60 protein-coding genes, 1 tRNA gene and 1 riboswitch (1 of these 62 running past the window's edge) are annotated in these 54965 nt (G+C 59.0%); of the genes, 32 read left to right on the top strand and 29 right to left on the bottom strand.

The window, feature by feature from the left end; genetic code table 11:
- The 4 genes from AC2FNN_RS01770 to AC2FNN_RS01755 all read right to left on the bottom strand — a co-directional run.
- Nucleotides 1-1195, bottom strand: partial view of a putative PEP-binding protein gene (locus tag AC2FNN_RS01770; RefSeq protein WP_496756182.1) — the start only. 1346 nt of this gene lie to the left of the window's left edge; the window shows 1195 of its 2541 coding nt (coding positions 1-1195); the start codon lies at nt 1193-1195; its stop codon lies beyond the left edge, outside the window.
- Nucleotides 1196-1284: 89 nt separating this feature from the next.
- Entirely contained in the window at nt 1285-3504 is a 2220-nt protein-coding gene (gene glyS / locus AC2FNN_RS01765; RefSeq protein ID WP_496756181.1) for a glycine--tRNA ligase subunit beta, read from the bottom strand.
- Nucleotides 3505-3513: 9 nt separating this feature from the next.
- Entirely contained in the window at nt 3514-4722 is a 1209-nt protein-coding gene (gene gltS, locus AC2FNN_RS01760; protein WP_496756180.1) for a sodium/glutamate symporter, read from the bottom strand.
- A gap of 8 nt (nt 4723-4730) precedes the next feature.
- Complete coding sequence (locus tag AC2FNN_RS01755) at nt 4731-5252, bottom strand: DUF6446 family protein (protein WP_496756179.1); 522 nt, start codon at nt 5250-5252, stop codon at nt 4731-4733.
- 78 nt (nt 5253-5330) lie between these two features.
- Between AC2FNN_RS01755 and AC2FNN_RS01750 the strand changes: the two genes are divergently transcribed.
- Nucleotides 5331-5963 (top strand): MarC family protein, encoded by a 633-nt coding sequence (locus AC2FNN_RS01750; protein ID WP_496756177.1) that lies wholly within the window; start codon nt 5331-5333, stop codon nt 5961-5963.
- 8 nt (nt 5964-5971) lie between these two features.
- Here AC2FNN_RS01750 and AC2FNN_RS01745 read toward each other — a convergent pair whose 3' ends face one another.
- A complete protein-coding gene (locus tag AC2FNN_RS01745) occupies nt 5972-6901 on the bottom strand; it encodes a glycine--tRNA ligase subunit alpha (RefSeq protein ID WP_496756176.1) in 930 nt (309 codons plus the stop codon).
- Between the two features lie 206 nt (nt 6902-7107).
- On the opposite strand from AC2FNN_RS01745, the gene AC2FNN_RS01740 reads away from it, so the two are divergent.
- Nucleotides 7108-8847 carry a serine protease gene (locus AC2FNN_RS01740; protein WP_496756174.1) on the top strand — a complete coding sequence of 580 codons (1740 nt, stop codon included), beginning with the start codon at nt 7108-7110 and terminating at the stop codon, nt 8845-8847.
- A 52-nt stretch (nt 8848-8899) separates the two neighbouring features.
- On the opposite strand, the gene AC2FNN_RS01735 is transcribed toward AC2FNN_RS01740, so the two are convergent.
- The 5 genes from AC2FNN_RS01735 to metZ all read right to left on the bottom strand — a co-directional run bounded on the left by AC2FNN_RS01735 (nt 8900) and on the right by metZ (nt 15447).
- Nucleotides 8900-10474 (bottom strand): 5-guanidino-2-oxopentanoate decarboxylase, encoded by a 1575-nt coding sequence (locus AC2FNN_RS01735; RefSeq protein WP_496756173.1) that lies wholly within the window; start codon nt 10472-10474, stop codon nt 8900-8902.
- Complete coding sequence (locus tag AC2FNN_RS01730) at nt 10474-11922, bottom strand: TrkH family potassium uptake protein (RefSeq protein ID WP_496756172.1); 1449 nt, start codon at nt 11920-11922, stop codon at nt 10474-10476. The genes AC2FNN_RS01735 and AC2FNN_RS01730 overlap by 1 nt, the downstream gene beginning before the upstream one ends.
- A 59-nt stretch (nt 11923-11981) precedes the next feature.
- Nucleotides 11982-12620 carry a hypothetical protein gene (locus tag AC2FNN_RS01725; RefSeq protein WP_480919426.1) on the bottom strand — a complete coding sequence of 213 codons (639 nt, stop codon included), beginning with the start codon at nt 12618-12620 and terminating at the stop codon, nt 11982-11984.
- 283 nt (nt 12621-12903) lie between these two features.
- Nucleotides 12904-14007, bottom strand: a complete 1104-nt coding sequence (folE2, locus tag AC2FNN_RS01720) for a GTP cyclohydrolase FolE2 (protein WP_496756171.1) — start codon at nt 14005-14007, stop codon at nt 12904-12906.
- A 234-nt stretch (nt 14008-14241) separates the two neighbouring features.
- A complete protein-coding gene (gene metZ, locus AC2FNN_RS01715) occupies nt 14242-15447 on the bottom strand; it encodes an O-succinylhomoserine sulfhydrylase (protein WP_496756169.1) in 1206 nt (401 codons plus the stop codon).
- A 62-nt stretch (nt 15448-15509) separates the two neighbouring features.
- Nucleotides 15510-15587: riboswitch (SAM riboswitch) on the bottom strand.
- Between the two features lie 122 nt (nt 15588-15709).
- Between metZ and AC2FNN_RS01710 the strand changes: the two genes are divergently transcribed.
- The gene (locus AC2FNN_RS01710) at nt 15710-16408 is read left to right on the top strand and encodes a glutathione S-transferase N-terminal domain-containing protein (protein ID WP_496756168.1); all 699 of its coding nucleotides are present in this window, start codon (nt 15710-15712) and stop codon (nt 16406-16408) included.
- Between the two features lie 69 nt (nt 16409-16477).
- Here the strand turns inward: AC2FNN_RS01710 and AC2FNN_RS01705 are convergent, their stop codons facing one another.
- Both AC2FNN_RS01705 and AC2FNN_RS01700 read right to left on the bottom strand, forming a co-directional pair.
- Entirely contained in the window at nt 16478-16933 is a 456-nt protein-coding gene (locus tag AC2FNN_RS01705) for a hypothetical protein (protein WP_496756166.1), read from the bottom strand.
- 156 nt (nt 16934-17089) lie between these two features.
- Nucleotides 17090-17482 (bottom strand): OB-fold nucleic acid binding domain-containing protein, encoded by a 393-nt coding sequence (locus AC2FNN_RS01700; RefSeq protein WP_496756164.1) that lies wholly within the window; start codon nt 17480-17482, stop codon nt 17090-17092.
- A gap of 127 nt (nt 17483-17609) precedes the next feature.
- Between AC2FNN_RS01700 and AC2FNN_RS01695 the strand changes: the two genes are divergently transcribed.
- Together AC2FNN_RS01695 and AC2FNN_RS01690 are read left to right on the top strand one after the other, a co-directional pair.
- Nucleotides 17610-17933, top strand: a complete 324-nt coding sequence (locus AC2FNN_RS01695; RefSeq protein ID WP_170748523.1) for a 2Fe-2S iron-sulfur cluster-binding protein — start codon at nt 17610-17612, stop codon at nt 17931-17933.
- On the top strand, nt 17933-18676 hold the full coding sequence (locus AC2FNN_RS01690) for an FG-GAP repeat domain-containing protein (RefSeq protein ID WP_496756162.1): 744 nt from the start codon (nt 17933-17935) through the stop codon (nt 18674-18676). The genes AC2FNN_RS01695 and AC2FNN_RS01690 overlap by 1 nt, the downstream gene beginning before the upstream one ends.
- 138 nt (nt 18677-18814) lie before the next feature.
- On the opposite strand, the gene purD is transcribed toward AC2FNN_RS01690, so the two are convergent.
- Nucleotides 18815-20083: a phosphoribosylamine--glycine ligase gene (gene purD, locus AC2FNN_RS01685; protein WP_496756160.1), complete on the bottom strand. Its 1269-nt coding sequence runs from the start codon at nt 20081-20083 to the stop codon at nt 18815-18817.
- 76 nt (nt 20084-20159) lie between these two features.
- Between purD and xseA the strand changes: the two genes are divergently transcribed.
- A complete protein-coding gene (xseA, locus tag AC2FNN_RS01680; RefSeq protein WP_496756159.1) occupies nt 20160-21644 on the top strand; it encodes an exodeoxyribonuclease VII large subunit in 1485 nt (494 codons plus the stop codon).
- Nucleotides 21645-21647: 3 nt separating this feature from the next.
- Nucleotides 21648-22289, top strand: coding sequence for a glutathione S-transferase family protein (locus tag AC2FNN_RS01675; protein WP_496756157.1), 642 nt, complete (start codon nt 21648-21650; stop codon nt 22287-22289).
- On the opposite strand, the gene AC2FNN_RS01670 is transcribed toward AC2FNN_RS01675, so the two are convergent.
- Complete coding sequence (locus tag AC2FNN_RS01670; protein WP_496756156.1) at nt 22290-22670, bottom strand: hypothetical protein; 381 nt, start codon at nt 22668-22670, stop codon at nt 22290-22292. It lies immediately after the preceding gene.
- 155 nt (nt 22671-22825) lie between these two features.
- Here AC2FNN_RS01670 and AC2FNN_RS01665 point away from each other — a divergent pair, with 155 nt between their 5' ends.
- From AC2FNN_RS01665 to AC2FNN_RS01645, 5 genes are all read left to right on the top strand, one after another.
- Nucleotides 22826-23464 carry a lysoplasmalogenase gene (locus tag AC2FNN_RS01665; protein WP_496756154.1) on the top strand — a complete coding sequence of 213 codons (639 nt, stop codon included), beginning with the start codon at nt 22826-22828 and terminating at the stop codon, nt 23462-23464.
- Nucleotides 23465-23522: 58 nt separating this feature from the next.
- Nucleotides 23523-24662 (top strand): signal recognition particle-docking protein FtsY, encoded by a 1140-nt coding sequence (ftsY, locus tag AC2FNN_RS01660; RefSeq protein WP_171206878.1) that lies wholly within the window; start codon nt 23523-23525, stop codon nt 24660-24662.
- A 90-nt stretch (nt 24663-24752) separates the two neighbouring features.
- Complete coding sequence (locus AC2FNN_RS01655; RefSeq protein ID WP_496756152.1) at nt 24753-25655, top strand: EamA family transporter; 903 nt, start codon at nt 24753-24755, stop codon at nt 25653-25655.
- A 16-nt stretch (nt 25656-25671) separates the two neighbouring features.
- Nucleotides 25672-26277, top strand: a complete 606-nt coding sequence (locus AC2FNN_RS01650; protein ID WP_496756150.1) for an inner membrane-spanning protein YciB — start codon at nt 25672-25674, stop codon at nt 26275-26277.
- A 115-nt stretch (nt 26278-26392) separates the two neighbouring features.
- A complete protein-coding gene (locus AC2FNN_RS01645) occupies nt 26393-27061 on the top strand; it encodes a Crp/Fnr family transcriptional regulator (RefSeq protein ID WP_496756148.1) in 669 nt (222 codons plus the stop codon).
- Nucleotides 27062-27285: 224 nt separating this feature from the next.
- On the opposite strand, the gene AC2FNN_RS01640 is transcribed toward AC2FNN_RS01645, so the two are convergent.
- The 6 genes from AC2FNN_RS01640 to rpiA all read right to left on the bottom strand — a co-directional run bounded on the left by AC2FNN_RS01640 (nt 27286) and on the right by rpiA (nt 33471).
- Nucleotides 27286-28800 carry a Do family serine endopeptidase gene (locus AC2FNN_RS01640; protein ID WP_496756146.1) on the bottom strand — a complete coding sequence of 505 codons (1515 nt, stop codon included), beginning with the start codon at nt 28798-28800 and terminating at the stop codon, nt 27286-27288.
- A 110-nt stretch (nt 28801-28910) separates the two neighbouring features.
- Nucleotides 28911-29105 (bottom strand): DUF2065 domain-containing protein, encoded by a 195-nt coding sequence (locus tag AC2FNN_RS01635; protein WP_496756144.1) that lies wholly within the window; start codon nt 29103-29105, stop codon nt 28911-28913.
- Nucleotides 29105-29983, bottom strand: coding sequence for a protease modulator HflC (gene hflC / locus AC2FNN_RS01630; RefSeq protein ID WP_496756142.1), 879 nt, complete (start codon nt 29981-29983; stop codon nt 29105-29107). The genes AC2FNN_RS01635 and hflC overlap by 1 nt, the downstream gene beginning before the upstream one ends.
- A complete protein-coding gene (gene hflK, locus AC2FNN_RS01625) occupies nt 29983-31125 on the bottom strand; it encodes an FtsH protease activity modulator HflK (RefSeq protein WP_171723501.1) in 1143 nt (380 codons plus the stop codon). The genes hflC and hflK overlap by 1 nt, the downstream gene beginning before the upstream one ends.
- 72 nt (nt 31126-31197) lie before the next feature.
- Nucleotides 31198-32556, bottom strand: coding sequence for a glutathione-disulfide reductase (gene gor / locus AC2FNN_RS01620; protein ID WP_496756140.1), 1359 nt, complete (start codon nt 32554-32556; stop codon nt 31198-31200).
- A gap of 126 nt (nt 32557-32682) precedes the next feature.
- The gene (rpiA, locus tag AC2FNN_RS01615; protein ID WP_496756138.1) at nt 32683-33471 is read right to left on the bottom strand and encodes a ribose-5-phosphate isomerase RpiA; all 789 of its coding nucleotides are present in this window, start codon (nt 33469-33471) and stop codon (nt 32683-32685) included.
- 167 nt (nt 33472-33638) lie between these two features.
- Between rpiA and AC2FNN_RS01610 the strand changes: the two genes are divergently transcribed.
- Genes AC2FNN_RS01610 through AC2FNN_RS01595 form a run of 4 tightly spaced genes read left to right on the top strand, consistent with a single transcriptional unit; the run spans nt 33639 to nt 37115 of the window.
- Complete coding sequence (locus AC2FNN_RS01610; protein WP_496756137.1) at nt 33639-34340, top strand: glutathione S-transferase family protein; 702 nt, start codon at nt 33639-33641, stop codon at nt 34338-34340.
- A 1-nt stretch (nt 34341) separates the two neighbouring features.
- Entirely contained in the window at nt 34342-35715 is a 1374-nt protein-coding gene (locus AC2FNN_RS01605) for an L-serine ammonia-lyase (protein WP_496756135.1), read from the top strand.
- Between the two features lie 23 nt (nt 35716-35738).
- A complete protein-coding gene (locus AC2FNN_RS01600; protein ID WP_496756133.1) occupies nt 35739-36155 on the top strand; it encodes a GFA family protein in 417 nt (138 codons plus the stop codon).
- Between the two features lie 45 nt (nt 36156-36200).
- Nucleotides 36201-37115 carry a DMT family transporter gene (locus AC2FNN_RS01595; protein ID WP_496756132.1) on the top strand — a complete coding sequence of 305 codons (915 nt, stop codon included), beginning with the start codon at nt 36201-36203 and terminating at the stop codon, nt 37113-37115.
- Here AC2FNN_RS01595 and AC2FNN_RS01590 read toward each other — a convergent pair.
- Entirely contained in the window at nt 37060-37671 is a 612-nt protein-coding gene (locus AC2FNN_RS01590) for a thiamine diphosphokinase (RefSeq protein ID WP_496756130.1), read from the bottom strand. The genes AC2FNN_RS01595 and AC2FNN_RS01590 overlap by 56 nt on opposite strands.
- A gap of 219 nt (nt 37672-37890) precedes the next feature.
- On the opposite strand from AC2FNN_RS01590, the gene AC2FNN_RS01585 reads away from it, so the two are divergent.
- Nucleotides 37891-39594 carry a hypothetical protein gene (locus AC2FNN_RS01585; protein WP_496756128.1) on the top strand — a complete coding sequence of 568 codons (1704 nt, stop codon included), beginning with the start codon at nt 37891-37893 and terminating at the stop codon, nt 39592-39594.
- A gap of 245 nt (nt 39595-39839) precedes the next feature.
- Here AC2FNN_RS01585 and AC2FNN_RS01580 read toward each other — a convergent pair whose 3' ends face one another.
- The 5 genes from AC2FNN_RS01580 to nthA form a co-directional block, all read right to left on the bottom strand.
- The gene (locus AC2FNN_RS01580; RefSeq protein ID WP_171228487.1) at nt 39840-40076 is read right to left on the bottom strand and encodes a DUF2842 domain-containing protein; all 237 of its coding nucleotides are present in this window, start codon (nt 40074-40076) and stop codon (nt 39840-39842) included.
- A complete protein-coding gene (locus AC2FNN_RS01575) occupies nt 40076-41371 on the bottom strand; it encodes an adenylosuccinate synthase (protein ID WP_496756125.1) in 1296 nt (431 codons plus the stop codon). The genes AC2FNN_RS01580 and AC2FNN_RS01575 overlap by 1 nt, the downstream gene beginning before the upstream one ends.
- A gap of 224 nt (nt 41372-41595) precedes the next feature.
- Complete coding sequence (locus tag AC2FNN_RS01570; protein ID WP_496756124.1) at nt 41596-41925, bottom strand: nitrile hydratase accessory protein; 330 nt, start codon at nt 41923-41925, stop codon at nt 41596-41598.
- Nucleotides 41922-42599: a nitrile hydratase subunit beta gene (nthB, locus tag AC2FNN_RS01565; protein ID WP_496756122.1), complete on the bottom strand. Its 678-nt coding sequence runs from the start codon at nt 42597-42599 to the stop codon at nt 41922-41924. The genes AC2FNN_RS01570 and nthB overlap by 4 nt, the downstream gene beginning before the upstream one ends.
- Nucleotides 42596-43210, bottom strand: coding sequence for a nitrile hydratase subunit alpha (gene nthA, locus AC2FNN_RS01560; RefSeq protein WP_496756120.1), 615 nt, complete (start codon nt 43208-43210; stop codon nt 42596-42598). The genes nthB and nthA overlap by 4 nt, the downstream gene beginning before the upstream one ends.
- Before the next feature lie 151 nt (nt 43211-43361).
- Between nthA and secG the strand changes: the two genes are divergently transcribed.
- The 12 genes from secG (at nt 43362) to AC2FNN_RS01500 (ending at nt 52602) form a co-directional block, all read left to right on the top strand.
- Nucleotides 43362-43724, top strand: coding sequence for a preprotein translocase subunit SecG (secG, locus tag AC2FNN_RS01555; RefSeq protein ID WP_170346559.1), 363 nt, complete (start codon nt 43362-43364; stop codon nt 43722-43724).
- Between the two features lie 160 nt (nt 43725-43884).
- Entirely contained in the window at nt 43885-45528 is a 1644-nt protein-coding gene (gene pyrG / locus AC2FNN_RS01550; RefSeq protein WP_496756118.1) for a CTP synthase, read from the top strand.
- 122 nt (nt 45529-45650) lie between these two features.
- Nucleotides 45651-46133 carry a bacterioferritin gene (locus AC2FNN_RS01545; RefSeq protein WP_496756116.1) on the top strand — a complete coding sequence of 161 codons (483 nt, stop codon included), beginning with the start codon at nt 45651-45653 and terminating at the stop codon, nt 46131-46133.
- Between the two features lie 167 nt (nt 46134-46300).
- Nucleotides 46301-47077, top strand: coding sequence for an isocitrate lyase/PEP mutase family protein (locus tag AC2FNN_RS01540; RefSeq protein ID WP_496756114.1), 777 nt, complete (start codon nt 46301-46303; stop codon nt 47075-47077).
- A 75-nt stretch (nt 47078-47152) separates the two neighbouring features.
- A complete protein-coding gene (locus tag AC2FNN_RS01535) occupies nt 47153-47446 on the top strand; it encodes a DUF1330 domain-containing protein (protein ID WP_152457571.1) in 294 nt (97 codons plus the stop codon).
- 42 nt (nt 47447-47488) lie between these two features.
- Nucleotides 47489-47938: a tellurite resistance TerB family protein gene (locus AC2FNN_RS01530; protein WP_496756112.1), complete on the top strand. Its 450-nt coding sequence runs from the start codon at nt 47489-47491 to the stop codon at nt 47936-47938.
- Nucleotides 47939-47958: 20 nt separating this feature from the next.
- Nucleotides 47959-48396: a tellurite resistance TerB family protein gene (locus AC2FNN_RS01525; RefSeq protein ID WP_171119546.1), complete on the top strand. Its 438-nt coding sequence runs from the start codon at nt 47959-47961 to the stop codon at nt 48394-48396.
- Nucleotides 48397-48401: 5 nt separating this feature from the next.
- Nucleotides 48402-49160 carry a phosphate/phosphite/phosphonate ABC transporter substrate-binding protein gene (locus tag AC2FNN_RS01520; protein WP_496756247.1) on the top strand — a complete coding sequence of 253 codons (759 nt, stop codon included), beginning with the start codon at nt 48402-48404 and terminating at the stop codon, nt 49158-49160.
- 109 nt (nt 49161-49269) lie between these two features.
- Nucleotides 49270-50046, top strand: coding sequence for an ABC transporter ATP-binding protein (locus tag AC2FNN_RS01515; RefSeq protein ID WP_496756111.1), 777 nt, complete (start codon nt 49270-49272; stop codon nt 50044-50046).
- 33 nt (nt 50047-50079) lie between these two features.
- Complete coding sequence (locus AC2FNN_RS01510; protein ID WP_152457566.1) at nt 50080-50829, top strand: transporter substrate-binding domain-containing protein; 750 nt, start codon at nt 50080-50082, stop codon at nt 50827-50829.
- Nucleotides 50830-50911: 82 nt separating this feature from the next.
- The gene (locus tag AC2FNN_RS01505; protein ID WP_496756246.1) at nt 50912-51799 is read left to right on the top strand and encodes an ABC transporter permease; all 888 of its coding nucleotides are present in this window, start codon (nt 50912-50914) and stop codon (nt 51797-51799) included.
- Nucleotides 51796-52602 (top strand): ABC transporter permease, encoded by an 807-nt coding sequence (locus AC2FNN_RS01500; RefSeq protein WP_152457564.1) that lies wholly within the window; start codon nt 51796-51798, stop codon nt 52600-52602. Before AC2FNN_RS01505 ends, AC2FNN_RS01500 begins: the two co-directional genes overlap by 4 nt.
- 93 nt (nt 52603-52695) lie before the next feature.
- Here AC2FNN_RS01500 and AC2FNN_RS01495 read toward each other — a convergent pair.
- Nucleotides 52696-52772: transfer RNA gene (locus AC2FNN_RS01495), tRNA-His, on the bottom strand.
- A 47-nt stretch (nt 52773-52819) separates the two neighbouring features.
- On the bottom strand, nt 52820-53302 hold the full coding sequence (locus tag AC2FNN_RS01490) for a GNAT family N-acetyltransferase (RefSeq protein ID WP_496756109.1): 483 nt from the start codon (nt 53300-53302) through the stop codon (nt 52820-52822).
- A 77-nt stretch (nt 53303-53379) separates the two neighbouring features.
- Between AC2FNN_RS01490 and AC2FNN_RS01485 the strand changes: the two genes are divergently transcribed.
- Entirely contained in the window at nt 53380-53568 is a 189-nt protein-coding gene (locus AC2FNN_RS01485) for a DUF6324 family protein (RefSeq protein ID WP_152457562.1), read from the top strand.
- A 2-nt stretch (nt 53569-53570) separates the two neighbouring features.
- Here AC2FNN_RS01485 and AC2FNN_RS01480 read toward each other — a convergent pair whose 3' ends face one another.
- The gene (locus AC2FNN_RS01480; RefSeq protein ID WP_496756108.1) at nt 53571-54002 is read right to left on the bottom strand and encodes an MmcB family DNA repair protein; all 432 of its coding nucleotides are present in this window, start codon (nt 54000-54002) and stop codon (nt 53571-53573) included.
- A gap of 114 nt (nt 54003-54116) precedes the next feature.
- Between AC2FNN_RS01480 and AC2FNN_RS01475 the strand changes: the two genes are divergently transcribed.
- Both AC2FNN_RS01475 and AC2FNN_RS01470 read left to right on the top strand, forming a co-directional pair.
- The gene (locus tag AC2FNN_RS01475) at nt 54117-54440 is read left to right on the top strand and encodes an ArsR/SmtB family transcription factor (protein ID WP_496756106.1); all 324 of its coding nucleotides are present in this window, start codon (nt 54117-54119) and stop codon (nt 54438-54440) included.
- Nucleotides 54433-54858 carry an SRPBCC family protein gene (locus AC2FNN_RS01470; RefSeq protein WP_496756105.1) on the top strand — a complete coding sequence of 142 codons (426 nt, stop codon included), beginning with the start codon at nt 54433-54435 and terminating at the stop codon, nt 54856-54858. Before AC2FNN_RS01475 ends, AC2FNN_RS01470 begins: the two co-directional genes overlap by 8 nt.
- Nucleotides 54859-54965 lie beyond the last annotated feature (107 nt).

Below are 54965 nucleotides of genomic sequence, written 5' to 3'. Positions count from 1 at the left end.
CCCGGCGCACCAGAACACATGCCTCGCCACGAGCGGCACTGGCCTGTGCTTCAGCCGAGGTGAACACGATCTTGCCGGTCGAGGCACCGGGGCTGGCACCAATGGCCGTGGTCAGCACATCGCGGCGTGCATCAGGGTGGACCTGACGGTGTAAAAGTTCGTTCAGCGCGTGCGGGTCGACACGCATCACCGCCTCTTGCGGCGGTATGATACCGTCTTCGGCAAGACGTACGGCAACGCGCATGGCCGCGCGGGCCGATCGCTGCACCCGGACGCCATCCAGAATATGCACGTTGCCGTTTTGAATGACGAATTCGACCTGCATCTCTTCGCGCAGTTTCTCGCGCATCAGGGCGGCATGCGTTTTGACATCGGCAAAAGCTTTGGGTGCGACCTCTTCCAGCGAGGGGCCGCGTGGGTCTTTTTCCAGAAACAGGGCCGCCACATCTTTGCCCAGCGCATCGCGCCCCTGGCTCTGGCTTAGGTAGCGACCGGTGATCTGTGGCATTCCGGTGGTCGAGTTGACCAGTTGAAGCACGCCTGATCCGCATTCACCCTGCCCGACCCCCGGGATCATCTCTTGAATGACAAGCCCAAGACCCGCATCTGCCGGGGCACCCTTGGCCTGCCGCAGCAAGCGCGCGGACGTCCCATCCCATGCACGTGCCATCGAGCGCAGAACGCCGATCAGCTGTTCGCCCCTGTCCTGCGGAAAGACCTCGTCGGTTTCATCCTCGTAGGCGCGCAGCGAATGGCGCAGCCCTTCGCGGCCATCAGCGTCGATGTCATCGAACACATCCGCATCCAGCCGCGCCACGTGGATCGCATAGCTTTGAACGAACCTCAGATACAGGGCTGCGGCGGCCTCGGCCCCCATGGTGTCGGACAGGTCGACATAGCGCGCGTCGTTCATTCCGATATTGAGAACCGCGCCGGGACCGCCCCAATCGGGGTCTTCCGAACTGGGCCGGACGCATAGCAACGAGGTCGGATCGAACTGTTCGAGGATCGCCGCAATATCCAGGGTTGTCCCTTCCGCGATCTGGTGAACGGCATCAAATGACAACGCAACGGTCCGGGGCACCGGCAGGTCCAGCCGGACCAGCCGTTGCAGACATTTGGCCCGCCCGCCATGTGTATGGGCGGTGACAGGCGCGTCGGATGTGATGAGCGTCGTATTCGGATTATTCTGCACTGCAGCACCTTTTGGTTTGCGTGCAGCATAAGCGCTTGCGCCCTTCACGCAAGTGCGTTGTGGGCGCGCCTGCCAGCGCGCCCGGTCGTTTACCCTTCGATCCGGGTCAGATCGGCCACGCTGGAACAAACCTGCCGGATCTGGCTGAGCAAGTTCAGCCGGTTGCGGCGGATCACGTCATTGTCGGTGTTGACCTGTACGTCCTCAAAGAACGCATCCACCGGGCCGCGCAGCCCCGCCATGGCGGCCATGGCCGTGGGGAAATCTTCGGATTTCAGCGCGGGTTCGATTTGCGCCTGTGCTGCATCCAAGGCCGCAAACAATGCCTTTTCGCTGTCGGTTTCAGCGAATTTCACATCCGCACCGTAGGAATATTCCACCCCATCCTTTTCCTCGGCCTGGGTCAGGATGTTGTTGGCGCGCTTGAAACCCTGCACAAGGTTCTCGCCATCCTCGGTCGCGATCACCGCGTTCAGCGCGCGGGCGCGTTTGACCAGCAGATTGAGGTCGTCATTGCCGTCCATCGCGATACAGGCATCGATGACGTCATGGCGGATGCCCTCGTCACGCAGAAAGACTTTGAGGCGGTCGTGGAAGAAGGAGAGGAGGTCGTCGGACGTATCGGGAACCTTTTTTTCCAATCTTAGGAAATCGCCGTTCGGCATCTCAGCCAGCTTTTCCTTGACCGTCTGGAACGCCGCGCCAAAGACGCCATGGTCTGCGATTTCAGCCAACAACGCATTGATATCACCAGACATCAGCGCATCATTCGCAGCACTTTCTGCGCGCACCAGCTGGCTGTCAAAATACCGATCCAGCGTCAGACGCAGGTTGTTATTCAACACCAGGCGAATGACCCCCAAGGCCGCACGACGCAGCGCGAACGGGTCCTTCGACCCGGTGGGCTTTTCGTCGATCGCCCAGAACCCTGCCAGAGTATCAAGTTTGTCCGCAAGCGCCACGGCGACCGACAGGGATGCCGCAGGTACATCATCCGACGGCCCCAGCGGCGAATAATGCTCTTGCGCAACAGCAGCCACAGCAGCGTCTTCGCCAGCGGCTTCGATGTAATACCGACCCATAAGTCCCTGAAGTTCAGGGAATTCATAGACCATTTCCGAGCTGAGGTCGGCCTTGGCCAGGCGCGCGGCTTTTTCTGCCTGATCGGCATCGGCTCCGGTCACTGGCGCCAGTTCGCGGGCCAGCGCGGCGATGCGCCCAATCCGGTCGGCTTGCGTTCCCAGTTTGTTGTGGAAGGTGACGTTTTCCAGCGCACGGGTCCATTGTGCAATGTCTGATTTCGCGATGCGCAGGTCATTTTCCCAAAAGAACTTGGCATCGGCCAGACGGGCCGACAGCACTTTCTGATTGCCCGCCAGAATAGTCGCGCCATTGTCAGCGGTTTCGCGGTTCGCAACAGTGACGAACCGTTCAATCCGGCCCGTTTTGGGATTGCGGACCGAGAAGAACTTTTGGTGTTCTTTCATCGAGGTTTGCAGCACCTCGGGCGGCAGGTCGAGGAATTCGTCGTCGATCCGCCCCATCAGGACAACCGGCCATTCGACCAGACCGGCGACCTCGGCCAGCAGGCCCTTGTCTTCGACCAGTTCAAGACCAGCGGCAAAAGCCATGTTCTGCGCATCATTCCAGATGTGCTGGGCGCGTTCCTCGGGGGAAAGAACCACGAAAGCCCGCTTTAGCTTGGCCGCGTAATCGTCGAAAGACGTGACCGAAAAGCGGTTGGGCGCCATGAAGCGGTGACCTGCTGTGGTGTCGCCGGACGAAATGCCGTCGACATCCATTGGCACGACCTGCGCCCCGGCCTCATCCGTCAGAATGCACAGGATCGAATGCAGCGGACGCACCCAGCGCAAGCTGCCACTGCCCCAGCGCATGGATTTTGGCCAAGGGAAATTGCGGATGGTGGTTTCGAGCACTTCGGCAATGATCTCGGCGGCCGGACGGCCCGGTTTTTCGATGGTGGCGAAGTAAACGGCGCCCTTGGGTGTCTCACGCTCTTCCAGTTGGTCGCGGGTCAGGCCCGCGCCGCGCAGGAAACCTTCGATTGCCTTGTCGGGCGCGCCGACCTTTGGACCCTTGCGTTCTTCCCGGAATGTCGGGCTTTGCGCCAGCAGCCCTTCGACCGCCAGCGTCAGGCGGCGGGGCGTGGTCAGGGCGGCTGCGTTTGCATAGGTCAGACCGGCCTCGACCAGGCCATCGGTAATCCGCTTTTTCAGATCCTCACCGGCACGGGTTTGCATCCGCGCAGGAATTTCTTCGGAAAACAGTTCGATCAGCAGGTCGGGCATAGTCGGTCCTTAGAAGTTCACAATCGTCTGAATGACGATGGCATTGGCGATATCCACAAAGAAGGCGGATACAAGGGGCAGCACGATAAAGGCAATAGGAGACGGCCCATATCGCTTGGTTACAGCCGTCATATTTGCAATCGCCGTGGGTGTGGCGCCCAGGGCAAAGCCTCCGAAGCCGGCTGCCAGCACCGCTCCGCGATAATTCGAGCCCATCAGGGGAAACAGCACCCAAATCACGAAGACGACCGTAAACACCGTTTGCGCCGTCATGATCACGGCAATTGCCACACCCAGTTCCGCGATGGTCCACAACTGCAAGCTCATCAGTGACATTGCCAGAAAGGCACCAAGCGCAAATTCAGACAGCAATGCCAACGACGGTGTACGTGCAACCGGCGGCGCGGACGGAGCGACGGCCGCTCGGACATTCGAGATCACGATGCCCATGATCAGACAGGGCACAAACAGCGGCAGTTTCAGCCCCGCTGCCGAAATCGCCTCGCCCAGCGCATAACCCAGAATAATCGCAAGGTTCAGATGCAGCAGCACGCGCATGATTGTCACATGGTCAATTTCGGTGGCTGCGGTCGTTTCTTCCGGCAGTCCGACCGTATGTTCTTCGTCAGGTCGGTCCGGCGACAGGCCTTGTGTTTCCACCAGAAGGCGGGCGATGGGGCCACCCACCAGCGCTGCAAGTACCAGTCCGAGCGTCGCGACAGCAACGCCAAGTTCAGTTGCACCGTCCAGACCCGTTGCGCTGGCAACTTCGGGTGCCCATGCGATTGCGGTTCCGTGTCCACCAATCAACGCGGCCGAACCGAACAGAACGCCAGCTTGCACCGGATAGCCAAACAAGGCAGCCCCTGCCGCGCCGATAACGTTCTGCGCTACAATCGTAACAAGCGTCAAAATCAGCAGAATCAACAAAGGCTTACCACCGGCAATCAAGTCTGAAAGCCGCGCGTTCAGTCCGATCCCGGCAAAGAACAGAACCAGCAGAGCGTCCCGGGTCTGCAACTCGAATGACAGCTCTACATTGGCACCAAGATACAGAAGCAGGACCACGAGCGAGGCCAAAAGGCCGCCCGTGACCGGTTCAGGAATATTGAACTGTCTCAGAACTGCGACTTTGCTGTTGATCCGGGCACCCAACAAATACACCGCAAACCCCAGAGTTGCAGTAATGAAGTCCGGGATCAAAACGGCATCAGCCATGGTTTTCCTCAGTTTTCAGGGCGTTTCGGGCACTCCTCACCCACCACCGTACCGTCATAGGCTTTTTCACCGCAATTGTTCAACGCGTGCCAGACATATCCCTTGCCATCCCTGGTAATCGCCACGATCCGGTCGACGCCGAAATGGATGTTCTTCTCACTCAAAAACGCCTGCGCCTGACCTGATTTCAACGCGTCGCCCAGCGACACGGCGTCGTAACAGTCAAACCATCCCGGCGCGGTCAAGGGTTCGGGGTTTTCGACAGGAATAAATCCGGCCATCTGATCCGGCTTCAGATCCGTTTCAAAACAGCCGCGGTAGCGGATCGGAGAACTGTCTGCATCGATCGCCTGAAAGTCTGAATAGGCGATCGGGACAGGCGCATCGCTTTGGTCCGTCATAAGGACCACGTCCTGGCCGGGCTGCGGTTCGACCTCGTAGTAGAAACCGTAAATCTGCAAATAGTACATTCCGGCCCCGGCCACCAAGGCCGACAACAACAGAACAATTGCCAGCAGTTTTCCCGTCATGTTTCAGGCTGCCTCTTTCAAGTTCTTGTAAAATAGGACAGGTTTCGTCCGGGTACAGGCATCAATGAGGTCAACACCATGGAATCCACCTTTGCCGTCGGATTTTTCGGCGCATTGTTTGCGATCATGAACCCGGTCACCAACCTGCCGGTGTTTCTGAGCGTCACTCAGGACCTGCCTGCCGCCGACCAGCGCAAGATTGCGGTGAAGACGGTGATCTATTGCCTGATCCTTGGCGGTGCCTTTGCGTTGGTCGGAAGTCAGGCGCTTGGCCTTTTTGGCATCAGCGTCAATCACCTGCGCGTCGCCGGTGGCCTGGTCGTCATGATGATCGGCCTCAACATGCTGAACGGAAACGAAAGCACCTCTCATCACGGAACAAAGGGAGAGAAGGAAGCTTACCCCGAAACCGATACGGTGGCCTTTTACCCGCTGGCCTTTCCCATTCTGGTGGGCCCCGGCACGATAACCACCCTGATCCTGTACGCACATCAGGTTAAAACTGCGGTAGAGGCCTTTGTTTTTGCAGGAGTGTTTCTTGTCGTGGTTGGCCTGCTTCTGATCACGTTCTGGAACGCCGCCTGGCTGGCTGAACGCCTGTCCAGCAACGCGCGCGTGATCATGAGCCGCTTCATGGGGATGATCCTTGCCGCCATTGCCGTCAGCATGATCGCAGACGGGCTCAAAGCGCTTTTGCCCGGGCTGGCCTGATTGCCTCATCAGGCCTGAAACCCGGCGGCCTCGGTCTGCACGAACGCATCCGCACATTGTTTGGCCAACGCCCGGACGCGCCCGATATAGGCCTGCCGTTCCGTCACCGAGATCACGCCCCGCGCGTCCAGCAGGTTGAAGATGTGACTGGCCTTGATGCATTGATCATAGGCCGGGTGCGCCATGATGATGCGTTTGCCCGTTTTCGGGTCCACATGCTCCTGGTTCAGGATCGCGGCGCACTCGGCTTCGGCCTCTTCGAAGTGGCGCAGCAGAACCTCGGTGTCGGCCACGTCAAAGTTCCAGCGGGCGTATTCCTCTTCGGTCTGTTTGAAGATGTCGCCATAGGTCAAAGGACCGGGGGATTGCGGATCGTTGAACGGCATGTCCATCACATGATCGATACCCAGCACATACATGGCCAGTCGCTCGAGCCCATAGGTCAGCTCGCCCGAGACAGGCGCGCAGTCATGGCCTCCGACCTGCTGGAAATAGGTGAACTGGCTGACTTCCATTCCGTCACACCAAACCTCCCAGCCAAGCCCCCACGCGCCGAGTGTCGGGCTTTCCCAGTCGTCTTCGACAAAGCGGATATCATGCAGATCCATGTCGATGCCGATGGCCTGAAGACTGCCCAGATACAGCTCCTGCAAATCCGGCGGGCTGGGTTTGATCAGCACCTGATACTGGTAGTAATGCTGAAGCCGGTTGGGGTTTTCGCCATAACGCCCGTCCGTGGGGCGGCGCGACGGCTGAACATAGGCTGCGGCCCATGCCTTGGACCCCAGCGCCCGCAAAGTGGTTGCGGGATGGAACGTCCCCGCCCCGACCTCCATGTCATAGGGTTGCAGAATCGCACAGCCTTTCGAGGCCCAGTAGGACTGAAGCCTGAGGATGATTTCCTGAAATGAACGCGGTGCGCTGGTCGGTTCGGTCATGACATTCCCTCTGGGCGCCTCTGCGCCCGGTTCCGGTCGGTTTTGCCCTTCCTATGCAAGGGGCAAAGGGGCGTCAACGGGGCTTGGGGCCAAGCCTGTATCTGCGGTGCCACACCACAAATTCCCCGCATTCGCGGCATGGCGTTTCGCAAATGAATTCGCGTATTCTGCGTCAAAGCATGAACACTGCATAAGACGGGCAGACTATGACACGCGTATTTTCAGCAATCCTATTGTTTCTTCTGGTCGGCCTGCGCGCCGCAACCGCACAACAAGATCCCGGCGTCTGGGTCCAGGTCGAGGCCCAGCCCTCGCTGCGCGAAGCGCAGGAACGGGCACAGGCCTATGCCGGTGCTTTGCCGGACGTGAACGGGTTTCGCCTGAACAGCGGCTGGTACGCGATCGTGATCGGCCCCTATGCGCGGACCGACGCCGAACAGGTGCTGCGCGTCTATCGCGCCGAAGGCCAGATCCCGCGCGACAGTTACATCGCGTTTTCCAGCGCGATGGGGCAACAATTCTGGCCCATCGGGGCAAACGTTCTGAACCGTGGCACCGTCGCGGCACCAATTGAACAGGCGGCACAACCGGAAGAGGCTCCGGCGGTCGCCACACCACAGGATTCGGATGAAACCCGTGCGCAGGCACTTCAGTCCGAACGTCTGTTGACCGCGCGGGAACGCAAGGATCTGCAAACGGCTCTGCGCGCGGCGGGGTTTTACAACTCGACCATCGATGGTGCGTTCGGGCAAGGTACCCGCCGTTCGATGAGCGATTGGCAGCGCTATAACGGGTTTGACGCCACGGGCGTTCTGACGACGTTGCAGCGCAAGGCCCTGATGGATGACTACAACGCGCCGCTGATCTCTGTCGGAATGGATCGGTATTCCGACGACAAGACCGGGATCGTGCTCGACATGCCTCTGGGCGCTGTCAGCCTTGATCGCTATGAGGCCCCCTTCGCACATTTCAAAAGCAACTCTGACCTGAACGCCAAGGCGCTTCTGATCAGCCAGGAGGGGGACAAGAACACGCTCCGCGCGCTGTACGAGGTGATGCAATCGCTTGAGATCGTTCCGCTGAATGGCCCTCGTGAACTGGGCCGCGACCGGTTTACCCTTGAAGGGCGCGGCAACGGCATGGTGTCTTTTACGCAAGCGCAACTGGCGGATGGAAAAATCAAGGGCTTCACCCTTGTCTGGCCCGAAGGGGACGAGGCACGTCGCCTGCGAGTTCTGTCAGCGATGACATCCAGCTTCAGCACGACGGATGCGGTTCTGGGTGCCGCCGCCGGTGCATCCGCAGAACAGCGCATCGATCTGGTGTCGGGCCTTCAGGTCCGCAAACCCCGACTGACGCGCTCTGGCTTTTTCGCGGATCAGAACGGGACAGTACTGACGGTTTCCGAGGCCGCAGACAGCTGCACGCGGATCACGCTGGATGGCGATCACGAGGTTCAACTGGCCCTGACAGACCCTGAACTTGGCGTGGCGGTCCTGCGCCCTGCAAAAACGCTCGCCCCCATGAGCGTAGCCGCGTTCAGTGCGGCCAAGCCGCGGATCAAGTCAGAGGTGGCCGTGTCCGGCTTTTCCTATCAGGGCGCGTTGGGTGGCCCCACCCTGACCTACGGGCAGGTCGCGGACATTCGTGGGCTGAACGGTGAGACCGGCGTCAAACGTCTGGCGCTGAACGCTCAACCCGGCGATGCAGGCGGCCCCGTCTTCAACGACAGCGGCAACGTCGTCGGAATGTTGTTGCCGACACCTTCCGAAGGGCGCACCCTGCCCGCTTCGGTCAGCCTTGCGGCTACCGTTGATCGGTTGACCGAAATTCTTGCAGAGGCCGGAGTGTCCGGTCAGTCGAGCGAAGAAACCATACAGATATCACCCAATGAGCTGAACCGGCGCGCAACCGGCATGACGGTTCTGGTTCACTGCTGGGATTGATCCGACAGCACCACAACAAAAAAGCGCCGCATGAAAGTGCGGCGCTTTTTCGTTACAGAATGTCAGGTGTCACGTGGATCAAGGTAGGCACAGGCGCATCGAATGCGGCCCTTACTGCACTTTGCATCTCTGCCATATTCGAAGGCGCTGAAGAGCGCGCACCGAAGGCTTGGGCAAGTTTGCAGAAATCGGGATTGTGCGCCATGACCGCGTTGGGCGCGATCTGACTGCGCACCATACTGTCCTCGATTTCCTTCAGTTTTCCATTGTCCCATAGAATGATCGGAAGCGACAAGCCCAACTCAACCGCCACGCCCAGTTCCTGCATTGTGTAATGGAACCCGTAATCCCCGGCGATAACCGCCGTGGGTTTGCCGCGCCGGGCAACCGCCCCGCCAATACCGGCGGGCAACCCATAGCCAAGGGTGCCAAACCCCGTCGGATGATGCCAGTGATGAGGATAGGCCATGTCCCATACCTCTTTGGCGACATAAGCAAACTGCGTCATGTCCGAATAGATCATGGTGTCGGCCGGCATGACCGCGCGCAAAGCCTCCGCGATCGGCACGATTCCCGGCCGCTCTGCATCCACCTCGGCACGCCAGCGAGCGCGCATCTCGGCGACTTCCTCAGGTGACCAGCCTGTTGCCGGTTTCATGTCCTGGGTTGCGTGCCACAAGGCGCGGGCAAAGCTCTGGCTGTCGACTTGCAGCTTGATGGCGGCGCGGTGGCGATCCGACAGAACCTCGGGGTCGAGGTCGACGCGTATCAGGGGCGCCTTGTGCCCCAAATCCTGCCGCCACAAATCGACCTCGCCCAGCTCGGCCCCGACCGCTATGACCAAATCCGCCGACGCGATTACCTCAGCGCTGCCGGGACGTGGCAACATGGACCCGAAATCAAGCGGATAGTTTGCGCTCGGCAGACCGCGCCCGGCATAGGTGGTAAAGCAGGCCGCCCCCAGCTGTGTTAAAATCTGCCGCCAATCATTCGACCTGCATCCGCCACCCAGGATGAACAGCGGCCTGCGGGCCAGGTTCAACATGGACACGACCGATGACACGTCAGGCGGCAAGGCTTTGGTGCGCAAAGCGGGCTGGTTGGGGAACGGCGCCGGGTCGACCTCGGCCTGCAACTGCGCGATGGGCACCTGAATGTGCTTGGGTCGCGGGCGCGAAAGTTCGAATTCTTCGAACGCCCGTTCTATCAGCCCATAGGCAGCTTCGGCGGAGTTGGCCTGTACAGACCAATCCGCAACCGTACCGGCGGCGGCACGTTGATCTTTCATCTGGTGCAACTGGCCGCGCAGGGCCTGTGTTTCATCAAGGCAGGACGACACCACCAGCATCGGCACCGAGTCGCTGAAGGCCTGCCCGATTGGCGTCATGATGTTGCACAGGCCGGGTCCGGTGATCACAAAAGCGACCCCCGGCTTGCCGGTTGCGCGGGCATACCCATCGGCCATGAACCCCGCCCCCTGTTCGTGCCGGGCCAGAACATGTTGGATGCCAGCCTCTTCGATACCGCGGTACATTTCCTGATTATGGACACCGGGAATGCCGAATATCACATCCACGCCACGATCCTTGAGCATATGCGAGATTTGCGCGCCAAGGGGTCTTTTCATCAGCCTCTCCAGAATTGAACGGTGAAGATCGCATATACGGCCAAAAGCTCGAGCCGCCCGGCCAGCATCCCAAAGGTCAGCAGCCACTTGGCCGTATCGTTGAGACCTGCGAAATTGCCCGCCGGTCCGATCTGATCGCCGAGACCCGGTCCGACGTTGGCCAGCGCCGTCGCGGCCCCGGATACGGATGTGACGAAATCCAGACCTGTCAGCGCCAACGCCCAGGACAACACCCCCATCGACAAAACGAAGAACATGAAAAAGCTCATCACCGATGTCAGAACGTCCCGCCCGACCGGCCTTCCATCATAGAGCGGCATGAACACGCCATGCGGGGACCGGATCCGTTTGATCTGGCTTTTGATCGAGGCGAACAGCAACTGATAGCGGAAAATCTTGATCGAACATGCGGTCGATCCTGCGCAGCCGCCAATCAGGCCGATCAGGAAGAACATCATGATCGGAAAGCTGCCCCAGCCCATGTAATCGACACTGGCATAGCCGGTACCCGAGATGATCGAGGTGATGTTGAACAATGACTCGCGGAACGCCTGTTCCCAGTGATGCGGAAAGACCGAGGTCAGAAAGACTGACATGATGACAACCAGAACCAGAATGGTCGCCAGAAATGCCCGGATTTGACTGTCATTCCAAAAGGACGCCGTATGACCATTGGCCAATTGGACATAGCGCACAAAGGGCAGAGCCGCCAGAATCATGAAGACGGATGCAGCATATTCGGCCGGGCCTGAAAATGTTCCAAACGAGGCATCATAGTTCGAGAAACCACCCGTGGACACCGTCGTGAAAGCATGCACCAACGCGTCAAAAAAACTCATCCCCAATGCGGCATAGACCAGCACGCATACGAGTGTCAGGAAGACGTAGATCAGGGAAATCTGCCCCGCAATCTCCTGTGCGCGAGGCAGGATTTTCCCCATGGTCTCAAACCCTTCCGAACGGAAGATTTGCATGCCACCAACCCGCAATTCCGGTAGGAACACCATCGCAACAACGATAATGCCGATGCCCCCCAGCCATTGCAGGATACCGCGCCATAACAAAAGCCCCTGCGGTAGCGTGTCCAACCCTGATATCACGGTCGAACCGGTCGTCGTAAGGCCTGACATCGCCTCGAAATAGGCATCGACAAAGCGCAGTTCGGTTTCACCGAACAGAAACGGAATTGCCCCGAAGACGGGCAGCGCAACCCAGACCCCCGCCGTCAACAAAAAGGTCTGCCGGATGGTCAGACCCTCGCCCACGCCGTTGGAGCAGCTCATCGCAAGAACGGATCCGGTCAGCATCGTGATTATCGCGCTTTCCAGAAACACATTCCATTCGCCGCGACCTTCGATAATGTCCGCGAGCATAGGCAGCAGCATGGTCGCCCCAAGAATGGCGACCAGCAAGCCAATCACATATCCGACCGGGCGAAGATCCATCATGACGCGCAGGGTTGGCGTGCCAACCCGACCGTGTCAAGCAGATGATCCCGGTTTACCTGTCAGTTTTTGACATCTGTTCCGGGCATCACAGGCGGTTTGGACGGGGCGCGTGATTTTCGCGCCTGCGGTTTGCGCAGTTCCGTCGCCGGGGCTGGTTTCGCCTGCACCTTGGCCGGGGCAGGATCGGCCTGTGTCGGCCTGACCTGCGCTGCCTGAACAGGCGCCGGTGTCGCAGGGGCGGGCTTGGGCGTTACGGGCGACACGCTTTCGGTCGCAGGTGTCGCCGCGGATTCAACAGGTTTTACTGCTTTTTCATCACTAACCGCTGGTGTCGGTTTGGCTGCCGCCGGGGGTGCCGCCTTGGGCCGCGGGCTGGCTGAAAACTCGACCGGTTTGGCCGCCGGCTTGGCCGGTGCAGGTTTGCGGGCCAGCTTTTTCTTGGGCGTTGATGATTTCACCGGTACGCGTTTCGTGCGCGCCACGGCAGGTTTGGGTTTGGCCGCCGGTTTTTCCGCCGGAGCTTCCACCACTGGACCCGGTGCTGATGCTGCCAGATGCAGGGCGTGGACCGGCACCATCGGCAGTTCAAGCGCCGAACGGGTCATGATCTGTGCAATCTTGATCTGGTTGACGATCGCATAGCCAGCCATGCGTATAGCCGCGGCCTGAAGCTCCAGCGGTTGGGTAATCGGATTCATTCCATAGATCTCCTGTAAAAACGATGCAGCCAGAAGAGTGAGGGTAAAGCGCCCTGCCCGCTCGGGTGGTCCGGGCGGAGGTTGGGGTCTTGCAGTCCAAGGCGTCTCACGTCTCGGCTTCCTTTCGGGTGACACACCATTGAGCGCGCCGGTGTGCCGAAGCTGCATTCCCCGTCAGGATACAGGAGTTTTTCGCGCAATTGCAGCATTTTTGCTGCGCTGCGGCGAATGAGCGCCGATCAGGTAAATCTCTGATTAAATTCTAGCCACTTACCCGAGACGTTCAGCCAACGTGAAACAGGGTCGTGAACAGTTTCGGGTCAAGGCTGGACGCGGCGAAGGTTGGGCCTTCGGTTAGAATCGACACGGCGTCATGGCTGTGCAGGCTTTCCTGATGGCTTGCGACAACGCGAAAATCGCCGACGTGATGATCTGCCAGCAACTCGGCACAAAACAGGCGCGCGGCATCTTCGACGAAGATCGGATTGGCTGCGTTCAATTCGGCGAAAGCCTGTTCATCTTCGCGTTTCACCATGACCTGCGTTTCCGTCGGAACCGCACGGCGGCACAGCGCAATCAGGTCTTCAAACCACAGGCAATCTGCATCGCAATCCACCACCACGGAAATCCGCGCGACGGAACGTTGCGAATGCGGTGTGGCCAATTGTCCCCGCATGGCACGGGCATGTTCGCTCAGCTCCAAAGAGCACGGACAGGTCGAGGAATAGACATAGTCCAGGTGCATGATCTTCTGGCGCACACCGCCGGATTCCACCAGTTCCAGAGCGATGTCGTAATACTGATATCCTTCCAGACCTGATCTCAGGCTCTTGATCTTGTCGGGGTAGGAAAACCGCATCTGGATGCGCGCGTCGAAGCTGTCCAGATCGGTCATATAGTCGTCAAGCGCCGCCTGCATGACTTCAAAGCTGAAAGTACGCTCGGCATGTTTATAAAATGACCGCATGATCCGGGACATGTTGATGCCCTTTTTCTCGGCCTCAAGGCTGACGGTGCCCGTAATGGACGTCTCGAGCGTCAGGTCTTCCCCATCTTTCCGGTGGAAACGGATCGGCAGGCGAAAGTTCGAAATGCCAACATGCTGAATCTGCTGTTTGGCACCACGTATCAAGCTGGACGGGCCGTTTTGCAAGTCGGGCAATGACGCGCGGTAATCCGCGTCAACCGAGAAACCCTCCGGATACGCGCGCGACAGCGAAGGATAGTTCACCTGCGTCAGGCCGGGCACCAGCCGCGCAATAGCCGGATCCAGCTGGCTGATCTCGGATGCCGTCGCAGATTCCGCCCATTGCCGCAGAACCTTCAGGGCCTCGGCGGCTTGTTCCTGATCCGGGGTCTCATCAATGTCGCGCGGGTGAATGTTCATCGGCTGCGGTTCCTCGATTGGTCGTAGGAATATATACGACTACAGGTGATTTACCAGTTTAACCCAATACGCAGGCAATAGCAGTCCGGATTGAAAAAACCGGCGCAAAACCGTCATTCTGCAACGAAATACGCCTTTCGCAGACACTAAGGCCGGGCTACAACCGCGAATACCACCCGAAAAGACGCCACGTTCACAGACAACGCGACGCCCCCCCGAACGGCAAGAGGCTTTTCACCGTGCTGCTGTTTGCTTCTGCGAAGCCTCCAATGCCTGCTGGATGTCAGCCAGCAGGTCTCCGGCGTCTTCCAGGCCGACGGAAAAACGGATCAGGCCCGGCGTAATGCCCAGCTCGTCCTTCTGCGCATCGCTCAGACGCTGGTGCGTTGTGGTCGCCGGGTGCGTCGCGATCGACTTGGCATCGCCCAGATTGTTCGAGATCACAGGAATGGTCAGCGCATTCAGGAAAGCAAAAGCCGCGTCCTTGCCGCCCTTGATATCCAGGGACAACACGGTTCCACCCTTTCCACCAAGTTGCGATTGAACCAGAGCATTTTGCGCGTGGGTCTTCAAACCCGGGTAAAGGGTGCGCACCAGCGCGGGATGCCCTTCCAGCACCTCGGCGATCCTTTGTGCGCTGTCGGCCTGCGCATTGACGCGCAGCGCCATGGTTTCCAGACCTTTGAGCATGACCCAAGCATTGAACGGGCTGAGCGCACCGCCGGTATGCTTCAGAAACGGCTCAACGGTTCCACGGATGAACTCCCTGGTGCCGATGATGACACCGCCCAGCGCACGGCCCTGTCCATCAATGTGCTTGGTCGCCGAATAAACGACCACATCCGCGCCCTGTTCTATCGCGCGCGAAAAGACGGGTGTCGAAAACACGTTGTCCACCACCACAATCGCCCCGACGGCATGGGCCAACTTGGACACGGATGCGATGTCGATCACTTCAAGAGTCGGGTTCGACATCGATTCGAAGAAGACCGCCTTGGTGTCCGGGCGGATCGCTGCCTGCCATTGCTCCAGATCGGTGCCGTCCACAAAGGTCACCTCGACGCCAAAACGGGTCAGGATGTTCTCGAGAATGTACAGGCAGGACCCGAACAGTGCCTTTGCTGAAACAACATGGTCCCCGGCCTTCAGCATCGAGGTCAGCGCACCGTTCACCGCTGCCATGCCCGAAGCCGTCGCAAACGCATCCTCGCCACCTTCAAGGGCCGCGATGCGCTGTTCGAACATCGAGACCGTCGGATTGCCATAACGGGCATAGATGAACTCATCAGGGCCGCATTCCAGAAACCGGGCTTCGGCCTGTTCGGCAGTTTCGTACACAAAGCCCTGCGTCAGGAAAATCGCCTCGCTCACCTCGTTGTACTGACTGCGGCGGACACCGCCATGGATGGCTTGGGTGCGTTTGTTCCAGTTCTCGCTCATCTCATTCCCTTTCAGCCTCTGGCGGAGGCAAACAAAAAACCCCAGACGCGGCCAAGCGAAAGGGGTCTTTCATCCTGACCTTTTAGCGGTGTTGTTTAGCGTGGCCCGCAATCCGGTAACAAATCGCCACGAAGCTCTGGGATGGCAATACGCCTCGGGCGGTTCGCGGTCAAGCCCGGCCTGCGCGTCGGTCACGCTTTCGTAAGCGGTACTTGCCGAACCGGCAGAAACCCGCATGATCCCTTCAACATCAGGAGAACACATGGCTGACCCGATTGATCTGTATTTCTGGCCGACACCGAATGGCTGGAAAATATCCATCGCCCTGGAAGAGGTGGGGCTGCCCTACACCACGCATCTGGTCAATATCGGAAAGGGTGATCAGTTCGACCCGCAGTTCCTGAAGATCGCCCCGAACAACCGGATGCCCGCGATCGTGGACCCTGACGGACCGGATGGTGCCCCGATCTCGGTTTTTGAAAGCGGCGCAATTCTGATGTATCTGGCCCGCAAGACCGGGCAGTTCTATGGTAAGACCGAGCGTGATCGTATCGCCGTCGAAGAATGGCTGATGTGGCAGATGGGCGGCGTTGGCCCGATGGCCGGTCAGGCGCACCACTTTCTGAAATACGCCCCGCAACTGAACCCGCCACAGGACCTGCCTTATGCCAAAGATCGTTACCGGGCCGAGGTCGGTCGTTTGTACGGGGTTCTCGACAGACGGCTGGCCGAAAACGAATACGTTGCCGGAGATTTCTATTCGATTGCGGACATGTCGATCTGGGGTTGGGCCAGCCTGTGGGAAGGGCAGCAGCAAGTGCTGGAGGACAAACCCCACTTTGCGCGCTGGCTGAAAACCGTCGGCGCCCGCCCCAGTGTTCAGGCCGGGCGCGCTCTGCACGCAGAGCTACGAGGAGACAATCGCGACAAGCAGGCGCAGGAGGTCTTGTTCAAACGATGACTGCGTTGAAATCCCGTTTGGATTGACGCGGATCATCAGCCCCGGCTGCCTTGGCCACGGCAGGTTCGGTTAGCAAAACTTGAATTCGGGTTCCGCCTGGAAAGGCATCGGGGTGTTCCTCCAAGCTCCACTGCGCAGCGCGGCAGGATTTCTGTGGTCGACGCGCATCCGGGGTGTCAGGACAAAAGCCGCTTGCTTCTTCACATCTGCTTCCTGCACCAAGCGCGTCAACTCTTTGCGCTTTAGATGCTGCAATTCCGAGAGATATTTTTGGGTATTCCCAAGGTGTCTGCGCTCGAAAGAGTGGGCACTCAATGCCTCCTCGATCATTCTGGCGGTATGCACGTATCCTTTTGAACGCGTATGCTCCAACAGCTCGCCAAGGCGACCGGCAATCTGGCTTTCATCCAGCTGGACGGTTTTTTCGAACGATCCATTTCGTGTTACTTCGGGCATCTGAACTGACTCTGAGAAGATGTTGAGTAGCGTGCCGTCGCGCCTGCGTTCAGACACAGGCCGACGCATAGAGATGCCCGCACTACTAACACTGCATCAAAGAGTCGACCGGCCAATGCCGAATTGGCGGAAATGTGCCTTTGACCCAGCGTGATATGCGGAAACTTACCGACATTCATCGGCGCACAGGTCTTGCTGGGCGCAAGGCGGCAATGCAGCCGCTCGCTATTGTCCGTCACGGCAGGCCGCACCTGCGCCCTGCACCAGCACGTCCAGCATCCCCGAAATATCTTCGATTTCTTCCGCAATCACATGGGTCACTGAATGCGCCCGCTGCATCCGGCCCGTCACCTTCAGCAACCGCCCCGCTATCACCGCACGGCGGAACCGTTCGTAGATTTTGCGCCAGACCACCACATTCACGATCCCGGTCTCATCTTCAAGCGTCAGAAAGATCACGCCCTTGGCCGTCCCCGGCCTCTGCCGCAGGATCACAAGCCCGGCCACAGCCACGCGCGCGCCCTCGGGCGGGGAATCCAGTTGGTCGGAAGGCAGACAGGACGGCGGGCGCGGCCAATCCCGGTTTGAAACCACAGGGCGAATGGGTGTAACAAGCATAAGAACAAAAATAGAACAAACGCCAAGAAAGTCCAGACACGGCGCGCTGAGTCGCAAATGAGGCTGGAAAGACCTAAATGCCTTCACTAAGGAAGAAATCGAACATCGCAAAAGGAAGACGCACGCAATGGCAAAGATCACCTATGTCGAGCATGGCGGTACCGAGCACACTGTCGAGGTCGCCAACGGACTGACCGTCATGGAAGGGGCCCGTGACAACAATATTCCCGGCATCGAGGCCGATTGCGGCGGTGCCTGCGCCTGCTCGACCTGCCATGTTTACGTCCACCCCGACTGGGTCGAGAAAATCCCGACCAAGGATGATATGGAAGAGGACATGCTGGATTTCGCCTATGAGCCCGACCCGGCCCGCTCGCGCCTGACCTGCCAGATCAAGGTCACCGATGCGCTGGACGGTCTGGTCGTACAGATGCCTGAAAAGCAGATCTGATGCACAACAATGCGCCGCGCCTGCCCTGCCGTTTTTGGCAACCTCGGGCACGCGGCGCTTTGCTATCTTTCGGACTTTGGCTCACGCTGCAACCGGCTGATGCGGCGGAAACCATCAAAGACGCCCGCTTCACAGAACCAACCACCCGTTACGCCCATGGCGTCTTAGGTGACACGATCGAATATGGCGCGCTGGAATTCACGACCGACACTACGGTCGTAACTGTTCGACTGCCGCAGGATCGCGTGTTCGAAGACATCGCTCCGCGTTTGGCAGACGTCAACTTGGACGGCGCACGCGAAGCAATTGTCGTTGAAACGCAGGACACAACAGGCGCTCAGCTTGCGATCTACAACGCCGCTGGCGAAAAAATCGCGGCCACGCCTCATATCGGTACCCGCTTTCGCTGGCTCGCCCCAATCGGAGCCGCCGACTTGGACGGCGACGGACATGTTGAAGTCGCCTATATCGATCGTCCGCACCTTGCCAAAACACTGCGCATCTGGCGCTTCAAAGATGGCGCCCTGACCGAAACCGCGGCTCTGCCCGGATTGACCAACCACAGAATCGGTGAAGATTTCATTTCCGGCGGCCTGCGCACCTGCGGCGACCGCCCGGAACTGATCGTGGCCAGCGCCGACTGGACGCGGATCGTCAGCGTCTCCTACGACAACGGCTGGATCACATCCGACCGGGGCCCATTCAACGGCCGCAAAAGCCTTGCCCAAGCCCTGAATTGCTGATCCGCCTCTTCATCTGGCCAAAAAATACCCTGAGGGGGGGGAGCGGTTGAAAGGAAATCGTCCTGTGGAAGATTTCGACCGCGAACGCGCACAGCGCCGGGAGGTCGCAAGGCCGAGGGGACAAATCCCCCTGCCCGATCACCCCTCCAAAGCGCGCCAGCCGATATCGCTGCGATAGAACCCTTCGGGCCAATCCACGGCATCAACCATTTCATATGCCCGGTCGCGCGCCTCTTGCAGCGTGTTCCCACGGGCCGTCACGTTCAGCACGCGCCCGCCCGATGCAACCACCTGCCCATCGACACTCTTTGTACCAGCGTGGAACACCATGTTCCGGCTGTCTTCCGGCAGGCCTTCAAGCCCTTTGATCGCAGTGCCTTTCTTGTAAGCACCCGGATAGCCATTGGCCGCCATTACAACCGTGATTGCATGGTCATCCGCCCAATTCACCCGCATCTTAGCCAACCTGCCTTCGGCAGCGGCGTGCATCAGGTCCATCGCCTGCGCGCCCAACCGCATCATCAACACCTGACATTCCGGGTCCCCAAAACGGACGTTATATTCCACAAGGCGTGGCTGGCCGTCCTTGATCATCAGCCCTGCATAGAGAATTCCCTGAAACGGTGTACCCCGGCGCTTCATTTCGGCGATTGTGGGGCGCACGATCTCTTCCATCGCGCGCGCCTCCACCTCTTCGCTCAACACCGGCGCCGGAGAATAGGCACCCATCCCGCCCGTGTTCAGCCCGGTATCGCCCTCGCCAACCCGTTTGTGATCCTGGGCCGTCCCGACTGAGAGAATGTCCTCTCCATCACACAGAACAAACAAAGACGCTTCTTCGCCGTCCATAAACTCTTCGATCACGACCTCGGCCCCCGCGCCACCAAAGGCACCGCCGAACATGTCGTCAATGGCGTCAAGCGCCGTGTCTTCGTCCATGGCCACGATCACGCCCTTGCCGGCGGCCAGACCATCGGCCTTGACCACGATGGGCGCGCCCTGTTCGCGGATATAGGCCTTGGCGGGCTCGGGCGCGGTGAACCGCGCATAAGCGGCGGTGGGCGCATGTGCCGCGTCGCAGATTTCCTTGGTAAAGCTTTTCGAGGCCTCCAGCCGGGCCGCTTCGGCAGACGGTCCGAAAACCAGCACCCCGGCTTCGCGCAGGCGATCCGCCACTCCGGCGGCCAAGGGGGCCTCGGGACCGACAATCACGAAATCAATCGCGTTTTCCTCGGCAAAGCTGACGACGGCCCCGCCGTTTTCGATATCCAGTGCGGCACAATCCGCGATCTGAGCGATCCCGGCATTGCCCGGCGCCACGATCAGACGGTCGCATTTGGGGTTTTGCATCACCGCCCAGGCCAGGCTGTGTTCGCGCCCGCCGCTGCCGAGAATAAGGATGTTCATGGGGTCGTCTCCGATCTGCTTGGCCTCGCCTGCGCGGCGTTCTAAGCTGGGTGAGCAATTGAAACAAGGCGCTGAAATGTCCGACCTGCTTGATGACCCGATTCCGGGCCAAAACACCCCTGAATACACGGTTTCCGAGGTATCGGGCGAGGTGAAGCGCACGCTGGAAGGCGCGTTCGGGCGAATCCGCGTGCGCGGCGAAGTCGGGCGCGTGTTCAAGGCCCGGTCCGGGCACCTGTACTACGACATCAAGGACGACCGTAACGTTTTGGCCTGCACGACATGGAAAGGTCAGGTTTCCAGCCTCTCGGTCGTGCCAGAGGAAGGGCTGGAGGTAGTCGTCACCGGTCGCCTGACCGCTTTTGGCGCACAGTCCAAATACAACCTGAATGTCGATGAAGTTGCCGTTGCCGGTCAGGGCGCACTTATGGCCTTGCTGGAAAAGCGCAAGAAACAGCTTGAGGCCGAAGGTCTGTTTGCGCCCGAGCGCAAGAAGCCCCTGCCGTATCTGCCGCAGATCATCGGCGTCGTGACATCGCCTTCGGGCGCGGTGATCCGTGACATTCTGCACCGGCTTCGGGACAGGTTCCCGCGAAAGGTGCTGATCTGGCCCGTGGCCGTGCAGGGCGCAAACTGCGCCCCCGAGGTTTCCCGCGCCATCGAAGGGTTCAACCAGTTGACACCCGGCGGCGCACTGCCCCGTCCTGACCTGATCATCGTGGCCCGTGGCGGTGGGTCGATCGAAGATCTTTGGGGCTTCAACGAAGAGAGTGTCGCGCGCGCCGCCGCCGCATCGGACATACCGCTGATTTCGGCCGTCGGGCATGAAACCGACACGACCCTGATCGATTTCGTTTCGGACCGCCGCGCGCCTACACCCACAGCTGCGGCAGAGCTGGCCGTGCCGGTCCGCATCGAACTGCTCGCCTGGACCGGCGAGCAAGGCGCCCGCCTGTCGCGCGCGGCAACGGATGCGGTGCAGCGCCGTTCGCAAAGGCTGCGCGATTTGTCCCGCGCCCTACCGCGCCCGGACAGCCTGTTGAACTCCCCCCGGCAACGCCTTGATTTAATTGCAGATCGCCTCACGCCCGCCTTGATACGCGGGGTTCAGACCCGTCGCCTGCAAGTGGTGGAATTGTCTGCTCATCTGCGCCCCTCGACCCTGCGAAGCTTGATATCGACGCGACAGGAGTCGCTGCGCAATCTGTCATCGCGCCTGTCCTTGCGCCCAATCCAAAGGGAAATCGATCAACAACGGCAAAACCTCAATCGTTTGGGCGATCGAATGCACACGGCCCAAACCACGCGACTGGAGCGCCTCAAACAGCAACTCGAAGCGACGGATCGCCTGCGCGAGACCCTGAGCTACAAAGCCACTTTGGACCGCGGATACGCGGTCGTCCGGGCCGAAGGCAATGTGATCACCACCAAGGCTCAGGCCGCAAAACAAACGGCGCTCGAGATCGAATTCGCCGATGGTGTTCTCAGCTCCGGCCCGGCTGCGAAGTCACCTTCAAAGAAACCCAGGCCGGACACCCCGGATCAGGGATCACTGTTCTAAGCCATGCTGACCATCTGGGGCCGAAGAACATCATCCAATGTACAGGCCCTGATGTGGTGTGTCGGTGAGCTGGCGCTGGAGTTTCAGCGCCACGATGCCGGGCACAGGTTCGGCTTGCTGGACACCGATGAGTTTCGCAAGCTGAACCCAAACGGCACAATCCCCGTGATACAGGACGGCCCAAATCCTCCGCTGTGGGAGACGGGGCCGATCCTGCGCTACCTGGCCTCCATGTATGGAGCAGATGATTTCTGGCCACGCGATCCGACCCGGCAAGCCGAAGTGGACAAATGGGCGGAATGGTCCAAGATCAACGTCGCGATGGCCTTCACGGTACCTGTGTTCTGGCGGGTCGTGCGGACCCCGGAGGCAGAGCGCGATCACCAAGCGATCGAAACGGCCGTCACAGCACTCGAGAACACGCTGGCAATCGCCGATGCGCAACTTTCTGAAAACGCTTTCCTATGCGGTTCCTGCCTGACTTTGGCCGATATTCAGTTGGGGCACATACTCTATCGCTACTATGACATCGATATTTCGCGCGCATCACTGCCCAATTTGCGCCGCTATTACGAAGGTTTGACGGACAGGACAGCTTACCAAACCCATGTCATGATCAATTATGATGAGCTGCGCACCAGCTGATCAAACGCCAACGTCCGGCCCGTAACAAACCATTTCTTCCCCAAGATCCTCGGCCTCATACAATTCGGTCGCTTGCGGATTACCTTCGAACTGCGCAATCAAACCGCCACCGGATTGAGTGAAAACCCAACATTGCGGATCCAGCCTGTCTTCGTAGACAAAGCAAATCTGCTCACCCCGCTGATACCATAAACCTTCCTTGCAATTCCCGTCGAGAAAAGACCAGATCACACGACGGTTCGGAAGATACCGCTCCACCCCGTAAACCTGACCCTCGAACCCGTAAAACAGAGTTTTACCCTGCGTATACTTGTCGAACTCCGAGCCAGACAAAGGCGTTTGTGCCGCCACGGAATGTGCGGCAATAGTCGCGAGAATCATCAGGAACCTGAACATGTTTTCATTTTGTCAGAAGCGCTTCGGTCATGCCATTCGCCTGTTGAACCGATGTCATCACATAGCACTTAACTCAACGTAAGCGGTTGATTTCACGCCACGTCCCAGATCAGATTATTCAGAACTGGCGAGGAGATGACATGACAAACCTACTGTTCTGGATCGCCCTTGGCTGTGCCCTTGGTTACCTGCCACTGACCTCTCGGCCCGCCGGATCATTGCGCACTGTGCTGAAAACCGCATCGGTCGCCATATTGGCGGTCATGGCCATCATGGACGGTGGGCCTTGGCTGCTGGTTCTTGCGCTCGCTCTTTGTGCGACAGGCGACGCGCTGCTGTCGCGCGAAACAGATGCCACTTTCATGGCGGGCATCGCCGCTTTTGCCGCCGGGCATCTGGCCTATATCGCTCTGTTCCTGACACTACCGATAAGCTCTGCCGGGCTGATCCTCAGCGCGCCTGCGATTGTATGGTCCTTGATCATTCTGGGCATCATCATGGCCACATTGCTAGCGCCCCGCGCCGGAGACCTGAAGGGGCCCGTTCTGGCCTATATCCCCATCATTCTTGGCATGGGGGTCACGGTGCTGGCACTGCCGGATGCCGGTCCCCTTCGGTGGGCCTTTCCCGCCGCCATGGCGTTCATCGCGTCAGATCTGATCCTCGCAACCGAGAAATTCCTGCTGCCGCCACACCATCCGGCCCTCAAGGTGACGCCCTATCTGGTATGGCCCCTCTACTGGGGTGCTCAGCTTGGCTTTGTCCTTGCGTTTGCGTGACCCTTTGCAACTGCCGCAAATCCGCATTAGGTGAAGGGAACACCTGTGGAGACCAAGTATGGCGTTTTTCTCAAAGCTAAAGGACAAGCTGTTCAAATCTTCATCTCGTCTTGAAGAAGGGCTGGAAGCCATCGTCGAAGATGGTGGCGAGGAAACGGCGGCTCCGGACCCGGTGATCCCCCAGCCGCAGCCCGATCCGCAACCCGTTCCAGAAGTGCCAGAGCCTGCCCCGGCCCCGCAACCGGCTGAACCGCCGGCACCGATCCCGGCTGACCCCACGCCGGTCGCTCCACCGCCGGAAATACCGGAATCCAAAGGAATCCTGAACCGCCTGTTCAATCGAGGCGCCGTCACGGAAATGCGCCGCACCTTGGACGATGACATGCTGGAGCAGCTCGAAGAACTGCTGATCGCCTCGGACATGGGCGTCGACACGGCCTTGCGTGTCACGTCGAACATGGCTGAGGGCCGCTTTGGCCGCAAACTGTCGACCACAGAGATCAAGCAACTTCTGGCACAAGAAATCGCCCGCGTGATGGAGCCTGTGGCCAAACCTCTGCCGATCTACCCGAAACGGCCACAAGTGGTGCTGGTCGTCGGCGTCAACGGCTCGGGCAAGACCACGACAATTGGAAAACTGGCCAGCCAGTTCAAAGAGGCCGGCAAGAAGGTCGTCATCGCCGCCGGCGATACCTTCCGCGCAGCGGCCGTGGAACAGTTGCAGGTCTGGGGTGATCGCGCCGGAGTTCCGGTTCTGACCGCCCCCGAAGGCTCGGACCCTGCCAGCCTCGCCTTTGACGCGCTGACCCGTGCACAGGCAGAGGGCGCTGATCTGCTGATGATAGATACGGCGGGCCGCCTGCAAAACCGCACCGACCTGATGGAGGAACTGGCCAAAATCGTCCGCGTCATCCGCAAGGTTGATGACACTGCTCCGCACAACACCTTGCTCGTACTCGACGCCACCACCGGTCAGAACGCGCTGAGCCAGGTGGAAACGTTCCGCAAACTGGCGGACGTTTCCGGTCTGGTCATGACCAAGCTGGACGGCACGGCCAAGGGCGGTGTTCTTGTTGCCCTGGCGGACAAATTCGGCTTGCCCATCCACGCGATCGGCGTCGGTGAACAGATCGACGACCTTGCCCCTTTCGACCCCGAAGAATTCGCCGCCGCCCTCACCGGTCTCGACAAAGGCTGATCCCAGGCTTCATCTGGCCCCAAATATCCTCGGGGGGTGTGGGGGGCAGACAGCCCCCCACCCTCTCCGCTCCGCAAAAGGTCCGCGTATTTGAGCGACTGGCTGATCTCTCTCGAAGGCACCGAAGCCGGACACCAGTTGGCATTGACGCTGGCTCTGATGGCGGCGTTCCTGCACGCGGTCTTCGGTGCATTGCAAAAAGGCAGGCACGACCCGTGGCTGTCCCGCGGTGCGATCGACGCCTGCTATTGCCTCATGGCCGCCCCCTTCGCCTTTTTCGTGGTGCCCTGGCCCGAACCTCATATGTGGCCGATCTTCGCGCTCGTCTGGCTGATCCACATCGCCTACAAGACCCTGCAAGCCATGGCATATACCAAAGGCTCTTACACCGTCGTCTATCCGGTGGTGCGCGGTACCGGTCCGCTGTTCACCGTCATCGGTGCCTATCTTCTGTTCAGCGAAACATTCTCGGCCGTTCAATGGCTGGGCGTGGCCACCTTGCTGGCCGGGATATTTGGGTTGGCTGCCTACAACTTCAGGTTCCTGGAAACCAACAGGGATACGCTGGGCATCGCGCTGACACTGGCGATCATCACTGGCCTGTTTGTGGCCCTGTACACCACCTATGACGCCTATGGCATTCGCGCCACCGCCGATCCGTTCACCTTTCTGGCCTGGTTCTTCATGATCGACGGCGCGGCCATGCCAATCTACGCATTTCTCAGATGGCGCGCGATGGCACACAGACCTGCGCCTGGCCCGCTGATGTTGCGCGGCCTCGCTGGCGGTATCATCGCCCCTTTGTCCTTCGGGGCGATCATGCTGGCCACACGGCTGGACAAGGTCGGTGAAGCAGCCGTTCTGCGCGAAACCTCAACGGTTTTTGCCGCGCTGATCGGCTGGCTTGTGCTAAAGGAAACCGTTGGCCCAAGACGCATTGCTTTGATGGCATTGATTGCACTTGGCGCCGTAATAGTTGAAATGGGCGGGTAAGCAGCAGGACATACAGATGACAGGCAAAAAAGACATCAACCCGTTTCTGAAACAGTTTCTGGAACTTGGCCCCCCGCTGGCCTTCTTCTTCATCTACCTGCGCCTGCGCGACGACAGTTTTCTGATCGGCAGTATCGAGTATTCCGGCTTCATTGTCGCCACGATTATCTTCGTCCCCCTGATGCTGGGGGCAATGGGTATCCTGTGGTATCTGACCGGCAAACTCAGCCGGATGCAGATCTTCACGGCCTTCATGGTGATTTTCTTCGGCGGCCTCACGGCCTGGTTCAATGACGAGCGGTTTTTCAAGATGAAAACCACACTCGTGTACGGGCTGTTCGCCTTGATCCTCGGCATTGGCCTGATGCAGAAAAAATCCTATCTCGCCTATGTGCTGGATGAGATGCTGCCGATGAAGCACGAAGGTTGGATGATCCTGACACGCCGCCTGTGCGCCTGTTTCGCCGTTCTGGCCGCCGCAAACGAGTTTGTCTGGCGCACCATGTCGACGGATCTGTGGGTCAAGATCGAGACCTTCGGCTTTCCCATCGCTCTGATGGCATTCCTGATGCTTCAGTTCAGCATTCTGCAACGCTATATGGACGATCCCGAGCAGAAATAGCGGCCCCTGCACCCGCCAGACCTGCCAAAACAAACAAAATTCTTGGCTTGAGCGCCGAGCTATGGGAAGTTGTGCCACCACCCACACTCACACCTTGCCCAAGATCGGTGCACACATGACGGCCTTTCCCAACAGCGGCTTCCTTTCCGAAGCCTCCGACGGGCTCAGAGAAATGCTTTCGGCGCAGGCGACCGAAATATCTCTGTCCCAAGGTGAAATACTTTTTGAACAAGGCGACGAGGGCGACTCTCTCTATGCCATTCTGGAAGGCACATTAGAGGTTTCCTTTCTGGCCATGAGCGGCCGCAAACTGACGCTTACCCTGATGCGCCCCGGCGAAGTCTTTGGTGAAATCGCGTTGTTCGACAATGGTCCGCGTACGGCCACCATTGCGGCGGCAGAACAGTCGCGTGTACTGCGTGTGCGCCGCAACGACGTTATGAACCAGATCAGACAACAGCCTGACCTTGCCGTGGATATGATCCGTCTGGCCGGTTTGCGGATGCGATGGATGGGATTGCAATTGAACGAGCAGGTCTTTCTGCCCATGCCCATTCGTCTGGCCCGCAAGCTGCTGCACCTGTCCAGTCTACAGGACGACCCGACGGCGCGCATCACCCTGTCGCAGAGCGAACTGGCCGAATTTGTCGGTGCCACACGCGAGGCTGTATCCAAAACCATCTCGATCTGGAAACGCGACAACATGGTCGAAGCCTCTCGTGGCGGTTTGCTGATCCAGGATTTTGAAGCTCTGCGGGAATTGGCTGATTCAGATCTTATTTGATCCGGTGTGATCTGGTTCACAGACCATCGATTACGCTTTGACCTAACGTGAGTTTGTTACCGTAGGAGGTCAGAGAATCATCCCCGATATCTGTCCACTGACCTCTCCCTGTATCTGAGCCATACGCATTCACTGCGTGTGGCTCATTTTTTGGGCGCATCAGTGATGCCCGGTCCGGCCTGCAGCCCAGAAAAAAGGCCGGGAGGTTGTCCCGGCCTGTTCAATCAGTTCTCAAGGCTCAGCGCCACAAAACGCGGATCGCCGCCCCTGCGCACCAACAGCAGCAGAGATTTGCGACCTGCTTCGCGCGATTCGTCCATACGGGCTTCGAGATCTCCGATGGTTTCCACCTTTTGCTGGCCTGCTTCGGTGATCAGATCACCCGCCCGCATTCCCTTGGCATACGCCTCAGATGCTTCATCGACATCCGTAATCACAAGGCCGTCTGCATCAGCATCCAGCCCCAGATCTGCACGCAGCGTATCGGTCAGGGGGGAAATCGTGAGGCCCAGAATATCCGCATTCTCTTCGATCGGAGCTTCCTGCGGTTCCTCCTCGCCAGTGTCAGCGCGTTCCGCATCTTCCCGACGCCCCAGCGTCACAAGTACGGTCTGCGTCCCGCCGTCGCGGTGCACGATCACCCTGACGGATTTGCCGACTTCTGCTTCACCGACCTGGCGCACCAGACCTCGGGTGTCTTCCACCTCGACGCCGTCAAAGCTGAGGATCACGTCACCCGCCTTCAGCCCGGCTTCCTTGGCGGGACCATCCGGTACATCGCTGATCAGCGCGCCGCCAGGTTTTTCCAGGCCCATGGCCTCGGCCATGTCCTCGGTCACGTCCTGAATGCGGACGCCCAACCAACCCCGGCGGGTCTCGCCATATTTCCGCAGTTGATCCACGACCTTCACGACAACATTCGACGCCATCGAGAATCCGATGCCGATCGAACCGCCGTTGGGCGACAGGATTGCGGTGTTCACACCGATCACTTCGCCTTCCATGTTGAACAGCGGCCCGCCCGAGTTGCCCCGGTTGATCGCCGCGTCCGTTTGAATGTAATCGTCATAGGTTCCGCTCAGCGCTCGGTCGCGGGCTGAAACGATCCCTGCCGATACCGAAAAGCCTTGCCCAAGCGGGTTGCCCATGGCGATGACCCAGTCACCCACGCGCGCCACATCGCTGTTGCCGAACTTCACGTATTTCAGCGGGCCCGAAGCCTCGACCTTGAGCAGCGCGATATCTGTTTTCTCGTCCGTTCCGATAACCTTGGCCACCAGTTCTTTCTTGGGCTGGCCATCGCCGGGGAAGAATTCCACAAGAATTTCATCAGCTTCGGCAATTACATGGTTGTTCGTGACGATAAAGCCGTCCTCCGAGATCACGAACCCCGACCCAAGCGCATTGCTGCGACGTGGCGCGTTGTCGTCATCTCCGCCGTTTCGGTCCTGGAACTCGCGAAAGAAATCTTCGAACGGAGAACCTTCGGGCACGATGCCCTGCGGGCCAGTCCGGCCCTCGATCAGAGTGCTGGTGGTGATGTTCACAACCGCCGGGCTGACTTTCTCGGCCAATGGTGCCAGGCTTTCGCCCCTGGCCTGAGCCATCGCCGATTGCGCCAGCAAAAGCAATGAACCGGCAAATGCCAGCCACATAAGCCGCATCCAAACACTCACTTCGTCCCACCGGACGGATACACTGCGCGCTTTCGCCTGCACTAGAGCTCTCCTTGTCGACATTCACGCCAAGACCGCTTGTTCACGGCCTTTCTTACAAACCAATGTAGTCAGTTTGACCCCACGAGCAACTCGGGATCGCAACGAAATCACCGGCAAGTGAAACCGCAGCGTCAAAATCCCAGAGGTTGCGCGCCCCAAAGCAGGATCAGCCCGCTGATCACACACAGCAATCCGACCAGGCGCCGGGCTTGTTCTGGCAGGTCCCGCAGGGCTTCCAGCATCCGTTCGACAAGCGAAGGGGCCAGCGCATAGGCCAGCCCCTCGACGATCAGAACCAGCCCGAAGGCCAGAAGGATCATGCCCATTACCGACCAGCCTGACCGGTGGGCGATTTGAGATAGTTGAAGAACTCGGAATCCGGGCTCAGCACCATCGAGCTGTTGCCGCCGCCCAGCGCCTTTTCATAGGCGGTCAGCGAGCGGTAGAATTCAAAGAATTCCGGGTCCGCACCATAGGCTTCGGCAAAGATGGCGTTGCGTTCGGCATCGGCCTCACCGCGGATGATCTCGGCCTCGCGGTTGGCATCCGAGACTAGCTCGACCACGGTCCGGTCGGCCTGCGCGCGCACGCGCTGCGCGGCTTCGTTACCACGAGCGCGTTCATCGGTGGCTTCGCGTTCCCTTTCAGCCTTCATCCGGTCAAAGGTCGCCTCAAGGTTCGCTTGCGGCAGGTCGGTGGCCTTCAGACGCACGTCGATCACGTTGACGCCCAGCGCCCGCGCTTCTGCAATCGCGCTGTTGCGGATGCGCAGCATCAGCGCGGCACGGTCTGAACTGAGGATGTCACGTGACGAGACCGAACCCAGCACTTCGCGGGTTTCAGCGCGCAGGATGCGGTCCAGACGGTCTTCGGCCACCGGGATACCACCAACACCAACAGCCTGACGGAATTGTTCCAGATCCGAAATCCGGTAACGCGCGAAGGCATCAACCACCAGACGCCGATCATCCAGAGGCGTAACCTCCAACGGCTGAACGTCGATGGACAGGATCCGGTCATCGTAGCGAACCACTTCCTGAATAAGTGGAATCTTGAAGGCCAGACCCGGCTCTTCCTTGACCGTGACAACCCGGCCAAATTGCAGAACCAACGCCCGTTCGCGTTCATCAACAATAAAGATCGAGGAAAGAACACCAACAATCGCGATGAAAACGATCGGCAGGATAAAGGTCGTTTTACGCATCAGTTGCTCTCCTGACCGGAATTGCGGCGAAGTTCATTCAGCGGCAGGTAGGGTACGACGCCCTGCCCCGATCCGGTCGAGTTCTCGTCCAGAATGATCTTGTCCACGTCACCAAGAACCTGTTCCATCCGCTCCAGATACAGACGCTTACGGGTCACATCAGGCGCTTTCGAATACTCTTCCAGAACCGCGCTGAAACGGCTGGCTTCACCCATGGCGCTGTTGATCTGTTGTGCGCGGTAGGCTTCGGCTTCTTCCAGAACCTGAGCGGCTTCACCGCGTGCCTCAGCTAAAACCCGGTTGGCGTAGGCGTCGGCGACATTTTGCAGCCGGTCACGCTCCTGCGCGGCGGCCTGAACATCGCGGAAGGCGGCGATCACGTCCTGCGGCGGGTCGGCTTTGTCAAAGTTCACGCGGATGATGTTCACACCCGAATCGTAGCTGTCCATCGTCGTCTGGATCAGTTCCTGAAGGCGCTCGGCAATGATGCCGCGATCCCGGTTCAGGATTGGTGCCAGCTCGCTCTGCGCGATAATCTCGCGCATCGCCGATTCCGACACAGCGCGGATCGTCTGACGCGGATCACGCAGATTGAACAGGAACTTGGCCGGGTCGTTAATATTCCAGACGACCTGATAGTCGATATCGACGACGTTTTCGTCGCCGGTCAGCATAAGGCCATCGTCGCTGCCGCGGGCTCCGCCCATATCCTCGGTCTGTTCGCGGGTGACCGGAATCACCTCGGCAGTGACAAACGGCCATGGCGCAAAGTTCAGACCCGGATTGCCAACGGCCGAGAACTCACCCAGAAACAGCTCAACTGACTGTTCTTCAGGTTTAACTGTATAAAAGCTGGCCAGCCCCCACAAAACGGCAGCCGCCACCAGACCAATCGCAACTGTGCCTTTGGTAAAGGCCGGGCCGCCACCGCCCTGACCACCGCTGCCACCACGGCCACCGCCGCCGCGACCGCCCATCAGGACGCGCAGCTGCTCCTGGCCTTTTTTCATCAGCTCATCAATCTCGGGGATTTGCGGGCCTTCGCCTTCGGGGGGCTTGCGCCCGTCCCCGTTGTTACCCCGATTTCCTCCGCCACCGGATGAGCCTCCGCCCCCCCAGGGGCCACCGCTGTTGCCCGCCATATGTATCATTTCCTTCGTTTAGGCCCGTGTGATCACGGACACACTTGTAACTTGTGTGCGCGCGCTTGCAAATCAAGCACAGCGTACAGGTTGCCGCATTGTCACCAGTTCTTCCGCCATAACGGGATGTACTGCAACCGTCCGGTCAAAATCTTCCTTTGTCGCGCCCATCTTTACGGCAATTCCGGCCAGCTGGATCATCTCTCCTGCTCCGGGGGCGACAATATGGCAACCCAGAACCTTGCGGGTGGCCTGGCTGACGATCAGTTTCATCAGAACCCGTTGTGTGCCACCGGCAAACGCCTTTTGCATCGGTTTGAACGAAGTGGCATAAACCTCGATCGGTTCCTGGGCCGAGGCTTCTTCCTCGCTCAGGCCAACTGTGCCGAATTCCGGTTGCGTGAAAATGGCGGTTGGGATCAGCGCGTGATCTACGGGTGTCGGGTTGCCTTTGAAGACGGTTTCCACAAAAGCCATGCCCTCGCGGATGGCCACGGGTGTCAGGTTGACCCGGTCGGTCACATCGCCAATGGCATAGATCGACGGAACGGCGGTCTGGCTGTATTCATCCACGATGATCTCGCCCTTGCGCCCACGTTCAACACCCAGCTCTTCCAACCCGAGATTATCGGCATTCGGTGCCCGGCCGGTGGCGTACATGACCACGTCAAAACGATCCTCGGTGCCGTCCGTCGCCTTGACGCGGATCTGGTCGCCATCTTTGGCCATTTCCAGCACATTGGTGCCCAGCCGTACGTCGATGCCGTTCTGGCGCATCTCTTCGCAGATCAGCCCCCGCGCTTCCTCGTCAAACCCACGCAGGATCTGCGCACCGCGATAGAATTGCGTGGTCTTGACGCCCAGACCGTTCATGATCCCGGCGAATTCGCTGGCGATATAGCCGCCACCAACGATCAGGATGCTTTCGGGCAGCTTGTCCAGATGGAAAATCTCATTCGACGTGATTGCCAGTTCCGAACCCGGGAAGTCAGGCACCACCGGGCGACCGCCTGTTGCAATCAAGATGTGCTTGGCGGTTTTCCGGGTGCCATCGGTCAGCTCGACCGTATGGGCATCCACCAGGCGCGCGCGCTGATCAAAGCTTTCAACGCCGTTGTTTTTCAGGATGTTGCGATAGATTCCTTCCAGCCGATCCAATTCGGATACCAGCTTGCTGTGAAAGGTGTTCCAGTTGAACGCACCGGGTTGAATATCCCAACCATAAGCTAGCGCATCCCCGACCATGCCTGAGTATTCGCTGGCAAAGACCATCAGTTTCTTTGGCACGCAGCCCCGGATCACACAGGTGCCGCCATAGCGGTCTTCTTCAGCCAGCGCGACCTTCGCACCGGCTTCACCCGCCGCCACACGCGCTGCCCGGACCCCGCCCGAGCCTCCGCCGATGACAAAAAGATCATAGTCAAAGCTCATGCCGGGTTCCTTCGTTCAACTTGCAAAATTCCTCTGGATATCTGGGCGCGAAAACCGCGGTGCCAACCCCCGGGCATGGAATTTTCGATCTTTTGCCGACGCTTGTCCGATTGGCTTGCATAAAACTCAGTCCGTTTGGTCGGAAAACAGGTTTTCCCGGGATCCGCTCAACAGCTGATCCAGTTCTAGGGTGCCCGCGTTGATATCCCGCAGTTCGACCCGCCCGTCGCCGTGGCCGATGATAACCTTGTCACAGATGTCGATGAACAGGCCGTTTTCCACCACGCCGGGAACCTGGTTGAGGATCAGGGCCATCTGACGGGGATTGCCGATGCGTTGCAGGTGCAGGTCCAGAATGTGGTTGCCTTCATCCGTCACAAACGGGGCCGCGCCATTCATACGCAGCGCCGACGAGGTTCCAAGTACATCCATCGCATCCAGCGCTTCTTCGATCAGTGTCCGCGTGGTTTGCCAGCCAAATGGAACAACCTCGACCGGCAAGGGGAAAGCACCCAGCGTTTCCACCTCTTTCCCGGCATCTGCGATGACGATCATCTGATCGCTGGCCGTCGCAACGATCTTTTCCTGCAAATGCGCGCCGCCGCCGCCCTTGATCAGGTTCAGGTCAGCGTCGAATTCATCCGCGCCGTCGATGGTCATGTCCAGCCACCCGGCCTGATCCAGAGAAATGACCTCGATCCCGACTTCGCGCGCCAGCTGCGCAGTGCGGGTGGATGTGGGAACGCCCTTGATCCGCAGACCTTCGTCCTGCACCCGTTCGCCCAAACGACGGACCAGCCAGGCCGCAGTGGATCCTGTTCCAAGACCCACGCGCATGCCGCCCTCGACCATCTCGGCGGCACGGTATGCGGCCACGTATTTTGCGGTGTCGATGGGCGACAGTTCTCCGGTCATGGCAGCTTTCCCAGTTTGGCCTGCCGGAGTTATAGGGAATGCGCTACGCGACTGCGACCACAATTTGCGGTTCGGCAAGCGTAATGATGTCTGAAGATTGCGCGTTTCCTATCGGAAACGTCGCAATCATGTCTTACGCCCTCATCTTTGTCATATAGATTGCCCGCATGTTGACCCGATACCGCCTGCACTACGCCCCTGACAACGCCTCGCTGGTGATCCGGCTGGTGTTGGAAGAAATGGGTGTACCCTATGAAACCGTGCTGGTCGATCGCCGTCGAAACGAACAGGACAGCGCAGCGTACAGGGCATTGAACCCCAACAGGCTGATCCCGGTGCTTGAAACTCCGCAAGGGCCGATCTTTGAAACGGCGGCAATCCTGCTGTGGCTGTCCGAGCGCCACGAGCAACTGGCCCCGGCGGCAGACGCCCCCGAACGCGCCGAGTTTTTGAAATGGCTGTTCTTTGCGTCCAACACTCTGCACGCAGATCTGCGCATTCTGTTCTATGCCGAGAAATACATCACCCCGCCACAGGCTGACACGCTGCGTGCAGGCATCAGACCCCGCTTGAGGCAGCACCTGACACTGCTGGACGCGCTGGCAAAACGCTCGCCAGCCTGGTTCTGCGCGGATTGCCCGTCGGTTCTGACCTATTATGTCGCCTGCATGATGCGTTGGATGGCCCTGTACCCGGCAGATGCAGATCGCAGTTGGTATGAACTGGCTGACACCCCGGCCCTGCAAACCATCCTGGCAAAGCTTGAGTCACGCCCAGCCACCCACACGGCCGTTGCAGCCGAAGGTCTGGGCCCCGCACCGTACACCTCTCCTATTTACGCCAACCCCTTAGAAGGCTCAGCTACCTGACATGTTCCTCTCTGTCTTCGATATGTTCAAAGTGGGCATCGGCCCGTCCTCCTCGCACACCATGGGCCCCATGGTGGCGGCGGCACGCTTTCTGGACATGATGCGTGCTTCACCTTTTGAATTTGCGGGTCTGAAGGGCTCGTTGCATGGCTCGCTCGCCTTTACCGGCGTCGGCCATGCGACCGACCGGGCGACCATCCTGGGCTTGGCCGGGTTTGTTCCGGACACCTATGACAACAACAAGGCCGAGGCCGCATTGGCGGACATCACCAAGACGCACACGGTTACCCCCGACGGCCTGCCGACGCTTCAGTTCGATCCTAAAGCAGACCTGATTTTCGACTATGACACCAACCTGCCGGGACACGCCAACGGGATGATCCTGATGGCCACGGACGCGCAGGGGGACGTGATCCTGCGCCAGGTTTTCTATTCCATCGGTGGCGGCTTTGTCCTGACCGAAGAAGAACTGGCCGAGGGCAAGGCAACGGATGAAGGAGCACCGGTGCCGTTCCCGTTCAAATCCGCAGCTGAAATGCTGGAGATGGCCAAGTCCAGCGGCAAAACCATCGCCGAGATGAAGCGCGCCAATGAGATCGCACGCGGCTGCGCCGACAGTTTCGCCAAGGGCTGCGCCCGCCTGTGGGACGTCATGAATGCCTGTATCGAACGCGGTTTGACGACCGACGGCATTCTGCCCGGCGGGCTGAAAGTGCGACGCAGGGCAAAGGGTATCTATGACGCGCTGATGGCCGAACGCGGCATGAACCTGACCGCGCCGCACACGATCAACGACTGGATGAGCGTCTACGCCATGGCCGTCAACGAAGAAAACGCCGCCGGTGGACAAGTCGTAACGGCACCGACCAACGGGGCGGCGGGCGTTCTTCCTGCGGTGCTGCGCTATTACCTGGACCACGTTCCCGGTGCCTCGGAGAACCATATCGAAGACTTCCTTCTGACCGCGGCCGCGATTGGCGGGCTGGTCAAATACAATGCGTCCATCTCGGGTGCCGAAGCGGGGTGTCAGGCCGAGGTCGGCAGCGCATCAGCCATGGCCGCGGCGGGGCTCTGCGCCGTGATGGGTGGTACGCCCGAACAGGTTGAAAACGCCGCCGAGATCGCGTTGGAGCACCATCTGGGCATGACCTGCGATCCCGTCGCCGGGCTGGTTCAGGTGCCCTGTATCGAACGCAACGGGCTGGGGGCCATCAAGGCTGTGTCGGCTGCGTCTTTGTCCCTTCGCGGGGATGGTGAGCATTTCGTGCCGCTGGATGCGGTGATCGAGACGATGCGTCAGACCGGCCATGACATGCACGAAAAATACAAGGAAACCTCGCTTGGTGGATTGGCCGTGAACGTGCCAAACTGCTGAGATCGCAACAAATGGGGGGCGATATGCGTGGACATTGCCTGTGCGGCAGCATCAAGTACGAAATCGACCCTCCTACCCTGTCCTGCGTCACCTGTCATTGCGACAGCTGCCGACGCCAATGCGCCGCGCCGATGACAACCTATTTCGCGGTTCGTGACGGTCAGTGGCGCTGGATCGGGGAAGAGCCGAAACGCTTCACCTCTTCGCCCGGAGTCGAGCGCAGCTTTTGCCCGGATTGCGGCACGCCAATCTCGTTCCGCTCGGCCAAAATGTCGGATGTGCTGCATCTATACGTCGCCACTTTGGAGACCCCCGAGGCAATGCAGCCCACATTGCACGTGTCTCATGAGGAAAGACTGAGTTGGCTGCATCTGGATGACAACCTGCCCACCTGCACCGGGCCGGATTACACAAAGGTTCAACCCCTGCCCGACGCCTGACATTCGACCTTTTCACTGCGCCGCGAAGCAGATAGCGTCGCGCTCATGACTCAGGATCGTCCCGTCTTGGGCATCTTTTTGATGCTCGGTTTCTGTGTGCTTGCACCCTTAGGGGATGCGATGGCAAAGCTGTTGGGCGAAACGACTCCGTTGGGTTTGCTGGTTGCAGCCCGGTTTGCGGTGCAAGCGCTGATTCTCATCCCGCTGGTGATGATGACAGGCCGGCCCTGGCGGATGCGCGGACGTATCCTGCGCCTGACAGTCATCCGCACACTGCTGCACATCATCGGCATAACCGCGATGTTCAGTGCGTTGAAGTTCCTGCCCCTGGCTGATGCCGTCGCCATTGCCTTTGTCATGCCGTTCATCATGTTGCTGCTGGGCAGATACGTTCTGGGCGAAGAGGTCGGCGTGCGGCGCCTTGTGGCCTGCATTGTCGGTTTCATCGGCACACTTCTGGTCATCCAGCCCAGTTTTGCCGAGGTAGGCTTACCTGCCCTGCTGCCGTTGATCGTCGCCGTGGTCTTTGCGCTGTTCATGCTGGTCACGCGGCAAATCGCCAAGGAAACTGATCCGATTTCCTTGCAGGCGGTGTCCGGCGTCATGGCCACTGTGGGGTTGGTTCCTGTCCTTGTGATCGGAACATCGCTTGGGATCTGGAACCTGTCTGCTGCCTTGCCCGCCCCCGATCTGTATTGGCTGTTGATCGCGATAGGAGTTTTGGGAACTGTCGCGCATCTGCTGATGACATGGTCGCTGCGCTATGCACCTTCGGCCACGCTGGCCCCGATGCAATATCTGGAAATCCCGGTGGCAACCCTGATTGGCTGGGCAATCTTCAGCGACCTGCCGGACGGGCTGGCAGCGGTTGGTATCATGATCACCGTCGCCGCCGGTTTGTACGTTATTCTTCGCGAACGGGCCACCGCTCGCTCTGCCCCGACAGAAACACCTGCATGAGCGGATCGAGTGTGGCGCGGGGAACCATCACCAAAAGACCAGGCCCATCCATCTGCAATTCAACATCCGACAGCGCGCGATTGGAGGTGCCCACCCGGTCGTCCGGTTGCAACCGCAGGCCGTCAATGGGCCATTCCAGCCCGTTGCTGCGCCCTGTCACAGGGCGCATTGGAAACAGCGACACCACATCCCCGGGCAAAACCGGCAGCCGGATTTGGCGGGGCGCGTGAAACACCACCTCATGCGCGCCCAGCAGAATGCAGGCCTGTTCCTGACGTCTGACCAGCACGTTCAGAACGGCCAGCTGATGATCAAGCCGCCCGCCCAGAAAGCCGGCCCCCAAAACCAGTGGGGCCTGCAAATTGCGCAAGGCCTTGTCGAAATCGGTGCTGTCCTGTTCACGAATGGCAAAAAGCCGGTCAGACGGGATTTTGGCTTTCGATGCTTTGTCCAGCGAATCGAAATCCCCGATGACCGCATCCGGAATCCGGCCTGATTCTGTCAGAACTGCCGCTCCACCATCCGCCGCAACGACTGAAGTGACGCGGTTCAGCACCAAATTCAGGTCCTCGGAGCCAACAAAACCGCCCCCAAACAGCCCGATTGGATCGGCGGAGCGTACAATTGGTTCATTTTTCCTAAGATTGGCCATTTTTCCCGGATTTGGACACATTAAGACCACAAAATGATAGGTTCATGCATAAAGTTCAGAGCCTTCGTGTGCTCCCGATTCCGGGTAAGTGGGCTCTCGTAGTTTGTAAAGGACGTGCGTCTGATGGTACAGAATAACAAGGTATTAACCGTTTCATATGGAACCTTCTCCTGCACTTTGGAAGGATTCGACGATTCCTTTGAAACGATGAAAGCCATTGCCGAATATTTCCGCGATCTCGCTGCGGATGATCGTTACTTCGGCTCAGAGCCTCCACAACCAGACGCCGAAATGCTGACCCGTATCGCACGCCGCGACGCATCGCAACGCGTCGAAGCCAGCCAAAACGAATCCGGGCTTCTGCTGCGTGCCGCTCCAAACACCGAAGCCCCGGCACCGGTCGCGTCTGACGCACCGGTCCCGCATGCGCAAAATGCAGATGCTATGACCACTCCCCCTCCCGCATATTCCCAAGCAAGCCCGGGGCAGACCGCGTTCATGGACGCGGAGGCCGTCGACGCCACTGCATCTCCGCCGGCCGACAGCATTGCCGCAAAACTGCAACGCATCCGGGCCGTTGTTTCCCATTCGGACGTCCCCCCCACTGCCTATTCCGAAGACGAGGAATCTTCGCTGCTGGCCAACACCGCCCCCCCGGTGGACGCCGTGGCCGCCGCGTTCGAAGCAGGCGCTCTCAACGAAGAAGACTTTGCTGAACCTACGCAGCCCGAGGCCGCGGAAATCGAGGATCTGCAAGCGCTTGACGCCGAAGATGTACAAGCCGACGGCGCGCCGGCAATATCGGAAAAGCACGACTTCGAAACCGCAGAGCCGAATATCGAGAACAATTCCGAACAGCAGGTGCAACTGACCCCCGACCACCTGCGGGATGAAGAAATCGAGGTCGCAACCGACCTCGCGCAGCTTCCTGCTGAGCCCCTGTTCTCGGATCTTGAAGAGGATACCGACGAGGAAATCGACGAGGAGGATGTTCCAAACATCCTCAACGTCGAAGACGTTGCGATCGAATCCGAAGTTGAACCAGGCGATGAGCCGCAAGATGATCAGGCGCAAGGAGTATTGACGGAAGAGGACGAAATTCACCTGCTGTCCGAGATTTCCGAAATCGAAAAAGACATGGCAGGCCGTTCTAGCCAAAAACTGACGGATGACGCCGATCCTGATCAGGATATCTCGCGACTGATGGCCAAAACCGGTGAACATATGGAGGACCCCTCCAGCAGCGACGCGCGAGAAACCTATTCGCACCTTCGCACCGCCGTTGCCGCGACCGAGGCCGACCGAGATGGCCAACCGGCCCCGGACACCTCGCCTGTCGATGAGTATCGCGTTGATCTGGCGTCAGCGGTCAGCCCGCGCCGCCCCGAAGTAAACGTGACCAGTATACGCCCGGAAGCTGACGCTCCGGCTCCGTTGAAGCTGGTTGCCGAGCAGCGCGTGGACGATCAAAGCGAATCCAATGGCCCCGTGATGCCGCGTCGCGTGACGACTCAGGTCGAAGAAACCGGGTCGGAAGAAGGCGGTTTTGCGCAATTCGCACAGGATCAGGGTGCACAGTCGCTTCAGGATCTGCTTGAAGCGGCGGCGGCCTACCTGTCCTTCATCGAAGGACAGCAGCAATTCTCGCGCCCGCAGCTGATGAACAAGGTCCGTTCTTTGAAGCAGGATGAGTTCAATCGCGAAGAAAGCCTGCGTTCCTTCGGACAGCTGCTGCGCGATGGAAAAATCGAAAAGGCCGGTGGCGGCCGTTTTGCGGCCTCTGACCTGATCGGCTTCCGTCCTGATGATGAGCGCGCAGTAGGCTGACTGCCGCGCCAATTGACAAAAAGGGTCGGGTAAACCCCGGCCCTTGTTTTTTGCCGCTCGTCCAGAGACAAACGCCCGGTTGTTAAACACGACTCAGGGTTGGCCATTGTGCCGGGCCCGACCAGCCCCCTTGGTCCGAGCATTGGCCCAGCTCAATGCAGCAAAGTCACAGAACCTACATATAACTGCGCGCGTTTACACACACGACGTTTGCCCGCTTAATCTTTTGCAGTGTCAAACCCGGCTCAGGATTGATCCGGGTCCTCTTTGCCAACACCGCGAAAAACGAACTTGAACGGCAGGGCCCAAAGAATCCCCAGAACGATATAGACCAGAAGTTCCACCCATATCGGGGGGCGCTCCAGCCAGTTCAGAACCGTCACCACCGCCACAATATAAAGTGGCAGGCCGATCACAAGAATAACCAACGACCAGCGCCGGCGCGCCTTATAGCTCAGACCTGTTTTCTGCTCTTTGTTCATCAATCAGCAAACGGGTCGGTCACCAGAATGGTGTCGTCCCGCTCCGGGCTGGTGGACAAAAGGGCCACCGGGCATTCGATCAGCTCTTCGACCCGGCGCACATACTTGATTGCATTGGCAGGCAAATCGGCCCAGCTGCGCGCGCCTTCGGTGGATTCGCTCCAGCCCGGCATTTCCTCGTATATCGGAGTGCAGCGCGCCTGCTGATCAGCAGCGGTTGGCAGATAGTCCAAGCGTTCGCCGTCCAGATCATAGCCCACGCAGATCTTCAGGGTTTCAAACCCGTCCAGAACGTCCAGCTTGGTCAGAGAGATGCCGTTCACGCCGCTGGTCGCACAGGTCTGACGGACCAGGCACGCATCGAACCACCCACAGCGGCGCTTGCGACCTGTCGTTGTCCCGAACTCATGCCCGCGTTCCCCAAGGCGCTGACCATCCGCATCCTCAAGTTCTGTCGGGAATGGGCCTTCGCCGACACGGGTGGTGTAGGCTTTTACAATCCCCAGCACAAAATCGATCGATCCCGGTCCAATCCCCACCCCTGTCGCGGCCTGACCTGCGATCACGTTGGAAGAGGTTACGAATGGATAGGTGCCGAAATCGATGTCCAGCAGCGCGCCTTGCGCCCCTTCGAAAAGGATGCGTTTTCCGGCTTTGCGCTTTTCGTTCAGAACTTTCCAGACCGGAGCAGCAAAAGGCAGGATGCTCTGCGCGATCTCTTTCAATTGGGCAATCAGCGCGTCGCGGTCGACCGGTTCGATTCCCAAACCTTTGCGCAGCGGGTCATGGTGCTGCAAAGCACGGTCCACCCGAGCCTCGAGAGTGGCTTCATCCGCCAGATCCGCGACGCGAACGGAACGACGCCCGACCTTGTCTTCATAGGCCGGGCCAATCCCACGACCTGTTGTGCCGATCTTGGTCCCCTTGCTGGCCGCCTCTTCACGAGCGCGATCCAGTTCACCGTGGATCGGCAGGATCAACGGGGTATTCTCGGCAATCATCAGCGTATCGGGGGTGATTTCTACACCTTGTGCCTGGATGGTCGCGATTTCCTTGACCAGATGCCAGGGGTCCAACACCACGCCGTTGCCGATGACGCTCAGCTTACCGCCGCGCACGACACCGGACGGCAGAGCGTGCAGCTTGTAAACCTCGCCGTCAATGACCAACGTATGACCGGCATTATGCCCGCCCTGAAAACGCGCGATCACGTCCGCCCGCTCGCTGAGCCAGTCGACGATCTTGCCTTTTCCTTCGTCACCCCACTGGGCGCCGACAACAACCACGTTGGCCATATCCGGTCCTTTTGCGCTGAGTTATCAAACCCGGCTCATATAGCCGGGCGCAAACGGCAGGGAAACCGATATTTCGCCGCAGATGAAAATCGCGCGAACGCGCGATGCCTCCGGCGGGGATATTTGTGGCCAGATGAAAAGCGGATCCCCTGCTTCATCTGGCTGAAAATATCCCGGGGGAGTCGCACGGAACGGGCGGCGGGGGCAGAGCCCCCTGCCCGGCATCAACGCAGATGCACCGGTTGCCCGTGAGGTGTCGTCAGATACGCCTCTTCCCATGCCCGATGCAGGTCTTTCACATCCTGCGGCAGAGCAGCCCCCTGCTCGGCGAGCATAGCCTCAAGTGTTTCCAGCCATGCCTGGAAATAGTCGCCGCCGCCATCCAGCTCTCGCGTAAGCCCGTGGCGCGTCAACGTGTCCGAGAACCGAGCCGCCCAATCCGCCCATTCGAACCGCCCCGCCTCGTTCAGGGCAACGGTGACGGCAAAGACCTGAGCGTGCCAGGGTTCGGCAAACACCGGTTCTGGGGCTGAATGTTCGTTGCAGCCGCTCATGCCGGTTCCAGATAGCTTTGCCAGAGATCCAGTACCACTTCGTCATCCGGATGCTCCGGGCTGGTCCAAAGTTCCGATGCGGGGAAGACTACCGCATAGATCGGTTCGGGCGCTTCGCCCAACCCATGAGCATTGGAATCGGGCAGGACATGGGTTCCGTGCAGGCGCAGGATTCGGCCCCTGGCACCGGATGCATAAACAGGCAGGCGCGTGTGACCCCCATCCACGAGGCGATTTGCTGCCGGTCGGACCGTGACAACCTCTTGCCCCACAGAATACAGCGCCGCGACATTGGAAGGCCTGTCCGCAGGCCCGCCTTTGGCAAGGGCAGCGGACACTGCTTCCGCCTTGAGCGCTCTGTCCGCCAAGGGGTGCGGGTTGTCGCCGCCCACACCACGCAGATCTTCCAATGTCAGAACACCCTTTTCGACCAGCAGATCGGCCAGACCGGATATCCATTTCTCATAATACGAAAACCGGGTGTAATCCTTCGGAGACAGGCGTTCCCTGGCGTGGCGGGATACGTCGATATTCCACTGCCCCAGAAAACCGGAGGCAAGTGTCACCGCCAGCGCCCGTGCGTGCCAGTCTTCGGCAAAAACCGGCGCATCCTCGGCCTCGGGATTTATCGGGCCATCTCCAAAGCGGCCGCCCATATCGTGAACGCGGGTCATGAAGGGGCCTTCGGCAGGCCCGTGCCGATCATGCTGTCACGTGTCACAAGTGCGGCAAGCGCCTCCTCACCCATCCCATCAGTTCCATCGGGACGCATCGGCAGAACGAGATAGCGAACCTCGGCCGTCGAATCCCAGACCCGCACCGAAGTGTCTTCAGGCAGGGTGAGGCCGAATTCGGCCAGTACCTTGCGGGGTTCACGCACCGCTCGGGCACGGTAGGCATCAGATTTGTACCAGCCCGGCGGGATACCCAGCAACGGCCAAGGATAGCAGCTGCACAAGGTGCAGACGACCATGTTGTGCCGGGTTGGCGTGTTCTCGACAACAACCATGTGTTCACCCTGGCGACCATAATAACCAAGATCCGCGACCATCGAGGTGGCGTCTTCCAGCAGAGCGGCCTTGAAAGCTGGGTCGCTCCAGGCTTTGGCAACCACGCGCGCGCCATTTTGCGGCCCGATCCTGTTCTGATAGGTGTCGATGATTTCGTCCAGAGCTGCCGGGTCGATCAGGCCCTTGCGGGTCAGAATCGTTTCCAGCGCTTTGACGCGCAGCGCGGGTTCGGGCGGCAAAAGGGCGTGCGGGTGGTCGTGGTCGTCATGTGGCATGGGCCGCAGCCTGCGTCACGCATCGGCGTTCTGTCCAGTCCCTTTGACGTGATATGACATATCACGTGCGGTGATGCGAACTCGTGACTTGCCCCCGCTGGCAAACTTGCATAAGTACCACGCGATACACGCCACGCTGTACAGGACCACCATGGAAAACGTCGTTCTTATCATCCACCTTCTTTTGGCTCTGGGCCTGATTGCCGTTGTTCTGATGCAACGGTCCGAAGGCGGTGGCCTTGGCATGGGCGGCGGCGGTGGTGCCATGACTGGCCGGGCAGCAGCGACCGCTTTGGGCAAACTGACCTGGATCCTTGCCGCTTGCTTCATCGTGACCTCGATCACGCTGACCATTCTGGCGGCGCAGAAATCTTCGGGAAGCTCGGTAATCGACCGTTTGGGCGTCCCGGCTCCGGCTTCAAGCGAAGAAAATACTCCGGCAATTCCGTCGGCGGATGACCTTCTGCCGCCTGCACAGGGCGACAACGCGCCACTGATCCCGCAGGCCGACTGACCTACAAAACCTAGAAACCTGAAAGAGGACTGCAACAGCATCTTGCGGTTCTCTTGCGCTTTTGGCGCGAATCCTTTATACGTGAAGTCCCGTGATGCAGCGGTTTTTCGAAACCGTCGGGCAGCTGATTTTGACGTCTCACGGGAGCAGCCGAAAAACTATGGCGCGTTTTATTTTCATCACTGGTGGTGTGGTTTCGTCCTTGGGCAAAGGACTGGCTTCGGCGGCTTTGGGATCGCTGTTGCAGGCGCGAGGGTACTCCGTTCGCCTGCGCAAGCTTGACCCCTATCTGAACGTCGACCCAGGCACGATGTCCCCGTTTGAGCATGGCGAGGTTTTTGTCACCGACGATGGTGCCGAGACCGATCTGGACCTTGGCCATTACGAACGCTTCACCGGCGTGGCAGCCCGTAAGACCGACTCGGTCAGTTCCGGGCGGATTTATTCAAACGTGCTGGAAAAGGAACGCCGCGGAGATTACCTCGGCAAGACCATTCAGGTGATCCCGCACGTCACCAACGAGATCAAGGATTTCATCGCCATCGGCGAGGATGAGGTTGATTTCATGCTGTGTGAGATTGGCGGTACCGTGGGTGACATCGAAGGCCTGCCCTTCTTTGAAGCCATCCGACAGTTCAGTCAGGACAAGCCGCGCGGTCAGTGCATCTTTATGCACCTGACGCTGCTGCCCTACATCAAAGCGTCGGGTGAGTTGAAGACCAAGCCGACCCAGCACTCGGTGAAAGAACTGCGCTCAATCGGTCTGGCCCCCGATATTCTGGTTTGCCGGTCCGAAGGGCCGATCCCGACCAAGGAACGGGAAAAGCTGGCCCTGTTTTGCAACGTGCGCCCAGACAGCGTGATCGCGGCACAGGACCTGTCCACCATTTACGACGCGCCGTTGGCCTATCACCGCGAGGGGCTGGATCAGGCTGTTCTGGATGCCTTCCAGATCAGCCCCGCCCCAAAGCCCGATCTGGCCAAATGGGAAGATGTCAGCGACCGCATCCACAACGCCGAAGGCGAGGTGAAAGTGGCCATTGTCGGCAAGTACACACAACTTGAAGACGCCTATAAATCGATTGCCGAGGCGCTGACACATGGCGGTATGGCCAACCGGGTCAAGGTCAAGATCGAGTGGGTGGATGCCGAAGTTTTCGATACCGAAGACGCAGCCCCGTATCTGGAAGGTTTCCACGCCATCCTCGTCCCCGGCGGGTTTGGCGAGCGTGGCACTGAAGGCAAGATCAAGGCGGCGCAATATGCGCGCGAGCACAAGGTTCCCTATCTGGGCATTTGTCTTGGCATGCAGATGGCGGTGATCGAGGCCGCACGGAACGCTGCGGGTATCACCGAAGCCGGGTCCGAAGAATTCGACCACGAAGCCGGGAAGAAACGGTTTGAACCGGTGGTCTATCACCTCAAGGAGTGGGTGCAGGGCAACCACAAGGTCGAGCGCAAGGTCGGCGACGACAAAGGCGGCACAATGCGCCTTGGCGCTTACAACGCAGTATTGGCGGATGGATCTAAAGTGGCCGAGGTTTATGGCGGCACGCAGATCGAGGAACGGCACCGCCACCGCTACGAAGTAGACATCAAGTATCGCGACAAGCTTGAAAATGCGGGCCTGAAGTTTTCGGGCATGTCGCCGGACGGACGCCTGCCCGAAATCGTGGAATGGGCGGATCACCCATGGTTCATCGGCGTTCAGTACCATCCGGAACTGAAGTCCAAACCGTTCGACCCGCATCCCCTGTTCCGCGATTTCGTACGCGCTGCGAAAGACACCTCGCGCCTGGTCTGATCCCTGACTGTGTCGGACTGTCACCCCGCGTTGTTTTGTGCGGGCTGATCTCTTAACTGTATGTGTAAGCAGAATTTCTGCTTCGCAGGCTCAATGCCGTTCAGAGTTTCAGGAGATTTCCGATGAGCAACGCAACAACGATTACCAACCTCCAGCAAGCGCTTCATATGGAGCTGACGGCGGCGCACCAGTACCAACTGCATGCCCATGTGCTGGAGGATTGGGGGCTGGACATCCTTGCCGAAAAAATGCGCGCTGAAATGCAGGAAGAATTGGGCCACTCCGACGCTTTCATCGAGCGTATCCTGTTCCTTGGCGGCGTGCCCGAGCTTGCGTTTCAGAAAAACCCAGTCGCCGCGGGGTCTCTGGAAGACATGTTTGCCGCGGACCTGAAGGATGAAACCGAGGCGGTCGACTTCTATACCAAGGCCGCGTTGCAGGCCGCCGAGGTCGGCGATGTCGGGTCAAGGACCCTGTTCGAACGCATCTTGCTGGAAGAAGAAGGTCACAAGGACTGGCTGGACACTCAGCTGAACCTGTTGAAGCGTTTGGGTGAGGCCAACTTCAGCGCAAAATTCGTATCCGGCGCGGCAGAAGGAGCCTGAGGCACGCACCGCCGCCTGCCCAAGCACCAGCATCGCCCGGACCATCTTGCCATGGACCGGGCCATGCGGTTTCCGTCACTTCAATGTGACGCTGCCGGGCAAAAAACCTCTACTCGGTCTGCCCTCATGGGGTTAACTGTTGATCACACCACGACAGGAGAGCCCCGATGAGCGATCAATCCCAAAGCGCGAAGACCTTTACCAGCCTTCACAAAAAGGGCGACCCCGTCATTTTGTTCAACATCTGGGATGCCGGCAGTGCCGGCGCGGTGCGGGATGCAGGCGCGCAAGCCATTGCCTCAGGCAGCGCACCTGTTGCCATGGCACAGGGTTTTGGTGATGGTCAGAACATCCCGCTTGAGACCGCATTGGACAATGCGCGCCGCATCGTTGCCGCAGTTGATCTTCCGGTGACACTGGATTTCGAAGGGGCTTATGCCGAAGATCCACAGGGCATTGCGCAAAACGTCAAGCGTGCGCTGGATTGCGGCGTGGTTGGTTTCAACTTTGAAGATCAGATCATCGGTGGCGACGGGCTGTACGATACAGCGGTTCAGGCCAAACGCGTCGAAGCCATGCGCGCGGCCTGCGAAGACGCGGGCATACCTGCCTATGTCAACGCAAGAACCGACATTTTCCTGAAGGCCCCGGCAGAAACACATGATGAGGCCATGCTGAACGACGCCATTGCCCGTGCTTCGGCCTATGAGGCAGCAGGCGCCAGCGGTTTTTTTGCCCCAGGGCTGAAAGACGAGGCGATGATCGGACATCTGTGCGAGCGAACGAACCTGCCAGTCAACATCATCGCCCTGCCCGGCACCCCCGGCACACCGCGTCTGGCTGAACTGGGGGTTGCGCGCGTCAGCTATGGCCCGGTTCCTTATCGTCAGATGATCAAGTGGTTAACAGATCAGGCGCACACCGCTATTCATTACCGCAACTGATCGCCCTGAAGTTGTGGGATTGCAATTGCCGCCACTTCTCATCACCCTGCTTTTGAAACCGAACAGGAGGCAAGCCTGATGAAAGGCTATTGGGTTGCACATGTCGATGTGGACGACATGGACACGTACAAGACCTACATTGCTGCAAATGCGGAACCCTTTGCAGCTTATGGTGCGCGCTTTCTGACGCGCGGTGGAAAACGCGAAGTGAAGGAAGGCGCAGCGCGCGCCCGGACTGTTGTGATCGAATTTCCCAGCTATGAGGATGCGCTTGCCTGTTACGAAAGCGAAGCATACCAGAAAGCCAAAGCGCTGCGCGCGCCGGTATCGATGGGCGATCTTGTGATCATTCAGGGCTATGACGGGTAGACTACGCTTGGCGGACCACAAAATATGGAATAACCTTTAGCCATGTTGAAAAAGTTCTTTCAGGCGCTCAGACCGCCTCAGCATGAACATCTTCCGGACCCTGACGCCGAACTTGCTCTGGGCGCGCTCATGGTGCGCGTGGCGCAGGCTGATCGGGACTACAAGCTGGAAGAGATCAGCCTGATCGACAAAATCCTGGCCCGTCTTTACCAGCATAACGCGATCGAAGCAGCCAAGGTGCGCGCCACTTGCGAAAAGCTTCATGCGGCCGCGCCGGATACCGATACCTTCGGCAAGCTGATCCGCGAGACCACGGATCTGAAGGAACGCCTGGCCGCACTGGATGCGCTGTGGGAAGTTGTTCTGGCAGATGGAAACAGCGACGAAGGCGAGGTGAAAATCGTCGAGGAAGCCCGCGTTGCCATGGGGTTGAGCTTTAACGACAGCAAGGCCGCGCGTGAACGCGTTCAAAGCCGCTTGGATGTGAGTTAGTCGCCCGCTATATCTAACGCATGTTCAGCGAATTTCTTTCCCGGCTCACGCAGCCGCAGCCCGATCCTCTTGTCGACGATGACGCCCGCCTGGCTCTGACGGCCCTTCTGGTGCGTCTGGCACGGTCCGACAATGACTATTCCGATACCGAAATGGCCCGTATCGACCGAATTTCGGCGCAACGCTATGGCCTGTCGCCGTTCGAAAGCGCCGCCCTGCGCGCCCGCGCCGAAGATCTTGAGGCCGAGGCCCCGGACACCGTCCGCTTTACCCGAGCCATCAAAGAGGCGGTTGCCTATGAAGATCGTCTTGCGGTCGTTCAGGCGCTGTGGTCCGTGGCATTGGCCGATGGGCACCGCACCAGCGAGGAAGATTCGCTGCTGCGTCTGGTGGTCAGTCTTCTGGGCGTAAGTGACGTGGATTCCGCTTTGGCACGGCAAAAGGCTGCAAAATCGTGATTGCCATGCTGGGCATGTATGACATGCCCCCCCTGCAAGCCGCCAATGACAGGTTCTGGAGCTTGATTCGCGCCCAATTTGGGTCAGGCCCCCAAACCCTTACCCGCGATAAAGACGAATGGGCGGTCTGGCAGGACCCGAACCTGATTCTGGCACAAACCTGTGGCATGCCGTTTCGAACCCGATTGCATGGTCACGTGCAACTGGTTGGCACCCCGGATTATGGACTGCCCGGATGTCCCCCCGGATATTATTGCTCGGTCTTTGTGGCGCGGCGTGACGACGACCGGGATCTGGCGGGGCTGAGCACAGGCGTGTTCGCGTATAATGAGGGCTTGTCCCAATCCGGCTGGGCTGCCCCGATCACACATATGGCCCAGGCAAACGTCCACCCCGCCGGACTGCTGGAAACCGGCGGACATGCGCGGTCTGCCCAAGCCGTCGCAGATGGCAAAGCGGACTTTGCCGCGCTGGACATGCTGACGTGGCTGATGCTGCAACAACATACCAATTTGGGGAGCAAATTGCGCGAACTGGCAAGAACGACTCCAACTCCGACCCTTCCCTACATCACGTCGATGAGTCAGAATCCGAAGGTCATTGCGGGCGCTGTTCGGGCCGCGATTGACCAGCTTTGCGACGACGATCAACGATTGCTGCATATGCGCGGGTTGATCGACATTCCCGCGGCGCACTACCTGGCTGTCCCTACTCCGCCTTCCCCCAAAGATAGCGGATCAGCGACTGCCCAATTTGTCGACTGATTTTGGCCAATTTGGATGTTTCTCCGCTTGATTCTGTCATTTGCGCATTGCATTGACCTTTTTTTTCGGTCCTAGTACCGCACCAACACCACCAACCACTGGACTGCCCGTGACAGAAACTGCCCCCGTCATCGAAATCAAAGACCTTCACAAAAGCTTCGGAAATCTAGAGGTGTTGAAGGGGGTCGATATCACGGCACATCGCGGTGACGTGGTATCACTGATTGGGTCGTCCGGGTCCGGCAAATCGACGCTTTTGCGGTGCTGCAACCTTTTGGAGGACAGCCAGCAAGGGGAAATCCTTTTCAAGGGTGAGCCTGTCAAATGGTCCGGGGAAAAGCACGGGCGTCGTCCTGCCGACCCCAAACAGGTCCTGCGCATACGCACCAACCTGTCGATGGTGTTTCAACAGTTCAATCTGTGGGCACATATGACCGTCCTGCAAAATGTGATGGAGGCCCCAGTGACCGTTCTGGGGCGCGACAGGGCCGAGGTGGAAGACAGCGCGCGCAAGTATCTGGACAAGGTTGGCATCGGTGACAAATGCGACGCCTATCCGGCGCAATTGTCCGGGGGGCAGCAACAGCGCGCCGCCATCGCCCGCGGCCTGTGCATGGAACCCGAGGCCCTGCTGTTTGATGAACCGACTTCGGCTTTGGACCCTGAACTGGAACAGGAGGTGATCAAGGTGATCAAAGACCTGGCCGCCGAAGGGCGTACCATGATCATCGTGACGCATGACATGAAAATGGCCGCCGACATTTCAAGCCACGTGGTGTTCCTGCACCAGGGCCTGATCGAGGAAGAAGGCACACCCGAAGATATCTTCACATCTCCTGAATCCGAACGGCTTCGGGGTTTTCTCTCCGCCACTCAGGCGGCTTAACTTCAAAAACAGAACCAAACTGGGGAGCAACCAATGAAAAATCTGATTCTGTCCACTGCCGCACTGGCGCTGACCGCCGGTATCGCCATGGCCGACACGGTCCGCATGGGGACCGAGGGCGCCTACCCTCCGTACAACTTCATCAATGATGCGGGCGAAATCGACGGCTTCGAGCGTGAAGTCGGCGACGAACTGTGCAAGCGCGCGAACCTGGAATGTGAATGGGTCAAGAACGACTGGGATTCGATCATTCCGAACCTGGTCTCGGGCAACTACGACACCATCATCGCGGGTATGTCGATCACCGACGAACGTGACGAAGTCATCGACTTCACCCAGAACTATTTCCCGCCTGCTGCTTCGGCCTATGTCGGTGCGTCCGAGGATGTTGATGTCACCACCGGCGTCGTTGCCGCACAGACCGCCACCATTCAGGCAGGCCACGTAGCCGAGTCGGGCGCGACACTGGTCGAGTTTGCAACTCCGGAAGAAACCATCGCAGCCGTCCGCAACGGTGAAGCCGATGCCGTGTTTGCCGACAAGGACTTCCTGGTTCCGATCGTCGAGGAATCCGCCGGAGAGCTGGTCTTCGTGGGTGATGACGTGCCGCTGGGCGGTGGCATCGGGCTGGGCATCCGTGAATCGGATGGCGAACTGCGCGGAAAGTTCGACGAGGCGATCACCTCGATGAAAGCGGACGGTTCGTTGAACGAACTGATCATCAAGTGGTTCGGCGAAGGCGTTCCGACCTACAACGCTGACGGTTCGGTCGTTACAAACTAATCCGTATCAAGCGGTTCGGCGCGTCCGTCGCGCCGAACCCTGCCCGGTGGAATAACCGGGTATGACGTTCGAAAGACGCTTCATGTTTTCCTACTGCGCTGACCCTGACACGCTCGGAACATACCGCTGGTTCTCCTGCTACCTGACCAACGGCGTGCACTGGTCCTTCTACCTGTCTTTCCTCAAGGTGTTGGGATTGCTGGCGGTGACCGCGCCGGTCGCATTGGCGTTTGGTTTTGTTGGCGCAATGGCCGCCCGATCACATTTCCCGCCCCTGAGCTGGCTGGGCAAAGGGTATATTGCCATCGTGCGCGGTGTCCCGGACATCGCTTTCTTCCTGTTTTTCGTAATAGCCCTGGATCAAGCGTTCGAATGGACGCGGCACAAGATATTGTGCCCCGAATGGACCGACCCGATCCGGCAGGGAAATGACTTTATCGTCTGTCAGGCGGCCAAGCTGCCATTGGGGACCGCACCGGAATGGGTGCATGAAACCTACGGCTTTTTCCTGGCCGTCGTTACCTTCTCGATTGTTTTCGGCGCGTTTGCGGCAAACGTTCTGTTTGGTGGAATGCGCGCCGTGCCCCACGCGCAGCTTGAAACCGCCGAAGCATATGGCATGTCCCGTCGTCAGACCTTCTGGCGCATCCTTGTGCCGCAGATGTGGGTCTATGCCCTGCCCGGCCTGTCGAATCTCTGGATGGTTCTTATCAAGGCCACTCCGCTGCTGTTCCTGCTGGGGATCGAAGACATCGTTTATTGGGCCCGGGAACTTGGCGGCACCAAGACGTCCAAGTTCACCCAGTATCCGCATGGCGACTGGCGCATGTGGTACTTCCTGTTCCTGCTTGTCTTCTATCTCGGCATGACGCGCGTGTCTGAACTTGGGCTTGAAAAGCTGATGCGGAAACTGTCCCACGGGCAGGCCACGTCCGGCGGCGAGCTTCTGCGCAAGGAGACCACGGCATGAGCTGCTTGCAGACGATTCAAGATTACGGCCTGCGGTCCCTGGGTATTGGTGAGCGTCTGCTGCCCAAAAGTGACTTCACCCTGTGCGAACAGTTCACACTGATCGGGTCGGGCATGATCTGGAATGTCTATTTCGGGATCATGGCGCTGGCGACCGGCTTCTTTCTGGCCACGGCCCTGGCTGTCGGCAAGGCCTCAGCAAACAAATGGCTTCGCAAGCCTTCGGAATGGTTCATTTTCCTGTTTCGCGGCTCGCCCTTGTTTATCCAGTTTTTCTTCGCCTATTTCCTGTTCCTGTCGCTGAAGAAATCCAACCCGATGTTCGACGCCTTCACTTCGGCTTGGCTGGGGGCGCTGATCGTGCTGTTCCTCAACACCGCCGCCTATTCGGGCGAGATCTTCTATGGCGCGCTAAGGTCCATTCCCAAGGGCGATATCGAAGCCGCGGATGCCTATGGCATGTCAGGCTGGGCACGTTTTCGCCGGATCGTCTGGCCCACCATGTTGCGGCTCGCCTGGCCTGCCTACACAAACGAAGCAATCTTTCTTTTCCACGCGACAACGCTGGTCTTCTTTTCAGCCTTCCCGGCATGGCAGCAGCGCGGAGACGCCCTGTATTACGCCAGCTACTTTGCGGACAAGACGTTCAACCCGTTCATCCCATACCCGATACTGGCGTTCTATTTCATCCTGCTGACGCTGGTGATCGTCGGAGGCTTTGGCCTGATCAACAAACGTCTGAACCGGCACCTGCCGGTCGCAAAACGGGCCAAGATGCGGTTCAAACTGAACCTGGCGCGCTGAGTTTCGGCGCGCCAGTCACGTCTGGACACCAAGTCAAATCAACGCCAATCACCGCGCGCCCGCGCGATTTTCAGCACATTCATAGGGGGGAAGTGGTACCGCCTCCCTGGCTTGAACAGGGGACCTCTGGATCCACAATCCAGCGCTCTAACCAACTGAGCTAAGGCGGCACTCGTGAGGGGCGATGTACCGAACACGCCCGCGGAATGCAAGAGGATTAAAGCCGAAATTTCCAGCTTTGTTCGACAAGATCGACACCGAAGGAATGCACCGCTTTGCTGTCTGTCAGTTCCCAGCCGGACGCCTTGTAAAGTGCGCAGGCGGCGGTATGGCTTTCGTGCGTCCACAGAACCATTTCTTTGTATCCTGCCGCGCGTGCAAAGGCAGTACATGCTTGAAGCAGGCGCTTTCCCAGCCCCTGCCCTCGTGCTTTCGGGACAAGCAGAAACAGCCGCAACTTGGCGGTATTCCGGTCAACAGCAACGCAGAAAATACTGCCCAGACGCTGCCCGTCCTGCTCGGCGATCCAGCCTCTTTCAAGCTCGGGGTCACTGTTGGCGATGAAGTCGTCAAGGATGCTGGCCACCAGGGGCGCAAAGCTGTCATCAAACCCTTCGTCGCGCGCATAAAGCAGACCGTGCTGTTCAACCAGCCACGCGGCGTCATCGGGGCGAAACGGTCTGAGAACGGCGTCTTCCATATCTCATCTGACCGCAAAGGTGACTTGATTCTCAACCCCGTGCGCGCTAGCAGGAACGCTCAGTCTCGGAGGCACAGATGGGCATCAATACCGAACGCGACATTCAGGCAAACCTGCAAATCGGTCCGACCGATCAGGGTATGGTCCGCCTGTTCATCGAAGCTGACGGCATCGAAATACCGATGGATTTTGACCCGGAAGAAGCAGAAGAAATCGCCGACGAAATACGCGCTGCGGTACAAGCCGCCCTTGCGGTCAAAGGCTGACCTTACAGCCTGGGATCCCGAAGCGCGTGCAAACGGCGCGCCGCATCCGTTGCAAATTTCTGGATCATCTTCTTGCGCCGCGCCGGTGCGATTTTGTCCTCGGGCGCCATGCGCACGATTTCCGCGTCATAGGCATCGGCGATGATCAGGCCTGTTTCTTCAGGCAACAGATCGGTCGGGAACTCCGTGTCGACGGCCCAAAAGAATCGGTCACACCATTCCAAATAGCCCTGCCATTTCGAATCCGACTGATAATCGGCACGGCTGGATTTGCATTCAATCACCCACAACTCACCCTTTGGCCCCAGCCCCATCACGTCAACGCGCAACCCGCGCGCAGGCACGAATTCCTCTACGGAAACAAAGCCATGGGCCGCAAGATGCCGCGCGACGCCACGTGCCAGTCTCTGTCCAGGTTGCAGATCCAAAGTCATGGCTGAAAATGTGAACAATTAGCGAACAAAAGTAAAGCACCTTTGCGCCTTGACATAGTACCTTTTGGTATCGCATTTATATGATACCTAAAGGTACTATTTCTGGGGTTGCTTATGGAGAACCAAACTCAAAACGCGTTTCGCGCGCTGGCCGATCCCACACGCCGGAACATCGTGCAACTGCTCTCGTCACAGGACATGACGATTGGGCAGTTGACGGACCGCTTCGACATGACCCGGGCTGCGGTCAAAAAACACCTGACGATTCTGTCCGACGGTGGGTTGATCACAGTCGAAGCGCGCGGCCGGGAACGCATCAATCGACTTGAACCACAGGGTATGGCCCCGGTGCTCGACTGGCTCAGCTATTTTGACCAGTTCTGGGACGATCGCCTCAAGTCTCTCAAGGAAGCTATTGAAAGGAAACAAAATGACTGATGCCGTATTGAAGAAATCGATTTTCCTCAGGGCGGAACCGGAAACCGTTTGGGCTTATCTGACAGAACCTGACCATCTGGCGGAATGGTTCCACAAGCCTGAAAGAACACTGGCAGAAGGTCAGAAGCTTGAGATGTTCGGCACGACAAGCGGCGACTTGCTGATCTGGGGAGAGGTCCGTATCGCCCGCCCCCCAAAATACCTTGAACACACCTTTACCGTCAAACCGATGGGAGACGCTGTAAGCGTGGTCAAATGGACATTGGAACCGGTTTTGGGCGGGACACGTCTTGAACTTGTGCACGAAGGATTACCGCAAGGCGTCGAAGCATTTGGCCTGATCCTTGCTCTGGACAAAGGATGGGATGAACATTTCGGCAAGTTTCGTGTGGCATTGCACGAAACTGTTGACGCCTGACCTCTTGCGCGAACCCGTCAGACACCCTACTTAAGCGCGTGGCGGGTTCTGCCCTTCTTGTGACAGGTAGCATTCTGGTGGCCTTAAGCAATTCCGAGGGGGCTGGC

The sequence above is a fragment of the Ruegeria sp. BHSA118 genome, assembly GCF_059613405.1.
This window is presented reverse-complemented; position numbering and strand designations above follow the sequence as displayed.

Excerpts from the sequence above, each read along its gene's own strand:
- ftsY (WP_171206878.1), top strand. The coding sequence starts at position 23,523 with ATGGCGTTTTTCTCAAAGCTAAAGGACAAGCTGTTCAAATCTTCATCT.
- folE2 (WP_496756171.1), bottom strand. The coding sequence starts at position 14,007 with ATGAACATTCACCCGCGCGACATTGATGAGACCCCGGATCAGGAACAA.
- AC2FNN_RS01675 (WP_496756157.1), top strand. The coding sequence starts at position 21,648 with ATGCTGACCATCTGGGGCCGAAGAACATCATCCAATGTACAGGCCCTG.
- metZ (WP_496756169.1), bottom strand. The coding sequence starts at position 15,447 with ATGAGCGAGAACTGGAACAAACGCACCCAAGCCATCCATGGCGGTGTC.
- AC2FNN_RS01500 (WP_152457564.1), top strand. The coding sequence starts at position 51,796 with ATGAGCTGCTTGCAGACGATTCAAGATTACGGCCTGCGGTCCCTGGGT.
- AC2FNN_RS01490 (WP_496756109.1), bottom strand. The coding sequence starts at position 53,302 with ATGGAAGACGCCGTTCTCAGACCGTTTCGCCCCGATGACGCCGCGTGG.
- AC2FNN_RS01690 (WP_496756162.1), top strand. The coding sequence starts at position 17,933 with ATGCACAACAATGCGCCGCGCCTGCCCTGCCGTTTTTGGCAACCTCGG.
- AC2FNN_RS01695 (WP_170748523.1), top strand. The coding sequence starts at position 17,610 with ATGGCAAAGATCACCTATGTCGAGCATGGCGGTACCGAGCACACTGTC.
- AC2FNN_RS01640 (WP_496756146.1), bottom strand. The coding sequence starts at position 28,800 with ATGTCGACAAGGAGAGCTCTAGTGCAGGCGAAAGCGCGCAGTGTATCC.
- glyS (WP_496756181.1), bottom strand. The coding sequence starts at position 3,504 with ATGCCCGACCTGCTGATCGAACTGTTTTCCGAAGAAATTCCTGCGCGG.
- AC2FNN_RS01755 (WP_496756179.1), bottom strand. The coding sequence starts at position 5,252 with ATGACGGGAAAACTGCTGGCAATTGTTCTGTTGTTGTCGGCCTTGGTG.
- AC2FNN_RS01665 (WP_496756154.1), top strand. The coding sequence starts at position 22,826 with ATGACAAACCTACTGTTCTGGATCGCCCTTGGCTGTGCCCTTGGTTAC.
- secG (WP_170346559.1), top strand. The coding sequence starts at position 43,362 with ATGGAAAACGTCGTTCTTATCATCCACCTTCTTTTGGCTCTGGGCCTG.
- AC2FNN_RS01735 (WP_496756173.1), bottom strand. The coding sequence starts at position 10,474 with ATGAAAAGACCCCTTGGCGCGCAAATCTCGCATATGCTCAAGGATCGT.
- AC2FNN_RS01710 (WP_496756168.1), top strand. The coding sequence starts at position 15,710 with ATGGCTGACCCGATTGATCTGTATTTCTGGCCGACACCGAATGGCTGG.
- AC2FNN_RS01745 (WP_496756176.1), bottom strand. The coding sequence starts at position 6,901 with ATGACCGAACCGACCAGCGCACCGCGTTCATTTCAGGAAATCATCCTC.
- AC2FNN_RS01650 (WP_496756150.1), top strand. The coding sequence starts at position 25,672 with ATGACAGGCAAAAAAGACATCAACCCGTTTCTGAAACAGTTTCTGGAA.
- AC2FNN_RS01505 (WP_496756246.1), top strand. The coding sequence starts at position 50,912 with ATGTTTTCCTACTGCGCTGACCCTGACACGCTCGGAACATACCGCTGG.
- AC2FNN_RS01740 (WP_496756174.1), top strand. The coding sequence starts at position 7,108 with ATGACACGCGTATTTTCAGCAATCCTATTGTTTCTTCTGGTCGGCCTG.
- AC2FNN_RS01480 (WP_496756108.1), bottom strand. The coding sequence starts at position 54,002 with ATGACTTTGGATCTGCAACCTGGACAGAGACTGGCACGTGGCGTCGCG.
- AC2FNN_RS01470 (WP_496756105.1), top strand. The coding sequence starts at position 54,433 with ATGACTGATGCCGTATTGAAGAAATCGATTTTCCTCAGGGCGGAACCG.
- AC2FNN_RS01520 (WP_496756247.1), top strand. The coding sequence starts at position 48,402 with ATGCTGGGCATGTATGACATGCCCCCCCTGCAAGCCGCCAATGACAGG.
- pyrG (WP_496756118.1), top strand. The coding sequence starts at position 43,885 with ATGGCGCGTTTTATTTTCATCACTGGTGGTGTGGTTTCGTCCTTGGGC.
- hflC (WP_496756142.1), bottom strand. The coding sequence starts at position 29,983 with ATGCGTAAAACGACCTTTATCCTGCCGATCGTTTTCATCGCGATTGTT.
- xseA (WP_496756159.1), top strand. The coding sequence starts at position 20,160 with ATGTCCGACCTGCTTGATGACCCGATTCCGGGCCAAAACACCCCTGAA.
- AC2FNN_RS01610 (WP_496756137.1), top strand. The coding sequence starts at position 33,639 with ATGTTGACCCGATACCGCCTGCACTACGCCCCTGACAACGCCTCGCTG.
- AC2FNN_RS01485 (WP_152457562.1), top strand. The coding sequence starts at position 53,380 with ATGGGCATCAATACCGAACGCGACATTCAGGCAAACCTGCAAATCGGT.
- AC2FNN_RS01585 (WP_496756128.1), top strand. The coding sequence starts at position 37,891 with ATGGTACAGAATAACAAGGTATTAACCGTTTCATATGGAACCTTCTCC.
- AC2FNN_RS01545 (WP_496756116.1), top strand. The coding sequence starts at position 45,651 with ATGAGCAACGCAACAACGATTACCAACCTCCAGCAAGCGCTTCATATG.
- AC2FNN_RS01705 (WP_496756166.1), bottom strand. The coding sequence starts at position 16,933 with ATGCGTCGGCCTGTGTCTGAACGCAGGCGCGACGGCACGCTACTCAAC.
- AC2FNN_RS01670 (WP_496756156.1), bottom strand. The coding sequence starts at position 22,670 with ATGATTCTCGCGACTATTGCCGCACATTCCGTGGCGGCACAAACGCCT.
- AC2FNN_RS01570 (WP_496756124.1), bottom strand. The coding sequence starts at position 41,925 with ATGAGCGGCTGCAACGAACATTCAGCCCCAGAACCGGTGTTTGCCGAA.
- gor (WP_496756140.1), bottom strand. The coding sequence starts at position 32,556 with ATGAGCTTTGACTATGATCTTTTTGTCATCGGCGGAGGCTCGGGCGGG.
- AC2FNN_RS01605 (WP_496756135.1), top strand. The coding sequence starts at position 34,342 with ATGTTCCTCTCTGTCTTCGATATGTTCAAAGTGGGCATCGGCCCGTCC.
- nthA (WP_496756120.1), bottom strand. The coding sequence starts at position 43,210 with ATGCCACATGACGACCACGACCACCCGCACGCCCTTTTGCCGCCCGAA.
- AC2FNN_RS01510 (WP_152457566.1), top strand. The coding sequence starts at position 50,080 with ATGAAAAATCTGATTCTGTCCACTGCCGCACTGGCGCTGACCGCCGGT.
- nthB (WP_496756122.1), bottom strand. The coding sequence starts at position 42,599 with ATGACCCGCGTTCACGATATGGGCGGCCGCTTTGGAGATGGCCCGATA.
- AC2FNN_RS01530 (WP_496756112.1), top strand. The coding sequence starts at position 47,489 with ATGTTGAAAAAGTTCTTTCAGGCGCTCAGACCGCCTCAGCATGAACAT.
- AC2FNN_RS01700 (WP_496756164.1), bottom strand. The coding sequence starts at position 17,482 with ATGCTTGTTACACCCATTCGCCCTGTGGTTTCAAACCGGGATTGGCCG.
- AC2FNN_RS01645 (WP_496756148.1), top strand. The coding sequence starts at position 26,393 with ATGACGGCCTTTCCCAACAGCGGCTTCCTTTCCGAAGCCTCCGACGGG.
- AC2FNN_RS01540 (WP_496756114.1), top strand. The coding sequence starts at position 46,301 with ATGAGCGATCAATCCCAAAGCGCGAAGACCTTTACCAGCCTTCACAAA.
- gltS (WP_496756180.1), bottom strand. The coding sequence starts at position 4,722 with ATGGCTGATGCCGTTTTGATCCCGGACTTCATTACTGCAACTCTGGGG.
- AC2FNN_RS01635 (WP_496756144.1), bottom strand. The coding sequence starts at position 29,105 with ATGGGCATGATCCTTCTGGCCTTCGGGCTGGTTCTGATCGTCGAGGGG.
- AC2FNN_RS01725 (WP_480919426.1), bottom strand. The coding sequence starts at position 12,620 with ATGAATCCGATTACCCAACCGCTGGAGCTTCAGGCCGCGGCTATACGC.
- AC2FNN_RS01525 (WP_171119546.1), top strand. The coding sequence starts at position 47,959 with ATGTTCAGCGAATTTCTTTCCCGGCTCACGCAGCCGCAGCCCGATCCT.
- AC2FNN_RS01575 (WP_496756125.1), bottom strand. The coding sequence starts at position 41,371 with ATGGCCAACGTGGTTGTTGTCGGCGCCCAGTGGGGTGACGAAGGAAAA.
- AC2FNN_RS01730 (WP_496756172.1), bottom strand. The coding sequence starts at position 11,922 with ATGATGGATCTTCGCCCGGTCGGATATGTGATTGGCTTGCTGGTCGCC.
- AC2FNN_RS01595 (WP_496756132.1), top strand. The coding sequence starts at position 36,201 with ATGACTCAGGATCGTCCCGTCTTGGGCATCTTTTTGATGCTCGGTTTC.
- purD (WP_496756160.1), bottom strand. The coding sequence starts at position 20,083 with ATGAACATCCTTATTCTCGGCAGCGGCGGGCGCGAACACAGCCTGGCC.
- AC2FNN_RS01750 (WP_496756177.1), top strand. The coding sequence starts at position 5,331 with ATGGAATCCACCTTTGCCGTCGGATTTTTCGGCGCATTGTTTGCGATC.
- AC2FNN_RS01580 (WP_171228487.1), bottom strand. The coding sequence starts at position 40,076 with ATGAACAAAGAGCAGAAAACAGGTCTGAGCTATAAGGCGCGCCGGCGC.
- hflK (WP_171723501.1), bottom strand. The coding sequence starts at position 31,125 with ATGGCGGGCAACAGCGGTGGCCCCTGGGGGGGCGGAGGCTCATCCGGT.
- AC2FNN_RS01475 (WP_496756106.1), top strand. The coding sequence starts at position 54,117 with ATGGAGAACCAAACTCAAAACGCGTTTCGCGCGCTGGCCGATCCCACA.
- AC2FNN_RS01600 (WP_496756133.1), top strand. The coding sequence starts at position 35,739 with ATGCGTGGACATTGCCTGTGCGGCAGCATCAAGTACGAAATCGACCCT.
- rpiA (WP_496756138.1), bottom strand. The coding sequence starts at position 33,471 with ATGACCGGAGAACTGTCGCCCATCGACACCGCAAAATACGTGGCCGCA.